The sequence below is a fragment of the Mycobacterium sp. NPDC003323 genome (genome assembly GCF_053589535.1).
On record NZ_JBSFSB010000014.1, the window covers coordinates 56,718 to 113,093 of the forward strand.

The window sequence follows — 56,376 nt, forward strand, 5'->3', positions numbered from 1 at the left end:
GGCCATCCTGACCGATCCCGCCGGGATGGCCGAACTCGCCGACATGCCGTCGGTACCGGTGCTGGTGCACCCGTACCCGCGCGGTGTGCTGGGCGGGTTGGCCGCCGAGGTCTACGGCAATCCGTCGTCGGCACTGCGGGTCATCGGCGTCACCGGCACCTCCGGCAAGACCACCACCACCTATCTGATCGAGGCGGGGCTGCGGGCCGCCGGCCGGGTCGCGGGCCTGATCGGCACCGTCGGCATCCGCATCGCGGGAACCGATGAGCCCAGTTCGCTGACCACCCCCGAGGCGCCGGATCTGCAGGCGCTGCTGGCCGTGATGGTCGAACGCGGGGTGGACACCGTGGTGATGGAGGTGTCCAGCCACGCCCTGACGCTGGGCCGGGTGGACGGAACGGCGTTCGAGGCCGGCGGCTTCACCAATCTGTCACGCGATCACCTGGATTTCCATCCGACCATGGCCGACTATCTGAACGCCAAGGCCCGCCTGTTCGAACCGGATTCGCCGAACCATGCGGCGCGGGCGGTGGTGTGCGTGGACGACGAGGCGGGCCGCGAGATCGCGTCGCGCGCCGGTGACGTCGTGCGCGTGGCCACCACGGCCACCGAGGCCGATTGGCGAATCGAATCGGTGCGCACCGTGGCCCAGGGCAGCCAGGAGTTCGTCGCGGTGGACCCGGCCGGGGTGCACCACACGCTGCGGATCGGGCTGCCCGGGCACTACAACATCGCCAACGCCCTGCTGGCGGTCGCCCTGCTCGACGCGGTCGGGGTGTCGCCGGAACAGAGCGCGCCCGGTCTGCGTGCCGCGGCGGTGCCCGGCCGGCTCGAGGCGGTCAACCGGGGGCAGGATTTCCTGGCGCTGGTCGATTACGCGCACAAACCGGGCGCGCTGCAGGCCGTGCTGCAGACCCTGCGGGCGCAGACCTCAGGTCGACTGGCGGTGGTGTTCGGCGCCGGTGGCAATCGCGACGCGGGCAAGCGCGAACCGATGGGCCGCATCGCCGCCGAACTGGCCGACCTGGTGGTGATCACCGACGACAACCCGCGCGACGAGGATCCCGCGCTGATCCGCTCGGCCATCCGGGCCGGAGCCGCCGGGCTGCCGGCCGAGGTGGTCGAGGTCGGTGATCGACGCGCAGCCATCGAGCACGCCGTGGCCTGGGCGGTTCCCGGTGATGTGGTGCTCATCGCCGGTAAGGGACATGAATCCGGGCAGACCGGTGGTGGCACGACGCGACCGTTCGACGACCGGGTCGAACTGGCAGGCGCCCTGGACGGTCTGGGCCAGCGCCGATGATCGAGCTGACCCTGGCCGAGATCGCCGAGATCGTCGGCGGCGAACTGGCCGACATCGGCGCCGACGAGGCGGCCCGCATCCCGGTCACCGGCACGGTCGAATTCGACTCGCGCGCCGTCACTCCCGGCGGGCTGTTCCTGGCGCTGCCCGGTGCGCGCAGCGACGGGCACGATTTCGCCGCGGGTGCGGTGGCGGCGGGGGCCGTCGCGGTGCTGGCCGCCCGGCCGGTCGGGGTGCCCGCCATCGTGGTGGCGCCCGGCGGCGCGAGCGATTCCGGATCGGGGGCCCTCGAACATGACGACGCCGCCGGTTCGGGTGCGGCGGTGCTCGCCGCGCTGGCCCGGTTGGCCGCCGCGGTCGCATCCCGGCTGGCGGACGCGGGGCTGCGGATCATCGGCGTCACCGGCTCCTCGGGCAAGACCTCGACCAAGGATCTGCTGTCCGTGGTGCTGGCACCGCTGGGGGAGGTGGTGGCACCGCCGGGTTCCTTCAACAACGAGCTGGGCCATCCGTGGACGGTGTTGCGCGCCACCACCGAGACCGACTTCCTCATCCTGGAGATGTCGGCGCGCCACCCCGGCAACATCGCCGCGCTGGCGGCCATCGCGACACCGTCCATCGGCGTCGTGCTTAATGTCGGTACCGCGCACCTGGGTGAGTTCGGCTCCCGGGAGATCATCGCGGCCACCAAATCCGAACTACCGCAATCGGTCCCGCCATCCGGGGTGGTGATCCTGAACGCCGACGATGCCGCGGTGGCCGCGATGGCGGACAAGACCGCGGCCCGTGTGGTGCGCGTGGCCCGCGGCGCACCCGCCGACGTCTGGTCCGATGCCGAGACCCTCGACGAACTGGCCCGCCCGCGGTTCACCCTGCACGCCGGCGACGGTGCGGTCGACGTCGCGCTGGCCGTGCACGGTGAACACCAGGTCTCCAACGCGCTGTCGGCCGCCGCGGTCGCGCTGGAGTGCGGAGCGAGCCTGCAGCAGGTGGCCGCCGCGCTGGCCGAGGCGGGCCCGGTGTCGGCACGCCGGATGCAGGTCGGCACCCGCGCCGACGGGGTGACCGTGATCAACGACGCGTACAACGCCAACCCGGACTCGATGGCGGCCGGGCTGAAGGCGCTGGCGTGGATGGCGCGGTCCGGGCCGCAGGGCAGGCGGCGTAGCTGGGCGGTGCTGGGTGAGATGGCCGAGCTCGGCGACGACGCGATAACCGAACACGATCGCATCGGTCGGTTGGCCGTGCGCTTAGATGTCTCTCGACTGATAGTCGTGGGAACCGGGAGATCGATGAGCGCCATGCACCAGGGTGCGGTGATGGAAGGGTCGTGGGGCAGTGAATCTGTCCTCGTGCCCGATGCCGACGCCGCGCTGGCTTTGCTGCAGGCCGAGCTGACCCCGGGTGACGTCGTGCTGGTCAAGGCGTCCAACGCGGCCGGTCTGGGTGCGCTGGCCGACAGCCTCGCCGAGCGGGGAGACGGACACCGATGAAGCAGATCCTTGTGGCGGTCGCGATCGCGCTGGCGGTGTCGATCGTCCTGACACCGCTGCTGATCAGGCTTTTCACCAAACAGGGCTTCGGGCAGGAGATCCGCGAGGACGGCCCGCCCAGCCACCACAAGAAGCGCGGCACCCCGTCGATGGGCGGGGTGGCCATCGTGGTCGGCATCTGGGCCGGCTACCTGGGCACCCACCTGTTCGGCCTGCCGTTCGGCGGCGAGGGCCCGTCGGCATCGGGCCTGCTGGTGCTGGGCCTGGCGACCGCGCTCGCGATCGTCGGCTTCATCGACGACCTCATCAAGATCCGCCGCTCGCGCAACCTGGGCCTGAACAAGCGGGCCAAGACCATCGGCCAGCTGACCGCGGCCGTGCTCTTCGGCGTGCTGGTGCTGCAGTTCAGCAATGCCGAGGGGCTGACCCCGGGCAGCGCCCAGCTGTCGTATGTGCGCGAGATCGCGACCGTGACGCTGGCGCCGCTGGTCTTCGTCATCTTCGTGGTGGTGCTGGTCAGCGCCTGGTCGAACGCGGTGAACCTGACCGACGGTCTGGACGGCCTGGCCGCCGGCGCGATGGCGATGGTCAGCGCCGCCTATGTGCTGATCACGTTCTGGCAGTACCGCAACGACTGCGCGACCAGCCCCAGCCTGGGCTGCTACAACGTGCGCGATCCGCTGGACCTGGCCCTGGTGGCCGCGGCCACGGCCGGTGCCTGCATCGGCTTCCTGTGGTGGAATGCCGCGCCGGCCAAGATCTTCATGGGCGATACCGGGTCGCTGGCACTCGGCGGCATCATCGCCGGCCTGTCGGTGACCAGCCGGACCGAGATCCTGGCGGTCGTGCTGGGTGCCTTGTTCGTCGCCGAGGTCACCTCGGTGGTGGTGCAGATCCTGGCGTTCCGCACCACCGGCCGGCGGGTGTTCCGGATGGCGCCGTTCCACCATCACTTCGAGTTGGTGGGTTGGGCCGAGACCACGGTGATCATCAGATTCTGGTTGCTGACGGCAATCGCGTGCGGTCTGGGTGTGGCCCTGTTTTACGGCGAATGGCTGTCGATCGTCGGCGCGTAGCCGCATAGCCGCATCTTCGCCGAGACCCGCGTCTGCGTTGTTCTGCACGCCGTCAGGGCCCCTGGTACGCGAGTTTCGCCGTTAGCTGGCAGGTTGGAATCCGCGACACGCCCCCGATATCCGCCGTGTCCGGCGCGGGACGGGGGAGGATTCTGGGGTGCAAGAGACTAATGGGGCGGGCGTGACGCCTGTGACTCTTGTGGGTGGCCGGTGAAGAATCCGCTCTCGGGGGTGCGGGCGCGACTGCAGCGGACGAACACACCGGATGACACGGGCGCCGGCAAGGCCGCCACCGCGGTGACCGCCACGCCGCGCACCCGGTTCGGTCAGTGGCTGAGCCGACCGATGACCTCGTTCCACTTGATCATCGCCGTCGCCGCGATCCTGGTGACGCTCGGCCTGATCATGGTGCTCTCGGCGTCGGGCGTCTACTCGTATGACTCGGGTGGCTCGCCCTGGACGGTGTTCGCCAAGCAGGCGCTGTGGACCGGGGTCGGATTGATCGCGTTCTATGCCGCGCTGCGCATGCCGATATCGCTGATGCGTCGCCTGGCCTTTCCCGCGTTCGCCTTCACGATCGTGCTGCTGATCCTGGTGCTCATCCCCGGTATCGGCAAGGTGGCCAACGGGTCTCGTGGCTGGTTCGTCTTCGGCGGCTTCTCGATGCAGCCGTCGGAGCTGGCCAAGATCGCGTTCGCCATCTGGGGCGCCCACCTGCTGGCCGCCCGCCGCATGGAACAGGCCACCCTGCGCGAGATGTTGATCCCGCTGGTGCCCGCCGCCGGGCTGGCCCTGACCCTCATCGTGTTGCAGCCCGACCTCGGGCAGACGGTGACATTGAGCATCATCCTGTTGGGTCTGCTCTGGTATGCGGGTCTGCCCCTGCGGGTGTTCGTCAGCTCGTTGTCGGTCGTCGCGGTCGCCGCCGGTGTGCTGGCGGTCTCGGCCGGGTACCGCTCCAACCGCGTGCAGTCCTGGCTCAACCCCGGCGCCGATCCGGGTGGCGCGGGCTATCAGGCGCGGCAGGCTCGCTATGCGCTGGCCAACGGCGGACTGTTCGGCAACGGCCTGGGCCAGGGCACCGCCAAGTACAACTACCTGCCCAACGCCCACAACGACTTCATCTTCGCCATCATCGGTGAGGAACTCGGATACGTCGGCGCGGCCGGATTGCTGTGCCTGTTCGGACTTTTCGCCTACACCGGCATGCGCATCGCCCGCCGGTCGGCCGATCCGTTCCTGCGACTGCTGACCGCCACCGTCACGCTGTGGGTGATCGGCCAGGCGTTCATCAACGTCGGATACGTCGTCGGGCTGCTGCCCGTCACCGGACTGCAGCTGCCGCTCATCTCGGCCGGTGGCACCTCGACCGCCACCACCATGCTGATCCTGGGCGTCATCACCAACGCCGCCAGACACGAACCCGAGGCGGTCGCGGCATTGCGCGCCGGCCGCGACGACCGGATGAACCGCATCCTGCGACTGCCGCCGCCCGAGCCCTATGTGCCCAGCCGCCTCGAGGTCGCCCGCGACCGGCTGCGCACCAAGGACGGCAAGGCGGGCAAGTCGCCGGCCAAGAAGAAGAGCAAGGCGCCGGCGAAGACACCCCGCAAGGTGCCCGCCGCCGACACACGGCGTAAGGGCCATCCGGCCGACCGGGCCGCCCGGGCCGCAGGGCATCATGGTGACCGTCGACGCGCGAGCCAACGGGGCCGCGGACAAGAGGGCCGACGCGCCCGGTCACTGGAAGGTCAGCGTTACGGGTGAGCACGATATCGGTCGTCCTGGCCGGCGGTGGAACGGCAGGTCATGTGGAACCTGCGATGGCCGTGGCCGATGCGCTGACCGAGATGGAACCGGACATCAGGATCACCGCCCTGGGCACTCGGCGCGGGCTGGAGACCCGGCTCGTCCCTGAGCGCGGCTACCACCTGGAACTCATCACACCCGTCCCGCTGCCGCGCAAACCGTCGGCGGATCTGGCGCGGTTGCCCCTGCGGGTGCGCCAAGCGGTGCGACAGACCAGGGCGGTGTTCGACGCCGTCGACGTCGACGTGGTGGTCGGCTTCGGCGGTTATGTCTCGGTTCCGGCCTATCTGGCGGCTCGGCGCGGCCTGCGCCGACCTCAGGTGCCGGTGGTGATCCACGAGGCCAACGCCAGCGCGGGCTGGGCCAACCGGCTGGGTGCCCGCACCGCGGCGCGGGTGCTGGCGGCGGTGCCCGACCCCGGGCTGGGCACGGTCGAGGTTGTCGGCGTACCGGTGCGGGCCAGCATCACCGCGCTGGACCGGGCGGCGCTGCGCGCGCGGGCCCGGGCGAGCTTCGGCTTTGCCGACGATGCCCGGGTGCTGCTGGTGTTCGGTGGCTCCCAGGGCGCCCAGTCGATCAACCGGGCGGTCTCCGGCGCCGCGAGAGAACTTGCCGCCAAGGGTATTTCGGTGTTGCACGCGCACGGTCCGAAGAACACCCTGGAGCTGCCCGAACCGTCCGGCCCGCCGTACGTTGCGGTGCCCTATCTGGACCGCATGGACCTGGCGTACGCCGCGGCCGATCTGGCGGTCTGCCGCTCCGGGGCGATGACCGTCGCCGAGGTCAGCGCCGTCGGCCTGCCTGCGGTGTACGTGCCGTTGCCGATCGGCAACGGTGAGCAGCGGCTCAACGCGCTGCCGGTGGTCCAGGCCGGCGGTGGGCTGCTGATCGACGATGCCGACCTGTCCCCGGAATCGGTCGCCGAGACCGTCGTGCCGGTGCTCACCGACAGCGCGCGGCTGCAGCAGATGACCGACGCCGCGGCGCTGGCCGGGCACCGGGATGCGGCGCGCCGGGTCGCCGAGGTTGCCCTGGAGGTGGCGCGTCGCAACCGCGCCGAGCGAAAGCCGGTGCGATGAAAGGCCTGCCGCCCGAACTGGAACGGGTGCACATGGTGGGTATCGGCGGTGCCGGCATGTCCGGTATTGCGCGCATCCTGCTGGACCGCGGTGGCCAGGTCTCCGGTTCGGACGCCAAGGAGTCCCGCGGCATCGCGGCACTTCGTGCCCGTGGCGCGCAGATCCGGATCGGCCATGATGCGTCGGCCCTGGACATGTTGCCGGGTGGGCCGACCGCGGTCGTCACCACGCACGCCGCCATCCCGAAGACCAACCCGGAACTCGTCGAGGCGCGCCGGCGCGGGATCGACGTGATCCTGCGACCGATCGTGCTGGCGAAGCTGATGGCCGGTGACAAGACGTTGATGGTGACCGGGACGGCCGGTAAGACAACCACGACCTCGATGCTCATCGTGGCGTTGCAGCACAGCGGTTTCGACCCGTCGTTCGCCGTCGGCGGTGACCTGGGGGCGGCCGGCACCAACGCCCATCACGGCAGCGGACCCTACTTCGTCGCCGAGGCCGACGAGAGCGACGGATCGCTGGTGGCCTACCGGCCCGATATCGCCGTGGTGACCAATGTCGAGGCCGATCACCTGGACTTCTTCGGCACAGAGCAGGCCTATATCGACGTCTTCGACGCGTTCATGGAACGGTTGCAGCCGGGCGGGGCGCTGGTGGTGTGTGCCGACGATCCCGGTGCCGCCGCGCTCGCCGACCGCACCGAGGCGCTGGGCATCAGGGTCCTGCGTTACGGCAGCGCCGGCCGGCCCGACCTGGCCGGCACCCTGGTGGACTGGGAGCAGCACGGCACCAGTGCGGTGGCGACCGTGCAGTTGGCGGGGGAGCCCAACCCGCGGACCATGCGGCTCGCGGTTCCGGGCCGGCACATGGCGCTCAACGCGCTGGCCGCGCTGTTGGCGGCGGTCGAGGCGGGGGCGCGGGCCGATATCGTGCTCGACGCGCTGGCCGAGTTCGAGGGGGTGCGTCGGCGCTTCGAACTCGTCGGAGTGGCGGCGGGTCGTAGGGTTTTCGATGACTACGCCCACCATCCCACCAAGGTCGTCGCGGCGTTGTCGGCGCTGCGCACGCTGGCCCAGGAGTCGGGGGGGCGCGCGATCGTTGTCTTCCAGCCTCATCTGTATTCGCGGACACAGACTTTCGCGCGGGAGTTCGGCGCCGCGCTGAGCACCGCCGATGAGGTCTTCGTGCTCGATGTCTACGCCGCCCGCGAGCAGCCGATCGCCGGGGTGAGCGGTCGCAGCATCGCCGAGCACATCACGGTGCCGGTGCACTATGTCCCGGATTTCTCCGCCGTTGCCGACCGGGTCGCCGCCGTGGCCGCACCCGGTGACGTGGTGGTGACGATGGGCGCCGGCGACGTGACGCTGCTGGGTCGCGAGATCCTGGACGCGGTGGGCCGCCGCGCCGACCGGATGGCCGATTGATGACCCAGCCGCCCGAGTCGAATCCCGATCCGACGGCAGCCGAACCGATCGACGTGCCCGCCGACGACGCGGCCCCCGCGCCCGAACCGGACCTGGAGGGTCCGCGCCGGCGGGCACGCCGGGAACGGGAGGAGCGACGCGCCGCCCAAGCCCGGGCCATGGCGATCGAACAGGCGCGCCGCGAGGCCAAACGACGGGTGTCCGGCCGGACCGAGGAAGCACCGAAGACAGCCCCGCGCGGGGTGATTCGAGGTCTGAAGGTGCTGATGTGGTCGGCCGTGCTGGCGGTGCTGGCCGTCGGGGTGGGCCTGCTGCTGTACTTCACGCCGATCATGTCGGCGCGCGCGACGGTGGTCACCGGGGTGACCGCGCTGACCGAGGACGAGGTCCGTCAGGTCGCCGCCGTCGCCCCCGGCACACCGCTGCTGCAGATCGACACCGATGCGGTGGCCGAACGGGTGGCCTCGATCCGGCGGGTCGCCAGCGCCCGGGTGCAGCGCGAGTATCCCTCCACCCTGCGGATCACCATCGAGGAGCGAGTGCCCCTGGTGGTCAAGGACTATCCGGACGGGCCGCATCTGTTCGACCGCGACGGCGTCGATTTCGCGACCGAACCGCCACCGCCCGGCTTGCCCTATATCGACACCGCGACGCCGGGTCCACGGGATCCTGCCACCTTGGCCGGGCTGGAGGTGCTGACCTCATTGCCGCCGGAGGTGTCCGGTCAGGTCAGCCGGGTCGAGGCGCCGTCGGTCGCGGCGATCACCCTCATCCTGTTCGACGGCCGAAAAGTGGTGTGGGGCACCACCGACCGCACCCAGGAGAAGGCGCTCAAGCTGGCGGCGCTGCTGACCCAGCCGGGGCAGATCTATGACGTGTCCAGCCCGGACCTGCCGACGGTCAAATAGCCGCCGGCAACCCGGAAACTTTTGTCGTGTCGCTTCGGCGCGCCTGCGGGGTTCCGGTGCCGCGTCGCCCTACCGTTCTGGATACGCGGAACTACTTGACATAACTATAAACCTATGGTTGAGGTTTAGGGTTTTGCGTAGCAGGACACTCTTACTCCAATGGGCAGGAAAGGCGACCGATGACCCCCCCGCATAACTACCTCGCCGTTATCAAGGTGGTCGGCATCGGCGGCGGCGGCGTCAACGCCGTCAACCGGATGATCGAGCACGGACTCAAGGGCGTTGAATTCATCGCCATCAACACCGATGCGCAGGCACTGTTGATGAGCGACGCCGACGTCAAACTCGATGTCGGTCGCGACTCCACCCGTGGGCTCGGCGCCGGCGCCGACCCCGAGGTCGGACGCAAGGCCGCCGAGGACGCCAAGGACGATATCGAGGAGCTGTTGCGCGGCGCCGACATGGTGTTCGTGACCGCGGGTGAGGGTGGCGGCACCGGCACCGGTGGTGCCCCGGTGGTCGCGACCATCGCCCGCAAGCTCGGCGCACTGACCGTCGGGGTGGTCACCCGGCCCTTCTCCTTCGAGGGCAAGCGCCGGTCGAACCAGGCCGAGAACGGCATCAATGCGCTGCGCGAGAGCTGCGACACCCTGATCGTCATCCCCAATGACCGGCTGTTGCAGATGGGCGATGCCGCCGTCTCGCTGATGGACGCCTTCCGCAGCGCCGACGAGGTGCTGCTCAACGGCGTGCAGGGCATCACCGACCTGATCACCACCCCGGGTCTGATCAACGTCGACTTCGCCGACGTCAAGGGCGTCATGAGCGGGGCGGGCACCGCGCTGATGGGTATCGGCTCGGCCCGCGGTGACGGCCGCGCGCTCAAGGCCGCCGAGATCGCCATCAACTCGCCGCTGCTGGAGGCCTCCATGGAGGGCGCGCAGGGCGTGCTGCTCTCGGTCGCCGGTGGCAGCGACCTCGGCCTGTTCGAGATCAACGAGGCCGCCTCGCTGGTGCAGGAGGCCGCGCATGCCGAGGCCAACATCATCTTCGGCACCGTGATCGACGATTCGCTGGGCGACGAGGTCCGGGTGACCGTGATCGCCGCCGGCTTCGACAGCACCGGCCCGAGCCGCAAGCCCGTTGTCGGCGAGGGCAATCCGACGGTGGCGTCGGGATCGGCCGGCAAGGTGCGCTCCAGCGTGTTCGAGCCCGCCGACGCGATGTCCGTCCCGGCGCACACCAACGGTGCGACCGTGAAGATCGGTGGCCCCGATGATGGGGGTATCTCCGACGATGACGTCGACGTGCCGCCGTTCATGCGCCACTGACGCGGGCGTGCCCGTTCGCGTTCGGCGGGTGACGACCACCCGCGCGGGGGGAGTGTCGGCACCGCCGTTCGACACCTTCAATCTCGGTGACCACGTCGGCGACGACCCGGCCGCGGTGGCGACCAATCGCCGCCGCCTGGCCGCCGCGCTCGGATTGGCCGAGGACGGCGTGGTGTGGATGAACCAGGTGCACTCGGATCGGGTCGCCGTGGTGGACGGCCCGCAGGAGGCGGCGCTGGACGCCACCGACGCGTTGGTGACCACCACCACCGGACTGGCGCTGGCCGTGGTCAGCGCCGACTGTGTCCCGGTGCTGCTGGCCGACGCACGCGCCGGGGTGATCGGCGCCGCGCACGCTGGCAGGGTGGGTGCGCAGCTCGGGATCGTGGAGCGCACCCTGGAGAAGATGGTGGAACTCGGCGCGTCGGTGGCCGATGTCTCGGTGCTGCTCGGGCCGGCGGTGAGCGGCCGGAATTACGAGGTGCCCGAGGAGATGGCCGCCGAGGTGGAGAAGACGCTGCCGGGGAGCCGCTGCCGGACCGCGCGCGGTACTGCCGGTCTCGACATCCGGGCCGGTCTGGTGGGTCAGCTCAAGCGACTGGGCGTGACGTCCATCGACGTCGACCCGCGTTGCACGGTCGAGGACACGAACCTGTTCAGCCACCGCCGCGACGCTCCCACCGGTCGCCTGGCCTCGCTGGTGTGGATGCAATGACCGAGACCCATCGTGATGTCGAACTCGCCGGGGCGTTGGCGGCGGTGCGGACCCGGCTGACCCGGGCCGCCGACGCGGCCGGCCGCAATGTGCGCGAGATCGAACTGTTGCCGATCACCAAGTTCTTTCCCGCCTCCGACGTGATCATCCTGCGCAGGCTGGGGTGCGCCGAGTTCGGTGAATCGCGCGAGCAGGAGGCCGCCCGCAAGGTTGCCGACGTCGCCGCGCAGTTCCCCGGTGATGAGATCCGCTGGCACATGGTGGGCCACATCCAGCGCAACAAGGCGCGTGCCGTTGCGCGGTGGGCCCATGCCGCTCACTCGGTCGACAGTGCCCGGTTGATCGCGGCGCTCGGTGGCGGTGCGGAGCAGGCGCTGACCGAGGGATTGCGCGCCGCCCCGCTGCGGGTCTATCTGCAGGTGAGTCTCGACGGCGACCCCGACCGCGGCGGCGTCGACATCGCCGACCCCGATCTGATCGACGAGCTCTGTGCCGCAACGCATGCCATCGATGCGCTCGACTTCGCCGGGTTGATGGGTATCCCGCCGCTGGACTGGGATGCCGAGGATGCGTTCGCGCGACTGGCGGCCGAACGGGACCGGGTGCAGCAGTCGTATCGGCACCGGTTGGGTCTGTCGGCCGGGATGTCCGGGGATATGGAGCTTGCCGTCAAACACGGATCCACCTGTGTGCGTGTCGGAACCGCGTTGATGGGGCAACGTCCTCTAACGTCACCCTGAGTAGTCACTCCAGTCACATCTTCATCACAGACAACACAGACAGAAGTCGTTAGAAGGGGCAGGCGATGAGCACTCTGCACAAGGTCAAGGCCTACTTCGGTATGGCGCCGATGGACGATTACGACGACGAGTACTACGACGACGAGCGCCCCGCCCGCGGCGGCTACCCGCGCCGCGGCACCGAAGACCGCTTCGAGGACGACGGCTACGGCCGCGACCCGCGCGATGCCCGCGGTTTCGAGGACCGGATGCCGCCGGCCCGTGAATATGACGACATCCCGGGCGCCTACCGCGGCGGCTACGCCGACGCCCCCCGGTTCGAGGGCCGGCTGCGCGCCCCGCGCCCCGAGTTCGACCGTCCCGCACCGCGTTTCGCCGCGCCGACCCGCGGTGCCAGCGCACTGGCCATGGAGCCGCGCCGGATGGCCGCACTGTTCGAGGAAGGCAGCCCGTTGGCCAAGATCACCACACTGCGCCCGAAGGACTACAGCGAGGCCCGCACCATCGGTGAGCGCTTCCGCGATGGCACCCCGGTGATCATGGACCTGGTATCGATGGACAACGCAGATGCCAAGCGTCTCGTCGACTTCGCCGCCGGACTGGCCTTCGCGCTGCGCGGTTCCTTCGACAAAGTGGCCACCAAGGTGTTCCTGCTGTCGCCGGCCGATATCGACGTCAGCGCCGAGGAACGCCGCCGCATCGCCGAGGCCGGCTTCTACGCCTACCAGTAGGGCGAGCCGCCGGGGACCGGTCCCTGTTCGGTACGACAGGTAGGCTGACGTGCAGGGGACGGGGTCCGTTCCGTCCCGCAGTATCGGTTTACCTGCCCTGCTCATCTGCCGTAGTGAGGTTCGGCTCCCTTGTCGATGGTCTTTCAAATCCTGGGTTTCGCGCTGTTCGTGTTCTGGCTGCTGCTCATCGCCCGGGTCGTGGTCGAGTTCATCCGCTCCTTCAGCCGGGACTGGCACCCGCGCGGGGCGACGGTGGTGATCCTGGAGGTCATCCTCACCGTCACCGATCCGCCGGTGAAACTGCTGCGCCGGCTCATCCCGCAGCTGACCATCGGCGCGGTGCGATTCGATCTGTCGATCATGGTGTTGCTGCTGGTCGCGTTCATCGGCATGCAGTTGGCATTCGGTGCCGCGGCCGGGAGCGCCTGAGCGGATCGGGGCCCCGCCGCGCGGCGTGGGAGATTGAAATTCGCTCTTAATTATGAGGCTCCTGTGCAACCGCCGGGTCAGCTGTGACAGGATGGACGCCAGTTACTTCTACCGACGCTTTACACTTTGAAACCGGTTGACGGTCCAGACTTCAAGGGGGCAGACAATGCCGCTCACTCCAGCCGACGTTCACAACGTCGCGTTCAGTAAGCCGCCGATTGGCAAGCGCGGCTACAACGAGGACGAGGTTGACGCCTTCCTCGACCTGGTCGAGAACGAGCTGACCAGGCTCATCGAGGAGAACGCCGACCTGCGCCAGCGGGTGTCCGAGCTCGACTCGGAGCTGGCCGGTGCGCGTGCCGGGGGTGGCGTCGCCGCCACGCAGACCATCCCGCCGTACCAGGCCCCGCAGCCGGAACCCGAGCCCGAGCCGGTGCAGCAGTCGGTGTACGAGGCGCCGGCCCCGCAGCCTGCGGACCCGGTCTCCGAGGACCATCACGTCCGCGCAGCCAAGGTGCTCAGCCTGGCCCAGGACACCGCCGATCGCCTCACCAGCACGGCCAAGGCCGAGTCCGACAAGCTGCTCGCCGACGCCCGCGCCCAGGCCGATGCCCTGGTCACCGAGGCGCGGCAGACCGCCGAGACGACCGTGGCCGACGCCCGCGCCAAGGCCGACGCGCTGCTGAGCGACGCACAGAACCGGTCGGAGACCCAGCTGCGCCAGGCCCAGGAGAAGGCCGACGCGCTGCAGGCCGATGCCGAGCGCAAGCATTCCGAGATCATGGGCACCATCAACCAGCAGCGGACCGTGCTGGAGGGTCGGCTGGAGCAGTTGCGCACGTTCGAGCGTGAGTACCGCACCCGGCTCAAGACCTACCTGGAGTCGCAGCTCGAGGAGCTGGGCCAGCGCGGCTCGGCGGCTCCGGTGGATTCCTCCGCGGGCAACGAGGGCGGCGGCTTCAACCAGTTCAACCGCGGCGGCAACTGATCGGGTCCGCGCTGGCATAGGCTCGATCAATGCTGATCATCGCGCTCGTCCTCGCCCTCGTCGGCCTAGCTGCCCTGGTGGCCGCGGTCGTGACCAGCAACGAGCTGATCGCCTGGGTGTGCATCGGTGCCAGCGTCATCGGCGTACTCCTGCTCATCGGCGACGCGCTGCGGTCCCGCCGCAGCGGTGTTGACCAGGACGCCGAACCCGATGACGAGAATGACGCGGACGGCGCCGGGAACCGAGAAGAGCTGGAATCCGTACAGGACTACCCGGAGGATGAGGCGACCGTGACCCAACCCGAGTCCGAGAACGAGAACGACACCGACAACGAGGCCGATACCGAGATTGCCGGCGTCACCGACGCCGACGACAAGGGCGAGGCCGGCGGCGCGGTCGAGATCTCGCCGGACCCCGAGGGGCCGGCGAAGAGCTAGCGTCGTCCGGTCGGGGTGGCCAGCAGTTCGCAGACCTCCTCATCGGTGGTCTGCGAGAAGTCCGCATAGGCTTGTCCGACCGCGCGGAACTGCGGTGGCGTCACCTCGCAGATGAGTTCGTCGGCCTCGACCTCGATATGGTGCAGATGGGCCGGTCCCACCGGGACAGCCACCGTCACCCGGGCCGCGCCCGCCGAACGCACCGCCCGCAGCGCCGCCAACATGCTGGCGCCCGTCGCGATCCCGTCGTCGACCAGGATGACCGCCTGGCCTGCGGGATCCGGAGGCGGTGCGCCGCGGCGATAGACATTCTCGCGGCGGGCCAACTCGGCGCACTCCCGGTCGATCGTGGCCTTCAGATCGGCATCACTGATCCGCTGGCTGTCGATCACGTCATCGTTGAGCACCACCCGACCGCCGGTGGTCAGGGCCCCCATCGCCAGTTCGGGCCACTGCGGCACGCCGAGCTTGCGCACCAGGAAAGCATCGAACGCGACACCCAGCGCGGTCGCGATCTCCCACGCGACGGGAACACCGCCGCGGGCCAGACCCAGCACCAACGTCGAGTCGGCACCGCCGGGCACTGCGAGCCGTTCGGCCAGTATCCGGCCGGCATCGCGGCGGTTCAGGAAGGGCGCGTCGTCACGCAGTCGGCTCATCACAGTCATCCCGATGGTGGGGAGTTTTCTCGGTACCGGGGTTGGGTACCCCTGCGCCCGTGAAATCACGCCATGATGAGCTCTCGGCATGAGCATCGAGTTCGACAGCATCGTCGAGCATCCGCTGGACGAGGTCTTCGCCTGGCACACCCGCCCCGGAGCGATGCGCCGCCTGGTGCCGCCATGGCAGCCGATGACCGTGGTCGCCGAAACCGAGTCGCTGGCCGACGGCCGGGCGGTGCTCGGCCTGCCCGGTGGGTTGCGCTGGGTGGCCCGCCACCAGGCCGCCGACTACGACCCGCCGCACCGGTTCGTCGACGCCCTCGACAGTGACGGTCCGCTGACGTGGCCGGTGCGCGTCGTGGGCACCTGGCGGCACACCCACGAGTTCGCCGCGGCACCCGGTAATGCCACCCGCGTGTACGACCGGGTCGACACGGTCGTCCCGGCGGCGGCGTTACGCCCGATGTTCGTCTACCGGCACACCCAGCTGGCGCAGGACCTGGCCGCACACCGCGAGGCCGGGCTGGCACCGATGGTGGTCGCGATCAGCGGGGCCTCCGGCCTGGTCGGTGACGCGCTGTCGGCCTTCCTGAGCACCGGCGGTCACCGCGTCATCCGGCTGGTGCGCCACCCAACCACCAAACCCGATGAGCGGCAGTGGGATCCACAGCGCCCGGCGGCCGATCTGCTGGTCGGTGTGGACGCGGTCGTGCACCTGGCGGGTGCCTCGATCGCCGGCCGGTTCACCGATGCGCATCGAGCGGCCATCCGGGACAGCCGAATCGGGCCCACGCGGGCGCTGGCCGAACTGGCCGCCGCAACCGTGGACGGACCGAAGACGTTCGTCTGCGCATCGGCGATCGGGTACTACGGATACGCACGCGGTGACTCGATGCTCACCGAGGACGCCACCCGCGGCGAGGGTTTCCTTGCCGATGTGGTCGCCGACTGGGAGGCCGCGACGGCGCCGGCGGCCGAGGGCGGAGTGCGGGTGGTCAACATCCGCACCGGTGTGGTGCAATCCGCCCGCGGTGGCACGCTGCGACTGATGCGTCCGCTGTTCTCGGCCGGATTGGGCGGGCGCCTCGGCAGTGGGAGGCAGTGGCTGGCCTGGATCGGCCTGGATGATCTGCTCGACGTCTACCTGCGTGCCCTGCACGACACGCGGCTGTCCGGGCCGGTCAATGCGGTGGCCCCGCAGCCCGTGCGCAACAGTGAGTACACGGCCGCACTCGGTCGGGTCCTGCACCGCCCGACGCTGCTCCCGGTGCCGTCCTTCGGCCCGAAACTACTGCTTGGAGAACAAGGTTCCCGCGAGCTGGCGCAGGCCGACCAGCGCGTGGTGCCCGCCAAGCTGGAGGGGGTGGGGCACCGTTTCCGGCGTCCGGAGGTCGGCGCCGCGCTGTCTCACGAATTGGGGCACGGCTGACGCTGGGCGTAGGCCAGGAAGCCCCGCACCAGCCGGCGGATCCGCGCCGCCGCGTCATCGTGCAATTGCGTAGTGGCCGAACGCAGATCATCGTGGTGCACGCCGACCAGACCGGCCTCGCCGGCCGTGCGGTCGTCATCGAGCCACAGTTCCAACAACGCCGGATCGATCTCGGGATGGAACTGCAGCCCGACGGCCCGGCCCAGCGCGAACGCCTGCGATGTGGTTGCGGTCCTGGCGATCTCGGTCGCGCCCGGCGGCAGGGTGAACCGGTCGAAATGCCATTCGAACCAGCGCCCGCCCGGTACGAGCTCCGCATCATCGGATTCGATCTCATACCAACCGATCTCGGGAGTGCTCGACCGGGTGACAGTGCCCCCGAAGGCCTGTGCCAGCAGTTGGCCGCCGAAGCACACACCCAGCGTCGGCACGCCGGCCGCGGCCGCGTCGTGCAGTAGCCGGGTCTCCGCGCCGACCCAGGTCGAGCTCAGCGCCTCGTCATACACCGGCCAACGTGCCCCCAGCGGGACGATCACGTCATAACGGGTCGGGTCGGGGAAGTCGACGGTGACGGCCGGGGTGCCGGTGCGCTCCGCTGGGACCACCTCGAAGGTCGCCACGTCGTACCCGGCGTCGACGAAGGCCTCGCCGAGCATCGCCTCGGTCGCGATGGGATCGTTGTAGAGAAACAGGACGGTCGGTGCCACCGCAGTGAATCTACCCGTCAGCGAGCGGGTCGGTAGCGCCGCTCCGGGCGTCCCGACCCGTACTGCAGACGGAGTTCGAGGACCCCGGTGCTCAGATAGTGTTCCAGGTAGCGGCGAGCGCTGACCCGGGATATCCCGACCAGATCGGCGCACTCGGCGGCCGACACCTCACCCGCACCCCGGACGGCATCGAGCACCAGACGTCCGGTCTCGGCGCCCAGGCCCTTCGGCAGCACCTCGGCGGTCTCGGGTGCGCCATGTCCACCGAAGAGGGCGTCGACCATCGTCTGGTCGACCCCGCCCTCGGCGGCCAGGGCGTCGGCGCGCGCGGCGAATCCCGACAGCTTGGCCTGCAACTGCGCGAACTCGAACGGCTTGATCAAGTAGTCCGCGGCGCCACCGTCCAGCGCCCCGCGAACGGTATCGAGTTCCCGGGCCGCGGTGATCATGATGACCCCGACGTGGTCTCCTCGGGCGCGCAGCCGGTGCAGCACCTCCAGGCCGGTCATGTCCGGCAGGTAGACGTCGAGCAGGATCAGCGCCGGCCGCAGCTCGGCCGCCGCGGTCAGGGCCTCGGAACCGTTGCGGGCCAACGCGACCGGGCGGAAGCCGTCGATCCGTTCGACGAACCGTCGGTGGATCTCGGCGACCATGAAATCGTCGTCGACGATCAGCACATCACGCATGTTCGTCGGCGTCATCCTTTCGCGTCGCTCAGTACGGACTCCGGCAGGCGGACGACGAAGGATGCACCGCCGCCGGGTGCGTCGGTGATCTCGGCGTGCCCGCCGTGCTGGGCGGTGACCAACCGGACCAGCGCCAGTCCGATACCGCGCTGCTCGGCGGGACCGCCCGCCGATTTCGAGGTCACCCCGCGGGCGAAGATCTCCTCCCGACGCGACTGCGGGACACCGGGTCCGGTGTCGGTGACCGAGATGAGCAGGCCCGCGGTGTCGTCGATGGCGACGCTGACGCCTGCCCGGGCCGATCCGACGGAGGCGTCCACGGCGTTGTCGATCAGATTGCCCAGCACGGTGATCACATCGGTGGCCAGCGCCGGTGGCAACGCCCGCAGATGGCTGTCGCCCTGTAGGGTCAGCGTCACGCCGCTCTCTGCGGCCAAGGATGTCTTGGCGATCAGCAGCGCGGCCACCGCCGGGTCGGAGACGCGCTGGGTCACGGCGTCATTGATCTCGGCGCGACGCCGGGTCAGGGTGCCGACCAGATCATGCACGGCATCGAATTCGCCGAGTTGCACCAGACCCGAGATGGTGTGCAGCTGGTTGGCGAACTCATGGGTCTGCGCCCGCAGCGTGTCGGTGACGCTGCGGTGCGAGGACAGTTGGGCCTGCAGCGCGGCGAGTTCGGTGCTGTCACGCATCGTGGTGACGGTACCGAAGCGGCGTCCGTGGCTGCGGGCGGCGCTGCGGTTGAGCGCGAGCACGTGCCGACGGGTGGCGATCACGACATCGTGTTCCCCCTCGCCGGAGCGCAGGAAGTCCACGACCGCAGGTTCCAGCCCGACATCGTCGACGCTTCTGCCGACGGCGTCGGCGCCGATGCCGAGCAGTCGTTGGGCACTGTCGTTGACGACGGTGATGATGCCGTCGGTGTTCACCGCGACCACGCCTTCACGGATGCTGTGCAGCAACGCTTCTCGATGGTCGGCCAGTCCGGCGATCTCGGCGACCTCGAGTCCGCGGGTGTGCCGATTGATGCGCCGGGACAGCAGCCAGGACGCACCCAGACCGAGTGCCGCGCCGAGGCCCAGATAGATCAGCAGGCGCTCGCCGGCACCGCCGAGCAGTTCCCACACCGACGGATAGCGCTCGCTGACCGAGGTGACCGCGAGTACCTCACCATCGGTCGACAGGATCGGCACCTGCCCGATCAGGCTGTGCGTGCCGTCGACATCGGCGTCACCGAACCAGGCGCGGCCCTCATCGGCGCGGCTCGGTCCCAGATCGGTGTGTACTCCGATGCGCGTGGGCTGCGAGGACGCGCGGACCGTGCCGTCGGGACCGAGGATCTCGGCGAGATCGGCACCGGACAGCGCGACCGCACGGTCGACCTCTGGAGCCAGGGTGCGGCCGGCGAATGGATCCGCGTAGCGCTCCTGCACGATTGGCGTGGACGCCATGTTCTCGGCCACGGCGATCATCCGCTGCCCGCGCACCTGGCGGAATTCACTGGTGGACTGGGCCACCGAGACTGCCGCGACGGCGACGAGAACGACGGCCACCACCAGCAGCTGGAAGGCCAGGAACTGGCCGGCCAGACTACGTCCGCGTTGCAGTCCGGCCAGCGCGGATCGGATCCGGCTCGCGGTGTTCTTAATGACCAAAACTTCCTTTACGTCCGAAAGAGTGACCTGGGTCACTGTGGGGAACAGTATTGCTGAGCATCACAAACGGTGAAGGGGATGAGGGTGCCTGGACTCGGACGACGTGCGCGGACGGCAGCGACGCTGCTGATGGCCGCGCTGCTTGCGGTCACGCTGGCAGGGTGCGGGGTGACCCGCGGCGATGATCCCGCGGGCATGCACCGCCTGCGCATGATGGTGCCCAACAGCCCCGGCGGCGGGTACGACCTCACGGCGCGCACGGCGGTCAAGATCATGGAGGACGACGATCTCACGGGTCGCGTCGAGGTGTTCAACGTGATCGGCGCCGGCGGCACCGTCGCGATGGCTCGGCTGATGAACGAGCGCGGCAACGGCGACCTGATGATGATGATGGGCCTCGGCGTGGTCGGCGCGGTCTACACCAACGAGTCCGATGCCCGGGTGTCGGAGGCGACCCCGCTGGCCCGCGTCGTGCAGGAGCAGGAAGGCATCCTGGTCCCCGCCGACTCACCGTTCAAGACCGTCGAGGATCTGGTCGCCGCGTGGAAGGCCGATCCGGCCAAGGTCACCGTCGGCGGTGGATCCTCGCCCGGCGGGCCGGATCACCTGTTCCCGATGGAGACCGCACGCGCCGTCGGTATCGATCCGAGGTCGGTCAACTTCATCACCTACGACGGCGGCGGCGACCTGCTGACGGCACTGCTGGGCAAGAAGATCGCGGTGGGCACGTCGGGTTTGGGGGAGTACGTCGACCAGATCGAGTCGGGCCAGGTGCGGGTGCTGGCGGTGTCCGGTGACGAGCGGATCGAGGGTATCGACGCGCCGACGCTGCGCGAGGCCGGTATCGATCTGACCTTCACCAACTGGCGTGGAGTGCTTGCGCCACCGGGGATCTCAGAGGAGGACCGGTCACGGTTGGTCACCCTGCTGGAGGAGTTGCACGCCACAGACGCCTGGAAGGAGGCTTTGGTGAAGAACGGCTGGACGGACGCGTTCGCCACCGGTCCGGAGTTCGAGCAGTTCCTGCGGGACCAGGACAACCGGGTGGCCACGACGTTGACCGAGCTGGGGCTGTTGTGAGCAGTCCCGAGCGCGGGAACGAACCCGCGAACAAGCCCGATTACGCGCAGTACGTGGTGGTGGCGGTGCTGGCCGTCGTCGGCGGATTCCTGATCTACACATCGCGCACCCTGCCCGACAGTTTCGCGAAGGTCGACCCCGTCGGTCCCGGGCTGTTCCCGATGATCATCGGTGTCGCGGCGGTGGTGCTGGCGGTGATCCTGGCGATCGCCATCCCGCGCGGCTCCCGCGGTGAGGCCGACGCCGGCGAGGACATCGACCCCGACATGCCCAGCGACTGGCGCACCGTCGGCATGCTGATCGCGCTGTTCGTCGGGATGATCCTGCTGGTGAATCCGCTCGGCTGGGTGATCACCAGCGCGCTGTTCTTCGCCGGTGCCGCAACGGTGCTCGGCAGCGCGCACTATGTGCGCAACCTCGCCATCGGCATCGTGTTGGCGCTGGCGAGCTTCTACGCGTTCTATTCAGGGCTCGGGATCCCGCTGCCCGCAGGCATCTTGGACGGGATTCTGTAGATGAACAACTTCGACTGGTTGTTGCAGGGGTTCGCCGAAGCGGCGACCCCGATGAACCTGCTGTACGCCGTCATCGGTGTGCTGCTGGGTACCGCGGTCGGCGTGCTGCCGGGTATCGGCCCGGCGATGACGGTGGCGCTGCTGCTGCCGATCACTTACAACGTCAGCCCCAGTGCGGCTTTCATCATGTTCGCCGGCATCTTCTACGGCGGTATGTACGGCGGGTCGACGACCTCGATCCTGTTGAACACCCCGGGGGAATCGTCGTCGGTGATCACCGCGATCGAGGGCAACCGGATGGCCAAGGCGGGGCGGGCCGCCCAGGCGCTGGCCACCGCGGCCATCGGCTCGTTCATCGCGGGCAGCATCGGTACCGCGCTGTTGGCGGCCTTCGCACCGACCATCTCGCGGTTCGCGGTGACACTCGGCGCGCCGTCTTACCTGGCGATCATGCTGTTCGCGTTGGTGGCGGTGACCGCGGTGCTCGGCTCGTCGAAGCTGCGCGGGGCGATCTCGCTGGTGCTGGGGTTGGCCATCGGCATCGTCGGCATCGACTTCATGACGGGTCAGACCCGTGCCACCTTCGGGATTCCGCAGCTGTCCGACGGTATCGACATCGTGGTCATCGCAGTCGCGATCTTCGCCCTGGGTGAAGCGCTGTGGGTTGCCGCGCACCTGCGTCGGCGGCCCGCCGATGTCATCCCGGTGGGACGGCCCTGGATGGGCCGCAGCGACTGGAAGCGGTCCTGGAAGCCCTGGTTGCGCGGTACCGCCTACGGTTTCCCGTTCGGCGCGTTGCCCGCCGGCGGCGCCGAGCTGCCGACATTCCTGAGCTATATCACCGAGAAGAAGCTGTCCAAGCATCCCGAGGAGTTCGGTAAGGGTGCCATCGAGGGTGTCGCGGGACCGGAGGCGGCCAACAATGCCTCGGCGGCAGGTACTTTGGTGCCGATGCTGTCGCTGGGTCTGCCGACGAATGCGACCGCCGCAGTCATGCTGACCGCGTTCGTGTCCTATGGGATCCAGCCGGGCCCGACGCTGTTCGAGAAGGAACCGCTGCTGATCTGGACGCTGATCGCCAGCCTGTTCATCGGCAACTTCCTGCTGCTGGCACTCAACCTGCCGCTCGCCCCGCTGTGGGCGAAGCTGCTGCGCACGCCGCGGCCGTATCTGTATGCGGGCATCCTGTTCTTCGCGGTGCTCGGTGCGTTGGCGGTGAATGTGCAGCCGCTGGATCTGGCGTTGCTGCTGATCTTCGGCCTGCTCGGACTGATGATGCGCCGATTCGGACTTCCGGTGCTGCCCTTGATCATCGGTGTCATCCTCGGCCCGCGCATCGAGCGGCAGCTGCGGCAGAGCCTGCAGCTCGGCGGTGGCGAATGGAGCAGCCTGTTCACCGAACCGGTGGCGATCGTCACCTATGTGTTGATGGCGCTGCTGCTGCTGGCACCGCTGGTGCTGCGGTTGATGAACCGCAGTGAGGAGAGTCTGTTGATCGTCGAGGACGACAAGGACCAGAAGACGAAGGCGGGCCAGCTGTGATTGTCATCGGGTACACCGCAGATCAATTCGGGCATGCGGCGCTGGAGCACGGGATCGTCGAGGCCAAGCGCCGCAACACCACGCTGCTGGTGATCAACTCGACATCGGGTGAGGCGTATGTGGATTCGCGTTTCGCGGGAGGTGCGGAGGTCAGCGATGTCCGCGGCCGGCTCGCCGAGTGCGGTGTCGAGTTCGAGCTCCGCCAGCCCGTCGGGGTCGACGCCGTGGACGAACTGCTGACCGCGATGGACCGCCCCGAGGCCGAGCTGTTGGTGGTGGGCATCCGCCATCGCAGCCCGGTGGGCAAGCTGCTGCTCGGCAGTGTCGCGCAGAAACTCATCCTGGAATGCGCGAAACCGGTGCTGGCGGTCAAGCCCTCCGAGTGACACGACGCTCACCCTGATTCCTCCTCGGGATAGTCCTCCCGTTTGAGGAGTTCTTCGGGGTGGAAGTGGTGGTTGATGGTGTCTTGGCCGGTGTCCATCAGCGGTGGTGGGTGCCAGTGCACGCGTCCGGTGGTGGGGTCGATGCGGGTGGTCCAGCCCAGTTCGGCGAGTTGGTTGTCGGGCCCGCAGCCCAGTCCGAGGGTGTCGGCGTCGGTGAGCCCGCCGTTAGCCCAGCTGGGGTCGGCGTGATGGGCCTGGCAGTGGTTGGCGCATTTCGTGCAGCCGGGTCGGGTGCAGCCGCGGTCGCGGTTGTACAGCAGTAGGCGTTGGGCCTTGGTGGCCAGGCGTTTGGTGCGGCCCATGTAGAGCGGTTCGGCGGTGTGTTGTCGATACACCACCAAATAGTGGTGGGCATGCTCGGCCAGCCGAATCAGGTCCGGCATCGGCATCAAGGTGCCGGTCCCGGTGACCGCGATCCCGGCCCCGGACTCCAACTCACCCAGCGTGGTCGACACCACGACGGTGACGGGGAGCCCGTTGTGCTGGCCCAGGCGCCCGGAGGCGAGGATCTCGCGTAGCACGGCTTTGAGGGCGTCGTGTTGGCGCTGGGCTTGGGTGCGGGTGTCGCGGTAGGCGGGGCCGGTCAGCGGCGGCAGCGATGGTGGCGGGGTGGCTGCGGCTGCGGCGGCGGCCTCGACCGCGTCGATCCGCTCGGCGAGCTCGTCGAAGGTGGTGGGCAGCGGTAGCTGTTCCCACACCGACGCCGGATCATCACACGGTGCGGGCGGTGAGGACGGTGGGTTGTGCGGCTCGGGTTGCGCCTCGGCATCGTTCTGCGGCGCCTGCGCTTCAGCGGCAGCCGTCTCTGCGTCCGCTTCCGCGTCGGATGCGGGAGTTGCCTGCGCTTCCGACTCGGCTTCGGCGTCGCTCGCCGGCGGTGCCGGTTCAGTGCCCGGCGCTGCCGGCTCGTCAGCTTCAGCCTCCGGCTCCGGCTCGGGGTTGGCCGGTGAGTCCGGGTCCTCGGGATTGTTGACCCCGGGACGGGCCCAGGTGTCATTCACCGTACCCAGATAGGCCGCCAGCTCCGGATCCACCCAGCCGGTGATCCGGGTCAACCCGTCGGCATCCTGCTGACCGATGCTGATACCGCGCTTGTGGCGCACGATATCGGGGCCCGAGCCATTCTGATTCATCAGATACAGCGCGGACACCGCGGTGGCGTGCACCGTCTCGGGCGGGCTGCTCTGGGCCAGCGGCATCAGGATGGCCTCCAACTCCGCACATTCGGCGGCATCGACATACTTGGCCGCCAGGCGCACCGCCTCGGCGATCACCGCCACATGACCCTCACCGATAGCCCCCTGCGCCAACGCCTGGGCGCACAACCCCAACGCCGGCTCCAGCGTCTGCCCGGTGATCGACTGCCTGGGGGCCAGTTCTTCGGCGCGGCGCACCCGGCGCGCGGCCTCGCGCCCGGACAGTCGCATCCGGGTGCCCAGCACATCGGCCCAGTTCTTGCCGCCGATCTCATGCGCGCTCGCCCGCGCCATCAACGCCGCCAGGATCCGGTGATCGACCGCCTCATCCTGGCGGGCGCGTTCCTCGCGTTCGGACTGCAACGCCAACAACTCGGCGGTGTCGAACACCGAGAAATCAGCATCCAACAACGCCTTCACCGACGCGGCACGATCACAGACCGCGGCGGCCACCGCGTCCCGAGACTGCACCACATCCGACTTCATGACCCGAACATACGTACGACCACCGACAAACCAGGCCGGAATGTGACACGAGATGCCAACGGGGCCAGAGAAATTCGTGTCGCTCGAATGTCGCTCGCCAAGCGGGACAATCCAGCAGCAGCCGGTCCTTCACGCGATAGGTGGGCCGCGCCCGTCGGCAGGCGTCTAGTGTTCGATTGCGTACCCGCCGGCCCCAGCCAGGAGAAGCCTCGATGACCGACACCGATCTGGTCCACGCCACCGCGACCGCGGGGGCATCCATCGAACAGGCAGTCGCCGTCTTCATGCTGCACCCCGAGACCTATCAGGCAAGCGTGGCCAACGGATACCAGAACCCGTTGGCCGGGTATGTCGCCGGTCGCGGTGGCGTGCTCGGTGATGTCACCGGCGCGACCGTCGCCGCGGTGTTCGCGGTATTCGAACCCACCGGCCTCGCGACCATGTGGGACGAGGGTGTCGCCGTGCGCGGCGCCGCCGGCGCCGCCGAGGTGTACTGGGACCAGGCCGCCGATTTCGGGCGCAAGTACCTCGCCGACGCCCACGGTCTGGAACGCATCGCCGAGTTGGGGGAGAAGCTCATCGCGGCGGCGCCGACCGCGGCCTCTCCGTTGTTCACGGGGTGGCGCACGATGCCGCTGGCCGAGGACGCCCCGGCCCGCGTCCTGCAGGTCATGTTCGTGCTGCGCGAACTGCGCGCCGGACTGCATTTCAACGCACTCAGCCTCAGCGATGTCACGCCGATCGAGGCGCACATGCTCAACAAGGGGCCGCAATACGCGGCGATGTTCGGCTGGCCGAAACCGTTCCCCGACGGCGCGGACAAGAAGGACCGCTATGACGAGGCGGAGCAGATGACCAATCGGCGGATGGCCGAACTCGTGCGCGCCGCCCTGGATCCCGCGGAGGCCGAGGAACTGGCCGAGCTCTGCACAGCGGCGCTGGCCACGCTCAAGGCCAATGTGCCCGGCTGATCACAGACGTTCGCGCAGGAATCCCAACAGCCGCCGGCCGACGGCGGAGGCCGCCGTCGGCCCCCACGCCAGCGCGATATCGCGCCGAAATCCGGCCGGACTCAAGGCGACCTCCGCGGTGCCGCCGGCGATGCGGCCGTCATGCGGAAGCAGCGCGACGCCCAGTCCGCGGCCGATCAGCTCGCGGATGGTCGCGAACTCCGTGATCTCCACCGTCACCGCTGGATCGAATCCGGCTGACCTGCACCATTGTTCGGTGAGCTGTCGCAAGTTGTAACTCGCGGGATTGGCGATGAAGGTTTCGTCACGCAACTCCGTCAAGCGAATCCGGCGGCGCGTGCCGAGTCGGTGCCCGGCCGGCAGCACGGCCTGGATCGTCTGTTGGCCGACCACGGTGTGCGGCAGATCGCGGGGCGCGGGAATCAGCACGGCGACGTCCAACTCGCCAGACCGCAGGTCGGCGGCAAGCTGTGAGCCGTGCGCCTGTTTGATCTGCAGTCGGATCCCCGGCACCCGGCGATGAAACTCCGAGATCAGCGTCGGCAACGTGCCCGAGCCCATGGTCAACGGGAATCCGAAGCGCACGACACCGTGTTCGGCGTCGGCCTCACCGGCGATCGATTCCACCGAGAAATCCAACGCGCGCAACGGATCCCTGATCCGATCGGCCAACCGCGTCGCCGCAGACGTCAGGCGTACCGTTCTGCCCTCCTGCACGACAAGTGGCACACCGAGGGTCTTCTCCAGCGCATGGATACGTCGGCTCATCGACGACTGGGGGATTCCCAGCCGCTCGGAGGCCCGGGTCATGTGTCCGTCACAGGCAGCGAGCACGTCGAGTGCCCGCAACTGTGGTGCCAGCAGCGCTGACCATTCATTCATTACTGGATTATATCTGCCCGAACATTCATTGGACGGATCGATATGTGATGCCGATCCTGAAGTCATGGACAGCGTCGACACCCGGCCCACCGTTGACATCGCACTGATAGGCGGCGGCATCATGTCCGCAACGCTGGGTGCGATGCTCTCGATGCTGCAACCGGATTGGCGCATCATTCTCTTGGAACGAGCGGCGGATGTCGCGACCGAGAGCAGCCAGGCATGGAACAACGCGGGTACCGGTCATTCCGGGTATTGCGAACTGAATTACATGCCTGACCCTGCCGACGGCACCACCGCGGCCGCCATCGCGGCGCAGTTCCGGACGTCCCGACGCTGGTGGTCGCACCTTGTCGAGACGGGCCTGCTCGACGACGGCTTCATCAGCGCCGCACCGCACATGGATGTGGTGTTCGGAGAACGCAGTATCGCCTATCTGCGATCCCGATTCGAAACCCTGCGGGTCATGCCCGCGTTCGCCGATCTGCACTATTCCGAGGACCCGGTGACGATCACCGGATGGGCACCACTGGTGATGCAGGGTCGCGACCGCTCCCAGCGGATCGCCGCCACCTGGCATCCGGCCGGCACCGATATCGACTTCGGTGCCCTGACCCACGGTCTGGTGCGCATCATGGCCCGCAGTGGTGCTGCCATCCAGACCGACCACGAGGTGCGCACGCTACGCCGCAACTCCGATGGCAGCTGGCGGGTGGCCGGGAACCGATTCGACCTCAACGCAACCCGGGTGTTCGTCGGTGCCGGCGGCAACGCGCTGCGCCTGTTACAGCGGGCCGGACTGCCCGAGGTCCGCGGCTACGGCGTGCTACCGGTCGGCGCGGCGTTCCTGTGCTGCTCCGCCCCGGAGGTCGTCGCACGCCACGATGCCAAGGTCTACGGCCAGGCGCCGACCGGCGCACCTCCGATGTCGGTGCCGCACTTGGACAGACGCCTCGTCGACGGTCAGGCCCACCTGATGTTCGGGCCCTACGCGACCTTCAGCACCAAACTGCTCAAGCACGGCAGCGTGACGGACTTCTTCGCCACCGTGCACCGCTACAACGTGCGCGCCGTGACCACCGCCGCGCTGCGGAACATGCCACTGGTGCGGTACCTGATCGGCCAACTGCTGACCTCGCGCAAACGAAAACTGGCCCACCTGACCCGTTACTACCCCGACGCGGACGGTGCGGACTGGGAACTGATCCCGGCGGGTCAACGCGCCCAACTCGTGAATCCGGACGGGGTTCTCACGTCCGGTACCGAGCTCATCGTCTCGGCCGACCGCACCATCGCCGGCCTGTTGGGCGCCTCACCCGGAGCATCGACAGCGGTTCCCATCATGATCGAGCTACTGCAACGCTGTTTCCCGGACCGGTGGGAGTCATCGTGGCGTCACCGCGCGGAGTTCGCGGTTCTGGCATCCTGAGGACATGACCGGTCCGCAGTCCTTTCCGTCGTCACCCGACCCGGGCAGCTTCGGTCCGCCGCCCGGCAGCCAGCCGCCGCAGTATCCGCCCCCGCCGCCGCCTGGCGCCTATTACGACCCGATGGCGCCCTACGGTCGACATCCGATGACCGGCGAACCGTATTCGGACAAGTCCAAGGTGATCGCAGGGCTGTTGCAGCTGCTCGGATTGTTCGGCTTCGTGGGCATCGGGCGCATCTATATCGGGCAGACCGGCCTGGGCATCGCCCAGCTGATCGTGGGCTTCGTGACGTGCTTCATCGGTGCGGTCATCTGGGGCATCATCGACGCGATCCTCATCCTGACCGACCGCGTGCGTGATGCGCACGGCCGACCGCTGCGCGATGGCACCTAGCGGCACCGCTACCCGCTGGGGTGTCGTCGGCGCCGGCGTCGGCCTGGCCGGCGCCCTGGCGTATATCGGTCTCGGCGATCCGCACCGGCCCGGCTTCTTCCCGGCCTGTCCGTTCAAGGCGCTGACCGGGCTGGAATGCCCGGCCTGCGGCGGACTGCGGATGACCCACGATGTGCTGAACGCCGATCTGGCCGCGGCGGTCACCGACAACGTCTTTCTGCTGTTCGGCATCCCGACGCTACTGGTGTGGCTCGCCATCCGGTGGCGCCGTGGTCGCACGCTGATGCCGATGGCCGCCACGGTCACGGTGATCCTGGCTCTGGTGGCATGGACGGTGGTGCGGAACTGGCCGGGCTTCCCGCTGGTGCCCACGATTGCCGTCGGGTAGCGAAAACCCCCGCTCGTCGTCCTGCCGAATCGTCATCTGAATCGATCAGGACTATGCTCAGCAGACGTGAGTAGACGCGGAAAGATCGTCTGTACCCTTGGCCCGGCAACTGCCACCGATGAAACGGTCCGCGACCTGGTCGAGGCCGGCATGGATGTGGCTCGGCTGAACTTCAGCCACGGCGAGCACTCCGATCACGAGGAGTCCTACCGGCGTGTGCGCGCGGCATCGGATGCCACCGGCCGTGCCGTCGGTATCCTCGCTGACCTGCAGGGACCCAAGATCCGGCTGGGCCGGTTTGCCACCGGGGCCACGTTGTGGCAGACCGGGGAGACGGTCCGGATCACCGTCGACGACTTCATGGGTACCCACGACCGGGTGTCCACCACCTACAAACAGCTCGCCGTCGACGCGGCGCCGGGCGACCGCCTGCTCGTCGATGACGGCAACGTCGGGCTGGTCGTCGAGCACATCGACGGCAACGATGTCGTGTGCCAGGTCACCGAGGGCGGCCGGGTCAGCAACAACAAGGGTCTGTCGCTGCCCGGGATGAACGTCTCGGTGCCCGCGCTGAGCGAGAAGGACATCGCCGATCTGGAGTTCGCCCTGCGCCTCGGGGTCGACCTGGTCGCGCTGTCGTTCGTCCGCTCGCCGGCCGATATCGAGCTGGTACACGAGGTGATGGACCGTGTCGGTCGCCGGGTCCCGGTGATCGCCAAGCTGGAGAAGCCCGAGGCCGTCGAGAATCTCGAGGCGATCGTGCTGGCCTTCGATGCCATCATGGTGGCCCGCGGCGACCTGGGTGTGGAACTGCCCCTGGAAGAGGTGCCGCTGGTGCAGAAGCGGGCCATCCAGATGGCTCGCGAGAACGCCAAGCCCGTCATCGTCGCCACCCAGATGCTGGAGTCGATGATCGAGAACTCCCGGCCCACCCGGGCCGAGGCCTCCGACGTCGCCAACGCCGTGCTCGACGGTGCCGATGCGGTGATGCTCTCCGGTGAGACCTCGGTGGGCAAGTACGCGCTGGAGGCGGTGCGCACCATGGCGCGCATCGTCTCGGCCGTGGAGTCCAACTCCACCGAGGCGCCGCCGCTGACCCACGTCCCGCGCACCAAGCGTGGCGTCATCTCCTATGCCGCCCGTGATATCGGTGAGCGGCTGGAGGCCAAGGCGCTGGTCGCGTTCACCCAGTCCGGCGACACCGTGCGGCGGCTGGCCCGGCTGCACACCCCGCTACCGCTGCTGGCGTTCACCGCGCTGCCCGAGGTGCGCAGTCAGCTCGCGCTGACGTGGGGCACCGAGACGTTCATCGTGCCGCACATGCAGACCACGGACGGCATGATCCGCCAGGTCGATCAGGCGCTGCTGGATCTAGGCCGCTACAAGCGCGGCGACCTGGTGGTCATCGTCGCAGGTGCGCCCCCGGGCACAGTAGGCTCGACCAACCTGATCCACGTGCACCGGATCGGCGAGGACGACCACTAGGGGGACCAGATTTGTCAGCGGAACATCTCGAAGAACTGCTGACTGTCCTGACCCTCACCCCGGCGGGTGAGGACGCGTTCACCGGAACCCATCCCAGTCGCAATCCGATCCGCACGTTCGGCGGGCAGATGATGGCCCAGGCGTTCGTCGCGGCCAGCCGCACGGTGCCGGCCAAGCTACCGCCGAGCACGCTGTCGATGCACTTCATCGCCGGGGGTGACCCGGCGAAGGACCTGGAGTTCCAGGTCGTGCGGTTGCGGGACGAACGGCGGTTCGCCAATCGGCGGGTGGACGTCACCCAGGACGGCGTGCTGCTGGGCACCGCGTTGGTCTCGCATCTGGCCGGCGGACGCGGGTTGGAGCACAACGTCGCCTTCCCACAGGTGCCGGACCCGGACGGGTTGCCGACCATCGACGAGTTGCTGGTCGGCTACGAGCAGACGGTGCCGTTGTTCGTCGAGGCGCTCAAGCCCATCCAGTGGCGCTACACCAACGACCCGGCCTGGGTGATGCGGGACAAGGGCGAACGGCTGGAGCACAACCGGGTCTGGATGACCGCCGATGCGCCGATGCCCGAGGACCCGGTGCTGCATGCCGCGGCGCTGGTGTATTCCTCGGACACCACGGTGCTGGATTCGATCATCACCACGCACGGGCTGTCCTGGGGCTTCGATCGGATATTCGCGGTCACCATGAACCATTCGGTGTGGTTCCACCGGCCGATCCGGTTCGACGACTGGGTGCTGTATTCGACGTCATCGCCGGTGGCCGCGGATTCCCGTGGGCTGAGCAGCGGGCACTTCTTCAACACGGACGGTCAGGTGCTGGCCACCGTGGTGCAGGAGGGCATCGTCAAGTATTTCCCCGGCGGGAGTTAGCGCCGGGCGGTCCCAAGTCCGGAGATGTCTTCCATCCGATCGCGAAATGCGTTCTCGCACTGTTGCTGTGCGGTGCGATCGGTGCCTGCGGATTCCATACAGCCCAGGTAGTCGCCCACCCCGGCATCGCCCAGGAATCCCGACCACACCCCGACGGCCGCGATGCCGACGGCCACGGCCAACGCACCCAGACCGATCCCGACGTTGGCGATGGGCTCGTTGTCCGCCTCGCCGCGCCGGGCCCGCCCCCGGCCGGACAGCCCGAGCGCGACGGCCACGATGCCACCGGCGATGCCCCCGATGACACTCCACGAAAAGACCAGCGCGCCCAGCGCCGCCACCAGCGCGGCGGTGCCCACACCGTTGCGCGGTCCGGCCGGCGGAAGCGGATGGGCCGGGTACGGCGGCTGAAAGCTCATGGACCCCGAGGTTACCGGTGCGTGTCCAGTCGGAGCGTCCGGCAGTCGAGCCCTTCGGGCAGGTGATGGGTCGCCACCACGACGGTGCGGTCGGCGGCGAACAAGCCGCCGGGGGTGAGCAGTTCGGTGATGAACCGGTCACTGTCGGCGGCGTCGAGATGCTCGGTGGGTTCGTCGAGTAGCACCACGGGGAAGTCGGTGATCAGCGCGCGTGCCAACAGCAGCCGGCGACGTTGCCCGGCCGAGACGGCCGCCGCCCCGCCGACAAGGACGGTGTCCAGGCCGTCGGGCAATCCCGCCAGCCAGTCGTCGAGTCCGACGCGCCGCAGCGCATCGGTCAGTTCCCCATCGCGGGCGTCCCCGCGGCCGACCAGCAGATTGTCGCGCACGGTGGTGTCGAAAAGGTGCGCATCCTCGGCGAAAAACGCTGTGGTGAGCGGGATTTCGGGATACTCGGCGGCCATCGACATGAGCAGGGTGGTCTTGCCGCATCCGCTCGGTCCGACCACGGCGACCCGGTCACCAAGCGCCAACGGCACCGGCGCAATGTGCGGGCGTGACCGTGCCGCCGGATCCGGTGCGCTCAGTTCGGCCAGACGCTGGGCCGCCAGCCCGGTGCGTACCAGCTGCGCGGCGGCGGCCGGCAGGGCCGTCGTGGCCTCGAATGCCGACAGCGGCAACAACATCAGGATGGCCAGCGAGGTCGGCGCGACCTGATCGGCCAACAGGATCCCGATCGCCACGGCACCCACGACCGCGACGCCGATCGCCGCCGTGGACACCGCGGCGGCCGTCGCGGCCGGAGCCGCCGCACGGTCCTGCGCATGTCCAAGTGCGCGGTGCTCGCGCTCGGATGCGGAGATGACATCGTCCAGTCGCCCGGCCACCCGTAGTTCGTCGGCATGTTCCAAGGCCACCAACGTGGCGGTATCGCGCGACGTGTGGTGCTGTGCGGCCAACCTTTCGACGGCCGCCGCCGCCCGGCCGGCGAGCCAGGGCGCCAGCACTCCGGCGACCAGCAGTGCGGCCGCGAGCACGGCTGCCGCGGCGGGTGAGATGACGACGATGATGCCCACCGCCGCCACCGACAACACGCCGGCGACGCACATCGGCAGCACCGCCCGCACCAGCACGTCGGCCAGATCGTCGACCGAACTGCCGACCCGGGTCACCAGATCGCCGCTGTGCAGGCGCAGTACGTCCTCCGGCCGCTGCTCGGCGAGTCTCCGGTAGAGCCCCACCCGGGCATTGCCCGCGGCGCGCAGGGCGGTGTCGTGGATGGCCAACCGCTCGCAGTAGCTGAACACGCCCCGCGAGATGCCCAGCGCACGCACCGCGACCACCGCCACCGTCAGGTCCAGCACCGGGGGCATCTGCCAGGCCCTGGTGATCAACCAGGCCGCCACGGCGGCCAGGGCCAGTGCACTGCCGAGGGCGAGGGTGCCGAACAGCACCGCCAACAGCAGCCGGGGAAGGCGCGGCCGCAGCAGCGCGATGATTTCAGCGGTGGACATCGACCACACCCTCCACGCGGATGACCTGATCGCCGATGTTCAGCACCGGAGCGCGGTGTCCGATCACCACGACGGTGGCGCCGGCCCGTGCCCGGGCCGAGATGGATTCCAGCGCATGTGCTTCGGCATCGAGGTCCAGGTGTGCGGTCGGTTCGTCGAGCAACAGCACCGGCGCGGCCGAGCCCAGCGCCCGGGCCAGTCCCAGCCGTTGCCGCTGCCCGAGGGACAGGCCGGCGCCGCCGCGTCCGATCAGGGTGTCCAGGCCGTCGGGCAGGGTGGCCAGCACCTCGTCGAAACCCGAGGCCCGACAGGCATTTTCGATATCGGTCAGCGGGCCGAACAACTCCAGGTTGTCGCGCACCGTGCCGGGCAGCAGCGCCGGTCGTTGCGGTAACCAGGCCACCCGTGACCACCACTGCGCGCGGTCGACCTCGGTGATGTCGACATCATCGATGAGGACCCGGCCGGCGTCGGGGGAGAGCAAGCCCAGGATGGCGGCCAGCGCGGTGCTCTTACCGGATCCGTTCGGCCCGGTCAGCACGGTGACGCGGCCGGGGCGGATATCGGCGCTCAGACCATCGGGTGCGGCGCCGTCGCGCCCGCGCACCCTCAGCTCGACCAGCCGGATACCGATCGCGGGTGCGCTCACGGTGCGAGTTCCGTTGTGGTGCCCGGGTTGTCCGTCGAGGAGTCGCTGTGCGGCGTCGGCGGCGGCCTTGCCGTCCTGGGCGGCGTGGAACTGCACGCCGACGCGGCGCAGCGGCCAGAACACCTCCGGGGCGAGCAGCAGCGCGGTCAGTGCGGCCACCAGCGTCATCTCGCCGAACACCAACCGCAGCCCGACGTTCACGGCGACGAGCGCGACACCGAGCGTGGCAATCAGTTCCAGTACCGCCGCCGACAGGAAGGCGATGCGCAATGTCTGCATCGCCGATCGGCGATGCGCTGCCGACAGTGTGGCGATGCGATCGGCCGGTCCGCCGGCGCGCCCCAGTGCCCGCAGGGTCGGTATGCCCGCGACCAGATCCAGCAGGCGCGACTGCAGGGTGGTCATCGCGGTCAGCGCGGCGGCCGAGCGGTCGGCGGTGAGCCGGCCGATCAGCACCATGAACAGCGGTATCAGCGGCAACGCGACCGCCACCACCGCGGCGGCCTGCCAATCGGCGATAGCGATGACGACCATCGTGGCCGGGGTGAGGATGCCGGCCAGCACCACCGTCGGCAGATAGCCGGTGAAGTACGGGCGCAGCCCGTCGAGCCCGCGAGTCACGATGACGGTGGCCTCATCGAGCACCTGGCGGCGCCGGTGCGGCGGCATCGCGGTCACGGTGCGCAGCACCTGGGCCGACAGGTCACCGATCGCCGCGGTCGCGGCGCGTTGGCTGAGCCCGCCCTGCAGGCGCTGTGCCATGACGCGGATGATCCACAGCAGCGCCAGCACTCCCAACTGTGCGCTCCAGTGCTGCAGGGAGCGCGATGCCGGATCGGTGATGACACCGGCGACAACCTGGGCCAGCACCACCGCGGCCCCCACGGTCGCGACGGAAATGACGGCCCCGTAGCCGACCATCGCCACCAGGTACCGGCGGATCCCCGGCGTGGGCGGCAGTCCGGGTCCGCGGCCGCCGGTCACGGCACGCGCGGTGACAACCCCGCCGGGTCGGGGATCCGATCGGCCGAGATGCGTTGCCGGAACACCCAGTACGTCCATCCCTGGTACACCAGCACCAACGGGGTCACGATCAGTGCGGCCCACGTCATGATCTTCAGGGTGTACGGCGTCGAGGACGCGTTGTAGATGTTCAGGCTCCACGCCGGGTCGAGGGTCGACGGGATGAGTTCGGGGTACAGGCAGCCGAACACCAGCGTCACCACAGCCATGACGACGGCGGTGGTCATCGCGAAGGACCAGCCGTCGCTGCCGTTGGACAGCACCAACATCACCACGGTGAGTTGGCAGACCACGGCGAATCCGAGTACCAGCCAGGTCCAGTGGGTGCCGTAGGACAGCTGGGTCCATGAGCCGAAGGCGGCCAGCACGACGGTCACCGGCAGCGCCAGGCGGATCGCGAAGTCGCGTGCGTCATCACGCACGGCGCCTTCGGTTTTCAGCGTGATGAACACCGCGCCGTGCAGCAGGAACAGCCCGCAGGTGGCCAGGCCGCCGAGCAGGGTGTAGGCATTGAGCACGTCGGTGATGCCCAGGTCGATCTGGTGGTCGGCGTCCACCGGCAGACCGCGTAGCAGCGCGGCGAACGTCACGCCCCACAGGATGGCCGGCACCCAGGAACCGATCGCGATGGCGATATCGGCCCAGCGCCGCCACTGCGGATCGTCGACCTTGCCGCGCCATTCGATGGCGCAGACGCGCACGATCATGGCGAACAGGATGGCCAGCAGCGGCAGATACAGCCCCGAGAACATGGTGGCGTACATCCCCGGGAAGGCCGCGAACATCGCGCCGCCTGCGGTGATCAGCCACACCTCGTTGCCGTCCCAGACCGGGCCGATGGTGTTGAGCACCGCGCGGCGGTGCTTCTCGGGGTCGCCTTTCCCGACGCGGCCCAACGGTGCCATCAGCATGCCGACGCCGAAGTCGAAGCCCTCCAGCACCAGGAAGCCCACGAACAGCACCGCCAAGATGATGAACCAGAAGATCTGAAGATCCATGGCGCGCCTCCTAATACGCGAACGAGAGCGGTTTGACCTCGTCCTCGCCGGGTGGTGTCGGCGGGATGGGTTCGGTGTCGTGTTCCAGCGGGCCTTCCACCACATACCGGCGGATCAGCCAGAACCAGATGACCGCGAGCACGGCGTAGATCGCGGTGAACACGATCAGTGACGTCAGCACCGTGGCCGTCGAATGGGTCGAGACCCCCTGGGAGACGGTCAATCGCAGGACCGGGTCCCCGGTCGGGTTGGGCGCCACCACCCAGGGTTGGCGACCCATCTCGGTGAACACCCAGCCCGCGCTGTTGGCCAGGAACGGCGTCGGCAGCGTGGCCAGGGCGAACGTAGCGAACCAGCGCTGCCGGGGGATCCGGCCGCCGCGGGTGAGCCACAGCGCCGTGATGGCAAAGAGCATCGGTACCGCCAGGAAGCCGATCATGGCACGGAACGACCAGTAGGTGACGAACAGGTTGGGCCGGTAATCTCCGGGGCCGAACTTCTGCTCGTACTCCGCCTGCAGATCCTGCACGCCCTGCAGTTCGACACCGGTGAACTTGCCCTCGGCCAGGAACGGCAGCACGTAGGGCACCTCGATCAGGTGGGTGACGCTGTCGCAGTTGTTGTGCGTGCCCACGGTCAGGATCGAGAAGTTCGGGTCGGTCTCGGTGTGACACAACGATTCCGCCGAGGCCATCTTCATGGGCTGCTGGGCGAACATCAGCTTGCCCTGCACATCGCCGGTGTAGGTCAGCGCGGCGGCGGACGCGAATGCGACCAGGCAGCCCAGGATCGCGGCCGGACGGTGCATGGTGCGGGCGTCCGCCCCGTCGGGGTTGCGCACCATCCACCAGGCACAGATGCACGCCACGAAGGTGCCCGCCACCAGGAAGGCGCCGGCGACGGCGTGCGGGAACGCGGCCAGCGCGGTGTTGTTGGTGAAGAGTTCGACGATGCTGGTCAATTCGGCGCGTCCGGTCTCGGGGTTGTACCGGGCGCCGACCGGATGCTGCATGAACGAGTTGGCAGCGATGATGAAGTAGGCCGAGGCGTTGACGGCGAAGGCGACGATCCAGATGCAGGCCAGGTGAACCAGTTTGGGCAGTCTGGTCCAGCCGAAGATCCACAGTCCCAGGAACGTCGATTCGAAGAAGAACGCGATCAACCCCTCCATCGCCAGCGGGGCGCCGAACACGTCACCGACGAAGCGCGAGTATTCGCTCCAGTTCATCCCGAACTGGAACTCCTGCACGATGCCGGTGGCCACGCCGAGGGCGAAGTTGATCAGGAACAGTTTGCCGAAGAACCTGGTGAGCCGGTACCAGGCGGTGTTGCCGGTGATCACCCAGATGGTCTGGAACACCGCGATCAGCGGGGCCAGACCGATCGTGAGCGGAACGAAGATGAAGTGATAAACGGTGGTGATCCCGAACTGCCACCGCGCGACGTCCAAAGCGTCCATGTGCACCAACTTCTCGGCTGCGGATCGAGCTCCGTTGCTCGACTACGACAGAGTGTAGTAGCACCGGCGTCCGTGCGCGCCTGATCGTGGCGCGGATAACTCAGCTCATCGGAGGTGGCCCGGACGGCTCAGCCGACTCGGCCGGCTCGGAGGCCGCCGGGGGTGCTGCCGCCGCGGGCGTCGCCGGCGCGGCAGGCGCCGGTGCCGTCGGCGACTTGGAGGCAGACCGGATACCGAATGCCGTCACGACTTCCATTACGCCGATGAAGATCAGCGAGAATCCGGCGACCCAGGCCAGGGTGCCCAGCGAGGGGAACGGAAAGGCCAGCACCACGATGCCGGCGATCAGGCTGAGCACACCGACGAAGATGTTCCAGGCACGTCCGGGAAGGGTGGGATCGCCGACGGCCGACATGGCCGTCGCGACGCCGCGGAAGATGAACCCGACGCCGATCCAGATGGCGAGCAGTAGGACCGCGTCGGTGATGCGCACGATGGCGAGCACGCCGAGCACCACGGACGCGGCACCGCTGATGAAGAGCAGGACCTTTCCGCTCGTCGAGGCTTGCAGGCTGAAGGCCAGCACGATCTGGGCGATACCGGTGATGAGCAGGTAGGCCCCGAAGAAGATTGCCGCGACCAGGATGGAAATACCAGGCCAGACCACCACGGCGATGCCGAGGCCGATCGCCAACACACCAGAGACCAGGGTGGATTTCCACAGGTGCTGCAACAGGCTTGGGGGAGCAAGGGTTTGCATGGGCTGAGTGTTGCACGCCGACGCCGCTCCCGCGCCTGGTATCGACGCCGCACCCGGGTGCGGCGATGGGCGGTAGAACGCCGCGACACGAGTCAGATGTGCGTTCGGCTGCCTCTCACGTTACGGCTCCACTACTGTTCCGTTACCGGCGCTGCGCGCCGGATCATCGGTCGTTAACGTCTTCGGCTGGAGCTGTCGACGGACCAGACCGTGACAGCTCGGCAAGAGAAAGTAGAGGCAAACCGTGTTGGGTGGAATCCAAGACCGCCGGACCAATATCTCGCGCTCCGCGACGTTCCGGCGGCTGGCGGTGGTGCTCGCCGCGTCCGGCGCCCTGGCCCTGTCGGGTTGTTCGAGCTCGGAACCGAGCGGTGGTGAAGAGTCCCCGACGGCGGCCGCACCCGCCGAGAAGGTGGAGGAGATTGCCAACACCGTGCCCGAGGCCATCAAGGCCTCCGGCAAGTTGGTCGTCGGCGTGAACATCCCGTACGCCCCGAACGAGTTCAAGGACGAGACCGGCAAGATCGTCGGCTTCGACGTCGACCTGATGAACGCCGTCGCAGGCACGCTGGGACTGCAGCCCGAATACCGCGAGGCCGATTTCGCGAAGATCATCCCGTCCATCCAGGGCGGCACGTTCAACGTCGGCATGTCCTCGTTCACCGACACCAAGGAACGCGAGCAGCAGGTCGACTTCGTCACCTACTTCTCCGCGGGCACCCTGTGGGCCCAGCCCGCCGGCGGCTCGATCAATCCCGAGGACGCGTGCGGTAAGAAGGTCGCCGTGCAGGCGACCACCTACCAGGAGACCGACGAGCTGCCCGCGCGCAGCAAGAAGTGCGTCGACGAGGGCAAGCCCGCCATCGAGATCGTCCCGTTCGACAGTCAGGACGCCGCCACCAACGCGGTGGTACTCGGCCAGGCCGACGCGATGTCCGCCGATTCGCCGGTGACGCTGTACGCGATCAAGCAGACCAACGGCAAGCTCGAGCAGGCCGGCGAGACATTCGACGCGGCGCCCTACGGCTGGCCGGTGGAGAAGGGCTCGCCGTTGGCGCAGTCGATGCTGCAGGCACTCGAGCACCTGATCGAGTCCGGCAAGTACGAAGAGATCGCCGCGAACTGGGGTCTTGAGGACGGCATGATCGACAAGCCCGTCATCAACGGCGCCGTCTCCTGAAGAAATCCCTGGGAGAAAATCGACAACCATGAATGATGTCGGCTCGCCGCCACAGTCCAGCTCACCGGGATCCGGTTCACCGGCGACCATCGACGCAGTTCCCCTGCGCCACCCGTGGAGGTGGGTGGCGGCGGCCGTCATCATCGTCATCGTCGGGCTGTTCCTATACGGAGCGGCCACCAACCCGGCCTACGGATGGTCGACGTTCCTGGAGTACCTCTTCCACGAGCGCATCCTGCTGGGTGTCTTCAACACGCTGCAGTTGACCGTCTACTCGATGGCCATCGGCATCGTGCTGGGCGTGATCCTGACGATCATGCGGCTGTCGGACAACTTCGTGCTCAGCTCGGTGGCCTGGGTGTTCCTCTGGATCTTCCGGGGCACCCCGGTCTATGTGCAGCTGGCCTTCTGGGGTCTGATGCCGACCATCTACCAGAAGATCCAGCTCGGGGTTCCGTTCGGTCCGTCGTTCTTCCACATCGACCTGCAGAACCTGTCGTTCCCCTTCGCTCTCGCGGTGATCGGCCTGGCCCTCAACGAGGCGGCCTATATGGCCGAGATCGTCCGCGCCGGTATCACCTCGGTGCCCGAGGGGCAGCTGGAAGCGTCGACGGCACTGGGCATGTCGTGGGGACTGGCGATGCGCCGGACCGTGCTGCCGCAGGCCATGCGGGTGATCATCCCGCCGACCGGTAACGAGGTCATCAGCCTGCTGAAGACCACCTCGCTGGTCACCGCGGTGCCGTACGCGTTCGATCTGTACAGCATCGCCACCCGGGAGATCGCCGCCCGCATCTTCGAGCCGGTACCGCTGCTGCTGGTCGCCGCCACCTGGTATCTCGTGGTCACCAGCATCCTGATGGTGGGCCAGTTCTACCTGGAGCGCTATTTCTCCCGGGGTGCCTCGCGCAAGCTGAGTCCCAAACAACTTGAGGCGCTGGCCAAGGCGCAGATGGGTACGGGTGTGTGAGCGTGTCGTCGGAGAACCGCACGCCGATGGTCAAGGCCGAGCTGGTCTGCAAGAACTTCGGCGCGCTCAAGGTGCTCAAGGGCATCACGCTGGAGGTGCACAAGGGGCAGGTGCTGGTGCTGGTCGGGCCATCCGGGTCCGGCAAGTCGACGTTCCTGCGCTGTATCAACCACCTGGAGACGGTCACCGCCGGCCGGCTCTACGTCGACGGCGCGCTGGTCGGCTACCACGAGCGCGGCGGCAAGCTGCACGAGATGAAACCGCGCGAGGTCGCCAGGCAGCGCCGCGATGTGGGCATGGTCTTCCAGCATTTCAATCTGTTCCCGCACCGGACGGCGCTGGGCAATGTCATCGAGGCGCCGACCCAGGTGAAGGGACAGAACAAGAAGCAGGCCACCGAGCGGGCGATGGATCTGCTGGCGCAGGTCGGGTTGTCCGACAAGGCCGGTGCCTATCCGGCGCAGCTGTCCGGTGGTCAGCAGCAGCGCGTCGCGATCGCGCGGGCGTTGGCCATGAGCCCCAAGCTGATGTTGTTCGACGAACCGACCTCGGCGCTTGACCCGGAACTGGTCGGCGAGGTGCTCGCGGTCATGAAGAAGCTTGCCGCCGAGGGTATGACGATGGTGGTGGTGACGCACGAGATGGGATTCGCGCGCGAGGTCGCCGACGAGCTGGTCTTCATGGACGGCGGCGTCGTGGTCGAACGCGGCAATCCCACCGAGGTGATGAGCAATCCGCAGCACGAGCGTACGAAAGCCTTTCTCTCCAAGGTGATGTAACCCGTGCGCACGTCACAGCCCGACCCGGCCGCACCGCTGTGGCGGGCCGCGCAGGTGTTCCGGCTGCTCAGCTGGAGCTATGCGCTGTACTTCCAGGTATCCAAGAACCACGAATTGGACCGGCCGGGGCTCGGTTGGGTCCTGTTCGGAGTGCTGACGGCCTGCAGCGTCGCCTGGGGTCTGGCGTATCTGCGCGGGTTCGGCCGGCGCCGTGCCTGGGTGATCGGTGAGGTCGTGATCGTGGTGGTGCTGATGGGCACCACCGTGATAGTGGCCTCCGAGCAGTGGACGCTGGCCAACCAGTCGTGGCCGACGACGCTGTGGGCGACCAACGCGGTGGTGTCGGCGGCCATCCTGGCGGGCCCGGCCGCGGGTATGGCGATCGGGCTGGCGGTCATGGGTACCGCCGCCGCACTCAAGGGTGCCATCGCCGTGGATCTTGTTCGCAGCCCGACGATCCTGATCGAGCTCGCGGTGGGGCTGGCGGTGGGGATGGCCGCCAACACCGCGCGTCGCGCACACGCCGAACTGGAGCGGGCGACCCGGCTGAGCGCCGCGCTGGCCGAGCGGGAGCGACTCTCGCGCCACGTACACGACGGTGTGTTGCAGGTTCTGGCGATGGTGGCCCGGCGCGGCCGCGAGATCGGCGGCGAGGCGGCGGCGCTGGCGGAGGTGGCCGGCGAGCAGGAGCGTGCGCTGCGACGGCTGATCGCCACCGAGGACGCCGTCGCGGGCGCCGATATGCCCTCGGGCATCAGCGATCTCGGCGCCGTGCTGCGCAGGCATGCGGGTGACAGGGTGTCGGTGAGTGTGCCCGCCGATGCGGTGTTGGTGGACGACACGGTGGCCGCCGAACTCGAGGCGGCGACGGCCAATGCGTTGACCAACGTGCAGCGCCATGCCGGTCCGGACGCGCGGGCCTATGTCCTGTTGGAGGATCTCGGTGCCGAAGTTGTGGTCAGCATTCGCGACGACGGCCCCGGGATCCCGGCGGGGCGGCTCGCCGAGGCCGCGGCGCAGGGCCGGGTCGGGGTGAGCAAGTCGATCCGAGGCAGGCTGGCCGCACTGGGTGGGCAGGCAATACTGACCACACCACCGGGCGGCGGTACCGAGTGGGAACTGAGCGTCCCACGCAGAGCGGAGCAGCGATGAGTGACAAGGCGCCGACGGTCATGGTCGTCGACGACCACCCGATCTGGCGCGATGCGGTGGCGCGAGATCTGGCCTCCGACGGTTTCGAGGTGGTGGCCACCGCGGACGGCGTGGCCTCGGCGCGGCGCCGTGCCGAGGTGGTGCAACCCGAGGTCGTCGTGATGGACATGCGGTTGGCCGACGGCACCGGCGCCCAGGCGTGCGTCGAGGTGCTGGCGGTCTCACCCGCTACGCGCATCCTGGTGCTGTCGGCCTCGGATGAACGGGGTGACGTGCTGAACGCGGTGAAGGCCGGCGCCACCGGATACCTCGTCAAGAGCGCCTCGAAAGCCGAACTGGCCGAAGCGGTCCGGGCCACGGCTGCCGGACGCGCCGTGTTCACGCCCGGCCTGGCCGGATTGGTGCTCGGCGAGTATCGGCGCATCGCCGCCGAACCGGAGGCCGACCGGACCGGCGCACCGAGCCTGACCGAGCGGGAGACCGAGATCCTGCGCCACGTCGCCAAGGGGCTGACGGCCAAGCAGATCGCCGAACGTCTGTCGCTGAGCCACCGCACGGTGGAGAACCATGTGCAGGCGACATTCCGCAAGCTGCAGGTGGGCAACCGCGTCGAACTGGCCCGGTACGCCATCGAGCACGGCCTCGACGAGTAGGGCGAAACGAGTAGTCCTACTCATCTGCCTACACCGCTCCGTGGGTGACGATGTCTGTCATGACCGAACCGCAGCAGGTGATCGCGCGACTGTCCGCCGAATTCGCGGCCATGTCGCACCAGTTGGCCCGGGCATCGGCCGAACTGACCCAGCTCTCCGGAGTCATCGGTCACTCGGCACCAGTGCACGCGCCGCATGCGCCATGGGGTTATCCGAACTACGCCGCGTACCCGCAGTACGCGCCGCCGGCCGCGGCGGCCGCCGTTGCGCCGGCCCCACCGGTGACTCCCGCACCCGGGCACGCGGAGTCGGAGCCCCGGCGTTCGCAGAACTGGATCGGCAAGGCGCTGGCCGCCGCCGGCGTCGCGGTGACGTTGATCGGTGTGGTGTTGCTGGTGGTGCTGGCCGCGCAGGCCGGCCTGCTCGCCCCACCGGTGCGCGTGGCCGCCGGCGCCGTACTGGCCGCCGCACTGCTCGGCGGCGCCTTCTGGCTGAACACCCGGCCGGGCGGACGAGTCGGCGCAATTGCCCTGGCCGCCACCGGTATTGCCGCGGCGTACATCGACGTCGTCGCCGTGACGACGATCTACGGCTGGGTCGGCGCTCCGATCGGGTTGGTGCTGTCCGCGGCGGTCGCCGGTGGCGGCCTGATTTTGGCGCGCCGGTGGGGTTCCGAGCAACTCGGCCTGTTGGTGCTGGTACCGCTGACGGTGCTGGCGCCGGTGGTCGTCGGCGATGTCGACCTGCTGCTCATCGGTTTCATGCTGGCGTTGTCGGCGGCAACTCTGCCGGTGCAACTGGGCCGCGACTGGACCTGGATGTACGCGGCCAGGACCGCGGCCGGCAGCGGGTCGGTTCTCCTGGCGCTCATCGGCGCCGCCTTCGGCTCCGATCAACAGCCGTGGCTGGCCGGGGCCGTGGCGATCGCGGCCGTGCTGGCGCTCGGGTCGGCGCTGATCCTGTTGCCGCACAGCCGACATCGCACGTGGGTCGCGGTGCTTGCCGCCGGAGGTGCAATGCCGGTGCTGGCGGTGTCGGCCGCGGTGGACCGCGCCATCGCGGCGCTGATGATCGCGGCGATGGCGGCCGCAGTGCTGGCCGTCGTGCTGCTCGGCGACCGTATCCCGGGCATCGCCGGTCCGGTACGGCAGGTGTGGTCGGCGCTCGCGGCGGCCGCCGCGCTCGTCGCCGTCGCGGTGGCCTTCGACGGCCGCGTCGGGGGACCGCTGTTGTTCACACTCGCGCTGGTGCTGGCCGTGGCCGGGCGCCGCAGCGCCACGGCTCAGATCACGGCATTCGCCTTCGGTGCCGTCGGCGGTCTGTACTACCTCGACGTTGCCGGTCCGCACACCCTGACGACCGCGACCCGGCTGCCCGGATCGGCGGCGGTCTCCGCATTGATCTGCAGTGTGCTGCTCGTCCTGTACGCGGCCGCCCAGGCTTGGGCCCTGACACACCACAACCGCGACGCCGACACGGGACGGGTCTTGTTGGCCGTGACCGCCGTGCTGAGCGCCTATGCCGTCACGGTGTTCACGGTGACGGCCGGAGTGCTGGTCGGTGGGACGGAAGGCGGCTTCCTGGCCGGGCACATGGCGGCGACTATCTGCTGGATCATGTTGGCGGCCGGCCTGTTCTGGTACGCGGCGCGGCTGGGCAGGGCGGATCGTTCGGTGCCGATCGGCGGAGGTATGGCGTTGGTCGCCGCCGCGGTCGCCAAGCTGTTCCTGTTCGATCTGGGCACCCTGGACGGCATCTTCCGGGTGGCTGTCTTCATCGTCACCGGACTGGTGCTGCTGGGCATCGGCGCGGGCTACGCGAGACTGCTCAGTCAGCAGGATCAACAGCGCGATGACCTTCCCGGCTAATTTGGAATGATTCCAGAAATAACCGCGTTGGAATGAGCATGACGAACATCAACCGCCGCACCGATACCGATATCCAGGGATTCCAGGCCTCAGCCGAGTTGCAGGCCAGCTTGCAACAGGTCCTGGTCGACATGATCGAGCTGCATCTGCAGGGCAAGCAGGCGCACTGGAACGTCGTCGGCACCAACTTCCGGGATCTGCACCTGCAACTCGACGAACTGGTCGACTTCGCCCGTGCCGGCAGCGACACCGTCGCCGAACGGATGCGCACGCTGTACGCGGTCGCCGACGGCCGCTCCGACACGGTGGCCGCAACGACGACGCTGCCCGCATTCCCGCCTTATGAACACAACACCACCGAGGTGGTCGACCTGATCAGCACGCGCATCTACGCCACCGTCGAGACGCTGCGCACCGTGCACGACGGTGTCGACGCCGAGGATCCCAGCACCGCGGACATCCTGCATCAGCTGATCGACGGACTGGAGAAGCTGGCGTGGCTCATCCGGTCGGAGAACCAAAAGGTGTAGTCCCGTCGGGCAGGGTGGTCGGGCCGGCGCCCGGCAGGGCGGGCTGCCGGCGTCCCACCAGATACCAGGTGTGCATGACGCCCTTGCCCTTCACCGCCACCTCGCCGCGCTCTTCGAACAGGTAGGCGTCGTTGATCCGCTCATAGACGTCCTGGGGCACCTGAATGCGCCCCTCTTCGTCGGTGCTCTCCATCCGGGACGCCACATTGACCGCGTCGCCCCACACGTCGTAGAAGAACTTGCGCGATCCGACGACGCCCGCGACCACGGGCCCGGCGGCGATGCCGATCCGCAGCGGCACCTCGCGGCCCTGCGGGTCGCGCAATCCGGCGACCGCATGGGCCATGTCCAGCGCCAGGCACGCCAGCGACTCCAGGTGATCCGGCCGCGGGTTCGGGACGCCGCTGACCACCATGTAGGAGTCACCGCTGGTCTTGATCTTCTCCAGGCCGTGCCGGTCGACCAGGCTGTCGAAATCGGTGTACAGCCGATTCAGGAACATCACCAGGTCGGCCGGGTCGGTATCGCTGGCCCGTTTGGTGTAACCGGCGATGTCGGCGAACAGGATCGATGCGTCCTCGAACCCGTCGGCGATCATCGAGTCCCGCCGGTCCTTGAGGCGGGTGGCGATGGTGTCCGGGAGGATGTTGGCCAGCAGCGCCTCGGATTTGTCGAACTCGGCCTGCAGCGCACTTTCGGCGCGGTCGATGCGGCGCATCGCCGAGGCCACGACGACGATCACCATCAGGCTTGCTGTGGCCACCGTGACGAAGAAGTTGGCGCGCATCGCCGCGTCGGAGAAGACGCCGGTGTTGGGTGGCACCAGCCACTCCAGTGCGATCGCAAGGATCGCTCCCGAGGCCGCCAGTACCGATGCGGCGATGATGTGGTCGGCGCCGACGACGAGGATGATCAGCGCCGCGCCCACGAAGAAATAGAACTGCAATCCGGTGTCCGTGCCGAGTTGGCTGCACAGGTAAGCGGTGCTGGTGTAGGCGATGGTGACGAACACCGTCGAGGCGACCAGCGAGCCGAACCGGTAGAGCATCGGGGTGGCGACAAAAAGCGCAGCGCTGACCAGGTTTACCAGCCCGATATGTGGTACTTCGGGTACCAGGATGATCTCGGCGACCCCGTAGATGGCAACGATCGCGGCCGCGATCCGACTGCTGATGGTCAGTGTTGCCAGCCGCCGACTGGCGGCGTCGTCGTAGTGCCGGCTGCCCTCCGGAAGGTCGGGTAGGCACCGGCCGGGCAGCGTGGCGGCCACCCTCGGAGCGTACTCCGCGGCGGGCTGTCGGAAGGGCCGGATTCGGCGGATCCGCGCAGGCCGCCGGCAAACCTTGTCCAAATTTGTGTGTAGGGGACATGTCCACCGTTCGGGGGACAGCACCGCATATTAGCTGACGTTGTCGTAAATATTCGCTGGCGCGCCGAGTGGATAGCGGCCGCATCTCGCCGGCATCACGAAAAGCTAACGGACGTGGGCAAACTGTTGTGACTCAGGTCACAGTACGGCCGCAATGCGCATTCGATCTTGTCACGGAGTTTCTTTGCCAAATCTCGCGACGCAGAGGCGAATCTTGATTCTGCAGATTCGGACATGAGTTTGCTGAAATCACCTGATCTTGAATGGAAATTGGGCCCTCAAAAGCCGTTTTTTACATATTTGGCAATTTGCTGTCAGGTGCGTTAATTTCATGCACAGTGCGTAGGCAACGCCCGAACGAGCAGGTCTGAGAACAGGAGTCGCCATGTGGGACAAGATGCCCAAGCCGCTCCGGAGAGTTGCCCTCCGGACAGTGGTCAGTCTGATAGCCGCGTCGCTATTCGCGGCGACTTCTAGCTACTTTGTCTTGCCAACGAGCAAACAGCGCTCCTATGACGTGACGCCGGTCGCCACCATCGAGGAGTCTCCTTCGACCATTGGTGTGGCCGATTCCGAGCTCTACATGGCGGCGAGCATGGAGGAGATCAACGAGCGGCTGGATCTCATGCAGTCCCTCGGCGTGACCAACGTCCGCATCATGGTTCCGTGGGCCGGCGTGCAGCCGCTGCATCCCGACACCCCGTTCGGGCTCGGCGCACCCCGCTGGGACCAGCTCGACAAGATCGTCAACGCCGCGGCCGCCCGGGGGATGGGCATCCTCGGCGTCCTGAACTCGACGCCGGTGTGGGCATCGTCGAGTACCCCGCTCAACGGCGAGCCGGCCAACTTCGACAGGTTCGCCGCCTTCGCCAAGTCGGTGGCGCTGCGCTACGGCGACAAGATCTCGGCCTACGAGGTGTGGAACGAGCCCAACTCGATCCAGTTCTGGAACACCCTCGATCCGGCGTCCTACACCGAGATGCTGAAGAAGACCTACACCGCGCTCAAGCAGGCGTCGGCGCAGATCGGCAGCGATATCACCGTCATCGGCGGTGTGATCGGCGCCGGTAAGACGTGGGCGGGCCTGACCCTGAACCCGATCGACTTCGTCCGCGGCATGTACGAGGCCGGCGCGCACGGATTCTTCGATGCGCTGTCGTTCCACCCCTACAACTTCGAGTGGAAGTTCTCCGTGGGCGAGGATCTGGCATGGAAAGAGGGCATGCCGCTGTACCAGCTGAACCGGATCCGCGAGCTGATGGACTCGTTCCTGGAAGAGGGGCAGGAGCAGGTCAAGATCTGGATCACCGAGTACGGCATCCCGACCAACCGCGTCTCGGAGGCCACCCAGGCCGCGTTCGTCCGCGACATCATCGAGTTCTGGCAGACGGTGCAAGGTGCGGGTCCGATGTTCCTGTACACCATCAAGGACTGGCTGAACCCGCCGACCAACAACGACGAGGCCAATCTGGGCATCTTCCGTCCGGACGGCACCATGAAGCCGGTCGGCCAGGTCATCAAGGAACTCATCGAGTTCCTGACCAATCCGTCGAACAATCCCGACCCGGGCACCGATCCCGGCCCCGGCCCGGGCGCCGGTAGCGGATCGTCGTCGGGCAACCCGATCGCGGCGCTGTTCAAGGCGATCTCCCAGGCGTTCTCGAGCATGTTCAACTTCGGCAATCTGTTCAGCGCCGTGGGTGCGATGTTCTCGAACTTCTTCAACGGCATCTTCGGCATCAAGCCCAAGACGGCATCGTCCGCGGCGCTGCGTACCGCCGCGATGACCGTGGACGGCCCCCTCGAGACCGGCCGCGCCGGACTCGATGCCGCGACGCCGGCAGAAGCAGATGAGGTCACCGACAGCGGTGATCAGAAGAATTCGGTGAAGCCGGCCGAGGATGCTCCGGTGTCCGACGCCCCGGTGTCCGAAGTGCCGGCCGAGGCGCCTGCCGAAGAGGCTCCGGTCCAGGAGGTGCCCGTCGAGGAATCGCCGGTTGCCGAGGCGCCGGTGCAGGAGGTTCCCGCCGAAGAGGCGCCCGTGCAGGAGGCTCCCGTCGATGAGGCCCCGGTCGACGAGACCCCGGCCGAGGAGGCCCCCGAGTCGCCGGCGCAGGACGCCGACGATGCGACGCCGACCGAGGACAAGGGTGAGGACACCGAGTCCAAGACCGACGACGAGGCCGACACCGAAGCTCCGAGCAAGGCCGACTTCACGGCGCAGCCCGATGTCGAGGTGGTGCGACCCAACCTCAAGGCGCGTGACGAGGTGACCGTCCGGACCACCAAGGCCGCCCGCACCGGCCTGCGCGCCGCCTCCGAGGCGGGGCAGCGTCCGACGGCTCGCAGCGCCGAGTCCGCCTCTACCGCAACATCTTCGGCTGGCAACAGCTGACCCGCGGTCACGCGAGGGGAATGCCGCTACAGGACGATGTCCTGTAGCGGCATCTTCGTTTCCACGTCAGCGAAACTCGCGTACCCGGGCCAATTCCGGCCGGGTTCACCCCAGAAGCGCGCGTCTCGGCGCGCTCGGCGCGGTGCCGGCATCCGATGAGGTGTGCTCCGACGACGCCTTGTCGCGGGGCGGCGCGGCCGCGTCATTGCTCGGCTCAGCGTCATCGCCATCGGGTCGGGTACCCCTATCGCCGGACTCGGTTGCCGTCTCATCGTGGGCGGCGTGGGCGTCGACATCGTGCGGCGCGGTCCGGTTGGCACCGTCGACGGTGCGGGTACGTTCACACAATCGGCTGACAATGGCATTCCGCTAATGCCGAACGGGTCGCCAGATCAGCGAGTGGTCCGCCCGCGGGCCTGCGGGGCGCGCCACCGAAACCGCAGCGCGAGGACCCGGAAGGTGAACACCGCCGCCGCAACCGCGCCGCCGGCGAGCAAGCTGTAACGCCCGTGCTCGAGCAGTGCCGCGGTGATCACCGCGCCGAAAAGTGCTGGGATGGCGTAGATCTCCTGGTCCGGCCGCAATACGCTGGGGGTCCGTTGCCCAAGTACGTCACGGATCACGCCACCGCCGACCGCCGTGACCACGCCGAGTAGTGCCGACGAGGCGAACCCCAAGCCGTGGTCGTGCGCTGTGACCGTGCCGGCCACGCAGAACGCGCCCAGTCCCAATGCGTCCGCAAGGTCCAGTGGGCGGCCCATCAGCCGCGGCGGGGGAGACCAGATGAAGATCACCAGCGCGCTGATGATGGCCACCGCCAGATATCTGAGATCGACAAAGGCCGTCGGCGGCGTCCTGCCGATGATGAGGTCGCGGATCACCCCGCCGCCGCATGCTGTCATCGCCGCGAGGGTGACCACGCCGACGATGTCGAAGTCACGCCGGATCGCGAGCAAGGCCCCGGAGATCGCGAAGGCCGCGGTGCCGATCAGATCGCCGGCATTCTGGGTCACCAGTACGGCGGAGTCCCAGCTCGCGGCGTAGACCACAGTGCTGTGCATCGGTACTCCGGTCGATGATCGTGGTGCCCTCGGTGAGATTCGAACTCACACTGCACGGGTTTTGAATCCGTTTCCTCTGCCAGTTGGGATACGAGGGCAAGTGTTCCTGCGACCTACCACCTTAAGGGATGCGCCGGGGTGCTTTGACCGCAGGGATGGCCTCATCCGCGATGCTTGTTAACCCCGCAGTCGCTTCGTGTCGACAATCGCGACACAATGGCATCCATGACCGACGCCCCCGCATCCCGCCGCGTGCTCATCGCCGAAGATGAAGCGCTGATCCGAATGGACCTCGCCGAGATGCTTCGCGATGAAGGCTATGAGGTCGTCGGGCAGGCCGGCGACGGTCAGGAAGCGGTCGATCTCGCCGAGACCCTCAAACCCGATCTGGTGATCATGGACGTCAAGATGCCCCGCCGCGACGGGATCGACGCCGCGTCGGAGATCGCATCTAAGCGCATCGCGCCGATCGTCATCCTCACCGCCTTCTCCCAGCGCGAACTCGTCGAACGCGCCCGGGATGCCGGTGCCATGGCCTATCTGGTCAAACCGTTCTCCATCACCGACCTGATCCCGGCGATCGAACTGGCGGTCAGCAGATTCAGCGAGATCGCCGCGCTGGAGACCGAAGTGGCAACGCTGTCGGACCGACTGGAGACCCGCAAGCTGGTGGAGCGGGCCAAGGGTTTGCTGCAATCGAACCAGGGGATGACCGAACCCGAGGCGTTCAAATGGATTCAGCGTGCCGCGATGGATCGGCGCACCACCATGAAGCGCGTCGCCGAAGTGGTGCTGGAGACGCTCGAGGCACCAGGCGGCGACGCCGCGGCAGCCGACAAATAGTCGCGCCCACGCGCCCCAGCGGTTAAGTCTGGGTTTCCGACCCTGCTGTTTGGGCGGTTCATCCGGCCGAACCACGCGACGCGTCGCCGAACATCACGCGACGGCGCGATGTAGTGGCTAAGGTCAGCGGCGAAGCATCGCCGATCCGGCCGTCCGACCGGTACGAAGATGCCGATCAGAACAGGGAACCGGAGGTGAGACGTGCGCGGTCACGTGGCACGCAAGGCATTTGCGCTCGGGGGCGCGGGTTTGATGGCGCTGGCGATTGCCGGCTGCACTCAGAGCACGCCCGAGGAAGAAGCGGCGCAGACGGATTTGAGCATCGTCGAGAAGGTGCAGATCGACGAGAACGGCGGCGAGGTCTCGGCGTCGGGCGCCGCGGAGCCGGCCGATCCGGCCGGTGACGGCAAGGCCACCTGCCCGCCGGTGTCCATCGCCATGGCCGGTGCCCTCAACGGCCCCGACGCGGCCCTGGGCATCAACATCAAGAACGGCGTGCAGCTGGCGATCGACAAGCACAACGAGGCGAACCCCGGCTGCCAGGTGCAGCTCAAACCGTTCGACACCGAGGGCGACCCGCAGAAGGCGTCGAACATCGCACCGCGCATCGTCGAGGACCAGTACACGATCGGCCTGGTCGGCCCTGCCTTCTCCGGCGAGACCAAGGCCACCGGTGACGTGTTCAACCAGGCCGGTCTGGTTGCCACCACGGCATCGGCCACCAACGTCGATCTGTCGAAGAACGGATGGCGCACCTTCTTCCGCGGCCTTGCCAACGACGGCGTGCAGGGACCCTCGGTCGCCAATTATCTGAAGAACACGCTGGGCCACCAGAAGGTCTGCGTCGTCGACGACAGCACCGATTACGGATTGGGTCTGGCCACGGCGGTTCGCGACACACTGGGCCCGGTCGCCGATCCGGCGTGCAACATCTCGGTCAAGAAGGGCGACAAAGACTTCGCCGCGGCCGTCACCCAGATCAACGGCGCCGCACCGGACTCGGTGTTCTTCAGCGGCTACTACGCCGAGGCGGCACCGCTGGTGCAGCAGCTGCGCGACGGCGGCTTCGAGGGCATCTTCGCCAGCGCCGACGGTACGAAGGACCCGGAGTTCGTCAAGCAGGCCGGTGAGTCCGCCAAGGGCTCCGTGCTGGCCTGCCCGTGCGGTCCGGCCACCGGTTCGTTCGCCGAGGAGTACCAGACCAAGTTCGGCCAGGAGGCGGGCACCTACAGTGCCGAGGGTTATGACCTGGGCACCATCCTGCTCAAGGGCATCGACTCGGGTGCCATCACCCGGCCTGCGCTGCTGGACTTCGTGCGCAATTACCAGGGCCAGGGCGTGGCGCGCGAGTACCAGTGGACGCCCGAGGGTGAGCTCACCACAACCCTCATCTGGATCTACGACGTCCAGTAAGCAGTGAGACGAAGCGCGTCCGGGAGCGCCTGGCCCGGACGCGCTTCGGTCGTCTCAGCCTCGTTGTGTCCAAGAATTTCTGAGGAGTCCACCGCCGGATGAACCTGGCCGCCAATATCAACTTCAATGTCGGAGCGCTGGTCGACAGCTTCTGGCAGTTGACGATCGACGGCCTGTCCTGGGGCGCGATCTACGCCCTGGTCGCCGTCGGCTACACCCTGGTCTTCGGCGTGCTGCGCCTGATCAACTTCGCGCATTCCGAGATCTTCATGCTCGGCATGTTCGGCGCATATTTCGCACTGGACTTCATCCTGGGCTTCACCCCGAGTGGCAATGCCTACAACAAGGGCATCGCGCTGACCATCCTGTACCTCGGTGTGGCCATGCTGTTCGCGATGCTGGTCTCCGGTGGTGCCGCGGTCGGTCTGGAGTTCATCGCCTACCGCCCGCTGCGCAAACGCAATGCGCGCGCGCTGACCTTCCTGATCACCGCTATCGGCATGTCGTTCGTGCTGCAGCAGTTCGTGCTGTTCATCCTGCCTTCGCTGATACCGGGATACGGCGGCCCAAACGCCCAGCAGCCAATCGTGCTGGTACAACCGAAGACTCAGTTCGAGCTGTTCGGCGTCGCGATCTCCAACACCACCATCGTCATCATCGGGGCCGCCCTGGTATTGGCGCTGCTGACCGATATCGCGCTCAACCGGACGAAACTCGGACGCGGTGTGCGCGCCGTCGCCCAGGACCCCAACACCGCCACCTTGATGGGGGTGTCGCGCGAACGGGTGATCATGACGACCTTCCTGATCGGTGGTCTGCTGGCCGGCGCGGCGGCGCTGCTGTACACCCTGAAGGTGCCGCAGGGCATCATCTACTCCGGCGGATTCCTGTTGGGCATCAAGGCTTTCTCGGCGGCCGTCCTCGGCGGTATCGGCAATCTGCGGGGAGCGCTGCTCGGAGGTTTGCTGCTCGGCGTAATGGAGAACTACGGCCAGGCCGTCTTCGGCACCCAGTGGCGTGATGTGGTGGCGTTCGTGCTGTTGGTCCTGGTGCTGCTGATCAGACCGACCGGCATTTTGGGCGAGAGCCTGGGGAAGGCACGCGTATGACCGGCGGACAACAGCAGACCGGCGCGGGCGGCAAGGTCTGGGCGCGGGTGATGGATTGGTGGGACGGGCTCAACCGTCCCCAGAAGTGGATCTTCGGCGCCGTCCTGTTCACCGGCCTGGCGCTGTCGCCGCTGTTCACACCCGGATTCATCGACACCCCGGGCATCAGCTTCGGCGGCACCATGGCCCAGTTCGCCATGGTGGCCATCATCGCGATCGGCCTGAATGTCGTTGTGGGTCAAGCCGGTCTGCTCGACCTCGGCTATGTCGGGTTCTACGCCGTGGGCGCATACACGGTGGCCCTGCTGACCAGTCCGGAAAGCCCGTGGAACCAGATGAGCCCGTCGGGGTTCTTCAGCACTCCGTGGGCATGGCTGTCCTGCCTGCCGATCGCGATGGCCATCACCGCGTTGAGCGGGCTGATCCTGGGAACACCGACGCTGCGACTGCGCGGTGACTACCTGGCGATCGTCACGCTGGGCTTCGGCGAGATCATCCGCCTGCTGGCCGACAACCTCTCCGACGTCACCAACGGTCCGCGCGGGCTCAACGAGGTTGCGTTCCCGCACCTGTTGGAGAGCGAGGCGCATCCGCAGGGCGTGTTCTCGGTGTCCAACTCCAGCGGTGACACCAATTACGGCACCTGGTGGTTCTGGCTCGGCCTGATTCTCATCGTCATCATCTTGCTGCTGGTCGGCAACCTGGAACGCAGCCGCGTCGGCCGGGCCTGGATCGCGGTGCGCGAGGACGAGGACGCCGCCGAGGTGATGGGTGTCAACGCCTTCAAGTTCAAACTGTGGGCCTTCACCATCGGGGCGGCCATCGGTGGGTTGTCCGGCGCGCTGTACGCCGGCCAGGTTCAGTACGTCGCGCCGCCGACGTTCAACATCATCAACTCGATGCTGTTCCTGTGCGCGGTGGTCCTCGGCGGGCAGGGCAACAAGCTCGGAGTGATCCTGGGCGCGTTCATCATCGTCTACCTGCCCAACCGCCTACTCGGGGTGCACTTCTTGGGTATCGACATGGGCAACCTGAAATACCTGTTCTTCGGACTGGCGTTGGTGGTGCTGATGATCTTCCGGCCGCAGGGTCTGTTCCCGGCGCGCCAGCACCTGCTCACCTACGCCAAGGCCGCCCGCGACCTGTTGCGCAAGCAGCCGACCGATACGGAGCCGGCGAAATGACCGCACCGGAAGAGTTCGAGGACAACGTCGCCGAGATCGCGAGCGTCCACCGCGAGATCCAGGCCGACGAGGGCGAAGTCCTGCTGCAGACAACCGATCTCACCGTCAAGTTCGGCGGCCTGACCGCGCTGGACGCGGTGACGTTCGACATCAGGCGCGGCGAGATCCTCGGACTCATCGGACCCAACGGCGCCGGCAAGACCACGTGCTTCAACGCGATCACCGGTGTGTACCGGCCGACATCGGGTTCGGTGACGTTCGACGGTTCGGTCATCGGGCGCATCAAACGGCATCAGATCACCCGGCTCGGTATCGCTCGCACGTTCCAGAACATCCGGTTGTTCGGTGAGATGACGGCGTTGGAGAACGTCATGGTCGGCACCGACGCCCGGCACCACACATCGGTGCCCGGTGCGCTGATCCGCTCGCCCCGGCACCGCCGCGAGGAGCGCTCGGCGATCGAACGATCGGCGGCCCTACTGCATTTCGTGGGGATCGCACACCGCGGCGAGGAAAAGGCGAAGAACCTGCCCTACGGTGACCAGCGACGCCTCGAGATCGCGCGCGCGCTCGCCACCGAGCCAAAGCTGTTGTGTCTGGACGAACCCGCGGCCGGATTCAACCCCAGCGAGAAGTCGGCGCTGATCGAACTGATCCAGAAGATCCGCGACGACGGCTACACCGTGCTGCTGATCGAACACGACATGCGACTGGTGATGGGGGTGACCGACCGCATCGTGGTGCTGGAATTCGGTCGCAAGATCGCCGACGGTCTACCGGCCGAGATCCGCGAGAACCCGGCGGTGATCGCCGCCTATCTGGGGGTGCCCGATGACACAGTCCACTGACGTTCCTGAGTTGTCGCGCAAGGTGCTGCTGGAGGTGCGCGATGTCGTCGTGCACTACGGCAGGATCAAAGCGCTGCACGGGGTTTCGCTCACCGTCCACGAGGGTGAGTTGGTCACCCTGCTGGGCTCCAACGGTGCCGGGAAGACCACGATGATGCGGGCCATCTCCGGTCTGCTGTCGCTCACCTCCGGTTCGGTGTGGTTCGACGGTGTCGACATCAGCAAGGTCAAGGCGCACAAGCGGGTCACCGAAGGGCTGATCCAGGCCCCCGAGGGCCGCGGGGTGTTTCCCGGCATGACCATCATCGAGAACCTCGAAATGGGCTGTTACGGGCGCAAATTCCCGTCGAAGTCCGAGCATGACGAGCGGCTCGATTGGGTGCTGACCACGTTTCCGCGGCTGGCCGAACGGCGCAACCAGGTCGGCGGCACGCTGTCCGGTGGCGAACAGCAGATGCTGGCGATCGGCCGCGCACTGATGGCCCGTCCCAAGGTGCTGCTGCTCGACGAACCGTCGATGGGTCTGGCGCCGATGGTGATCTCCCAGATCTTCCGCATCATCAGCGAGATCAACAGCCAGGGCACCACGGTGCTGTTGGTGGAGCAGAACGCCCAACAGGCGCTGAGCCGGTCCGACCGGGCCTACATCCTGGAGACCGGCGAGGTCACCCGCACCGGCGTGGCGCGGGATCTGCTCGACGACGACAGCATCCGGGCCGCCTACCTGGGTGTGGCCTAGTCACCATCCCTCCTTCCCGGCGAGCGTGCGGGTCTGCACCCGACACGCCGTCGTCCGGACGGAGTTCACGCACCCTCGCGGGGAAGGGGAGCGTCGTGTCAGCGGGCGACGATGACTGAACTGCCGTGGCCGAAGAGGCCTTGGTTGGCGGTGACGCCGAC

General features: G+C 68.0%; 55 protein-coding genes and 1 tRNA gene (1 of these 56 cut by a window edge). 39 read left to right on the top strand and 17 right to left on the bottom strand.

The features are described from left to right. From ACWDUN_RS23965 to ACWDUN_RS24030, 14 genes are all read left to right on the top strand, one after another. Positions 1-1,303 carry the 3' portion of a UDP-N-acetylmuramoyl-L-alanyl-D-glutamate--2,6-diaminopimelate ligase gene (locus ACWDUN_RS23965; protein ID WP_449932541.1) on the top strand. 212 nt of this gene lie to the left of the window's left edge, so the window shows 1,303 of its 1,515 coding nt (coding positions 213-1,515); its start codon lies beyond the left edge, outside the window; the stop codon is at positions 1,301-1,303. Next, entirely contained in the window at positions 1,300-2,796 is a 1,497-nt protein-coding gene (locus ACWDUN_RS23970) for a UDP-N-acetylmuramoyl-tripeptide--D-alanyl-D-alanine ligase (protein ID WP_449932542.1), read from the top strand. Before ACWDUN_RS23965 ends, ACWDUN_RS23970 begins: the two co-directional genes overlap by 4 nt. After that, positions 2,793-3,872: a phospho-N-acetylmuramoyl-pentapeptide-transferase gene (gene mraY, locus ACWDUN_RS23975; RefSeq protein WP_449932543.1), complete on the top strand. Its 1,080-nt coding sequence runs from the start codon at positions 2,793-2,795 to the stop codon at positions 3,870-3,872. The genes ACWDUN_RS23970 and mraY overlap by 4 nt, the downstream gene beginning before the upstream one ends. Positions 3,873-4,082: 210 nt before the next feature. Then, positions 4,083-5,639: a putative lipid II flippase FtsW gene (gene ftsW, locus ACWDUN_RS23980; protein ID WP_449932545.1), complete on the top strand. Its 1,557-nt coding sequence runs from the start codon at positions 4,083-4,085 to the stop codon at positions 5,637-5,639. After that, positions 5,636-6,760: an undecaprenyldiphospho-muramoylpentapeptide beta-N-acetylglucosaminyltransferase gene (gene murG / locus ACWDUN_RS23985; RefSeq protein WP_449932547.1), complete on the top strand. Its 1,125-nt coding sequence runs from the start codon at positions 5,636-5,638 to the stop codon at positions 6,758-6,760. Before ftsW ends, murG begins: the two co-directional genes overlap by 4 nt. Continuing rightward, positions 6,757-8,187 carry a UDP-N-acetylmuramate--L-alanine ligase gene (gene murC / locus ACWDUN_RS23990; protein ID WP_449932549.1) on the top strand — a complete coding sequence of 477 codons (1,431 nt, stop codon included), beginning with the start codon at positions 6,757-6,759 and terminating at the stop codon, positions 8,185-8,187. The genes murG and murC overlap by 4 nt, the downstream gene beginning before the upstream one ends. Then, complete coding sequence (locus tag ACWDUN_RS23995; protein WP_449932551.1) at positions 8,187-9,095, top strand: cell division protein FtsQ/DivIB; 909 nt, start codon at positions 8,187-8,189, stop codon at positions 9,093-9,095. The genes murC and ACWDUN_RS23995 overlap by 1 nt, the downstream gene beginning before the upstream one ends. Before the next feature lie 179 nt (positions 9,096-9,274). Next, the gene (gene ftsZ / locus ACWDUN_RS24000) at positions 9,275-10,426 is read left to right on the top strand and encodes a cell division protein FtsZ (RefSeq protein WP_449932553.1); all 1,152 of its coding nucleotides are present in this window, start codon (positions 9,275-9,277) and stop codon (positions 10,424-10,426) included. Positions 10,427-10,433: 7 nt separating this feature from the next. Further along, a complete protein-coding gene (gene pgeF / locus ACWDUN_RS24005) occupies positions 10,434-11,141 on the top strand; it encodes a peptidoglycan editing factor PgeF (protein ID WP_449932554.1) in 708 nt (235 codons plus the stop codon). Continuing rightward, positions 11,138-11,881, top strand: coding sequence for a YggS family pyridoxal phosphate-dependent enzyme (locus ACWDUN_RS24010; protein WP_449932556.1), 744 nt, complete (start codon positions 11,138-11,140; stop codon positions 11,879-11,881). Before pgeF ends, ACWDUN_RS24010 begins: the two co-directional genes overlap by 4 nt. A gap of 65 nt (positions 11,882-11,946) precedes the next feature. Then, positions 11,947-12,612, top strand: coding sequence for a cell division protein SepF (locus ACWDUN_RS24015; RefSeq protein ID WP_449932557.1), 666 nt, complete (start codon positions 11,947-11,949; stop codon positions 12,610-12,612). Positions 12,613-12,741: 129 nt separating this feature from the next. Then, on the top strand, positions 12,742-13,041 hold the full coding sequence (locus ACWDUN_RS24020) for a YggT family protein (protein ID WP_449932559.1): 300 nt from the start codon (positions 12,742-12,744) through the stop codon (positions 13,039-13,041). A 166-nt stretch (positions 13,042-13,207) separates the two neighbouring features. Beyond that, positions 13,208-14,029: a DivIVA-like cell division protein Wag31 gene (gene wag31 / locus ACWDUN_RS24025; RefSeq protein WP_449932561.1), complete on the top strand. Its 822-nt coding sequence runs from the start codon at positions 13,208-13,210 to the stop codon at positions 14,027-14,029. Positions 14,030-14,058: 29 nt separating this feature from the next. Next, positions 14,059-14,466: a hypothetical protein gene (locus ACWDUN_RS24030; RefSeq protein ID WP_449932563.1), complete on the top strand. Its 408-nt coding sequence runs from the start codon at positions 14,059-14,061 to the stop codon at positions 14,464-14,466. On the opposite strand, the gene ACWDUN_RS24035 is transcribed toward ACWDUN_RS24030, so the two are convergent. Further along, the gene (locus ACWDUN_RS24035) at positions 14,463-15,125 is read right to left on the bottom strand and encodes a phosphoribosyltransferase (protein WP_449932564.1); all 663 of its coding nucleotides are present in this window, start codon (positions 15,123-15,125) and stop codon (positions 14,463-14,465) included. The two genes, ACWDUN_RS24030 and ACWDUN_RS24035, sit on opposite strands and share 4 nt — an antisense overlap. A gap of 88 nt (positions 15,126-15,213) precedes the next feature. On the opposite strand from ACWDUN_RS24035, the gene ACWDUN_RS24040 reads away from it, so the two are divergent. Further along, a complete protein-coding gene (locus tag ACWDUN_RS24040) occupies positions 15,214-16,557 on the top strand; it encodes a TIGR01777 family oxidoreductase (RefSeq protein ID WP_449932566.1) in 1,344 nt (447 codons plus the stop codon). Here ACWDUN_RS24040 and ACWDUN_RS24045 read toward each other — a convergent pair. From ACWDUN_RS24045 to ACWDUN_RS24055, 3 genes are read right to left on the bottom strand one after another with little or no spacing between them, the layout of a single operon-like run. After that, positions 16,536-17,264 (bottom strand): type 1 glutamine amidotransferase, encoded by a 729-nt coding sequence (locus ACWDUN_RS24045; protein ID WP_449932568.1) that lies wholly within the window; start codon positions 17,262-17,264, stop codon positions 16,536-16,538. The two genes, ACWDUN_RS24040 and ACWDUN_RS24045, sit on opposite strands and share 22 nt — an antisense overlap. A 17-nt stretch (positions 17,265-17,281) precedes the next feature. After that, positions 17,282-17,950 carry a response regulator gene (locus ACWDUN_RS24050; RefSeq protein WP_449932627.1) on the bottom strand — a complete coding sequence of 223 codons (669 nt, stop codon included), beginning with the start codon at positions 17,948-17,950 and terminating at the stop codon, positions 17,282-17,284. 11 nt (positions 17,951-17,961) lie between these two features. Further along, positions 17,962-19,608 carry an ATP-binding protein gene (locus ACWDUN_RS24055; protein WP_449932629.1) on the bottom strand — a complete coding sequence of 549 codons (1,647 nt, stop codon included), beginning with the start codon at positions 19,606-19,608 and terminating at the stop codon, positions 17,962-17,964. A gap of 78 nt (positions 19,609-19,686) precedes the next feature. Here ACWDUN_RS24055 and ACWDUN_RS24060 point away from each other — a divergent pair, with 78 nt between their 5' ends. From ACWDUN_RS24060 to ACWDUN_RS24075, 4 genes are read left to right on the top strand one after another with little or no spacing between them, the layout of a single operon-like run. Next, positions 19,687-20,688, top strand: a complete 1,002-nt coding sequence (locus tag ACWDUN_RS24060; protein WP_449932570.1) for a Bug family tripartite tricarboxylate transporter substrate binding protein — start codon at positions 19,687-19,689, stop codon at positions 20,686-20,688. Then, complete coding sequence (locus tag ACWDUN_RS24065; RefSeq protein ID WP_449932572.1) at positions 20,685-21,203, top strand: tripartite tricarboxylate transporter TctB family protein; 519 nt, start codon at positions 20,685-20,687, stop codon at positions 21,201-21,203. Before ACWDUN_RS24060 ends, ACWDUN_RS24065 begins: the two co-directional genes overlap by 4 nt. Continuing rightward, positions 21,204-22,745 carry a tripartite tricarboxylate transporter permease gene (locus ACWDUN_RS24070; protein ID WP_449932574.1) on the top strand — a complete coding sequence of 514 codons (1,542 nt, stop codon included), beginning with the start codon at positions 21,204-21,206 and terminating at the stop codon, positions 22,743-22,745. Next, positions 22,742-23,131 (top strand): universal stress protein, encoded by a 390-nt coding sequence (locus ACWDUN_RS24075; protein ID WP_449932575.1) that lies wholly within the window; start codon positions 22,742-22,744, stop codon positions 23,129-23,131. Before ACWDUN_RS24070 ends, ACWDUN_RS24075 begins: the two co-directional genes overlap by 4 nt. A gap of 8 nt (positions 23,132-23,139) precedes the next feature. Here ACWDUN_RS24075 and ACWDUN_RS24080 read toward each other — a convergent pair whose 3' ends face one another. Beyond that, positions 23,140-24,873 (bottom strand): DUF222 domain-containing protein, encoded by a 1,734-nt coding sequence (locus ACWDUN_RS24080; protein WP_449932577.1) that lies wholly within the window; start codon positions 24,871-24,873, stop codon positions 23,140-23,142. 212 nt (positions 24,874-25,085) lie between these two features. Between ACWDUN_RS24080 and ACWDUN_RS24085 the strand changes: the two genes are divergently transcribed. Then, positions 25,086-25,844, top strand: coding sequence for an SCO6745 family protein (locus ACWDUN_RS24085; protein ID WP_449932579.1), 759 nt, complete (start codon positions 25,086-25,088; stop codon positions 25,842-25,844). Here the strand turns inward: ACWDUN_RS24085 and ACWDUN_RS24090 are convergent, their stop codons facing one another. Next, on the bottom strand, positions 25,845-26,726 hold the full coding sequence (locus tag ACWDUN_RS24090; protein WP_449932580.1) for a LysR substrate-binding domain-containing protein: 882 nt from the start codon (positions 26,724-26,726) through the stop codon (positions 25,845-25,847). Positions 26,727-26,790: 64 nt separating this feature from the next. Here ACWDUN_RS24090 and mqo point away from each other — a divergent pair, with 64 nt between their 5' ends. The 5 genes from mqo to ACWDUN_RS24115 all read left to right on the top strand — a co-directional run bounded on the left by mqo (position 26,791) and on the right by ACWDUN_RS24115 (position 31,300). Next, the gene (mqo, locus tag ACWDUN_RS24095; RefSeq protein WP_449932582.1) at positions 26,791-28,155 is read left to right on the top strand and encodes a malate dehydrogenase (quinone); all 1,365 of its coding nucleotides are present in this window, start codon (positions 26,791-26,793) and stop codon (positions 28,153-28,155) included. A 4-nt stretch (positions 28,156-28,159) separates the two neighbouring features. Next, on the top strand, positions 28,160-28,549 hold the full coding sequence (locus ACWDUN_RS24100) for an NINE protein (RefSeq protein WP_449932584.1): 390 nt from the start codon (positions 28,160-28,162) through the stop codon (positions 28,547-28,549). After that, positions 28,539-28,937 carry a DUF2752 domain-containing protein gene (locus tag ACWDUN_RS24105; RefSeq protein ID WP_449932586.1) on the top strand — a complete coding sequence of 133 codons (399 nt, stop codon included), beginning with the start codon at positions 28,539-28,541 and terminating at the stop codon, positions 28,935-28,937. Before ACWDUN_RS24100 ends, ACWDUN_RS24105 begins: the two co-directional genes overlap by 11 nt. A gap of 66 nt (positions 28,938-29,003) precedes the next feature. Further along, positions 29,004-30,422, top strand: coding sequence for a pyruvate kinase (pyk, locus tag ACWDUN_RS24110; protein ID WP_449932587.1), 1,419 nt, complete (start codon positions 29,004-29,006; stop codon positions 30,420-30,422). A gap of 11 nt (positions 30,423-30,433) precedes the next feature. Further along, complete coding sequence (locus ACWDUN_RS24115) at positions 30,434-31,300, top strand: acyl-CoA thioesterase domain-containing protein (protein WP_449932589.1); 867 nt, start codon at positions 30,434-30,436, stop codon at positions 31,298-31,300. Here the strand turns inward: ACWDUN_RS24115 and ACWDUN_RS24120 are convergent. The 6 genes from ACWDUN_RS24120 to ACWDUN_RS24145 form a co-directional block, all read right to left on the bottom strand. Beyond that, positions 31,297-31,719 (bottom strand): DUF4190 domain-containing protein, encoded by a 423-nt coding sequence (locus ACWDUN_RS24120; protein WP_449932591.1) that lies wholly within the window; start codon positions 31,717-31,719, stop codon positions 31,297-31,299. The two genes, ACWDUN_RS24115 and ACWDUN_RS24120, sit on opposite strands and share 4 nt — an antisense overlap. Positions 31,720-31,730: 11 nt before the next feature. Further along, positions 31,731-33,233 (bottom strand): ATP-binding cassette domain-containing protein, encoded by a 1,503-nt coding sequence (locus tag ACWDUN_RS24125; protein WP_449932593.1) that lies wholly within the window; start codon positions 33,231-33,233, stop codon positions 31,731-31,733. Continuing rightward, positions 33,220-34,824 carry a thiol reductant ABC exporter subunit CydD gene (cydD, locus tag ACWDUN_RS24130; RefSeq protein WP_449932631.1) on the bottom strand — a complete coding sequence of 535 codons (1,605 nt, stop codon included), beginning with the start codon at positions 34,822-34,824 and terminating at the stop codon, positions 33,220-33,222. The genes ACWDUN_RS24125 and cydD overlap by 14 nt, the downstream gene beginning before the upstream one ends. A 38-nt stretch (positions 34,825-34,862) precedes the next feature. Further along, positions 34,863-35,903, bottom strand: coding sequence for a cytochrome d ubiquinol oxidase subunit II (gene cydB / locus ACWDUN_RS24135; RefSeq protein ID WP_449932595.1), 1,041 nt, complete (start codon positions 35,901-35,903; stop codon positions 34,863-34,865). Positions 35,904-35,913: 10 nt separating this feature from the next. Next, a complete protein-coding gene (locus tag ACWDUN_RS24140) occupies positions 35,914-37,362 on the bottom strand; it encodes a cytochrome ubiquinol oxidase subunit I (RefSeq protein ID WP_449932596.1) in 1,449 nt (482 codons plus the stop codon). 100 nt (positions 37,363-37,462) lie between these two features. Beyond that, positions 37,463-38,122 carry an HdeD family acid-resistance protein gene (locus ACWDUN_RS24145; protein ID WP_449932598.1) on the bottom strand — a complete coding sequence of 220 codons (660 nt, stop codon included), beginning with the start codon at positions 38,120-38,122 and terminating at the stop codon, positions 37,463-37,465. Between the two features lie 244 nt (positions 38,123-38,366). On the opposite strand from ACWDUN_RS24145, the gene ACWDUN_RS24150 reads away from it, so the two are divergent. Genes ACWDUN_RS24150 through ACWDUN_RS24180 form a run of 7 tightly spaced genes read left to right on the top strand, consistent with a single transcriptional unit; the run spans position 38,367 to position 45,254 of the window. Next, entirely contained in the window at positions 38,367-39,302 is a 936-nt protein-coding gene (locus tag ACWDUN_RS24150; RefSeq protein ID WP_449932600.1) for an ABC transporter substrate-binding protein, read from the top strand. Positions 39,303-39,330: 28 nt separating this feature from the next. Continuing rightward, positions 39,331-40,272, top strand: a complete 942-nt coding sequence (locus tag ACWDUN_RS24155) for an amino acid ABC transporter permease (protein ID WP_449932602.1) — start codon at positions 39,331-39,333, stop codon at positions 40,270-40,272. Between the two features lie 26 nt (positions 40,273-40,298). Next, complete coding sequence (locus ACWDUN_RS24160; RefSeq protein ID WP_449932633.1) at positions 40,299-41,051, top strand: amino acid ABC transporter ATP-binding protein; 753 nt, start codon at positions 40,299-40,301, stop codon at positions 41,049-41,051. A 3-nt stretch (positions 41,052-41,054) separates the two neighbouring features. Then, on the top strand, positions 41,055-42,203 hold the full coding sequence (macS, locus tag ACWDUN_RS24165; protein WP_449932603.1) for a MacS family sensor histidine kinase: 1,149 nt from the start codon (positions 41,055-41,057) through the stop codon (positions 42,201-42,203). After that, positions 42,200-42,856 carry a response regulator gene (locus ACWDUN_RS24170; RefSeq protein WP_449932604.1) on the top strand — a complete coding sequence of 219 codons (657 nt, stop codon included), beginning with the start codon at positions 42,200-42,202 and terminating at the stop codon, positions 42,854-42,856. Before macS ends, ACWDUN_RS24170 begins: the two co-directional genes overlap by 4 nt. 59 nt (positions 42,857-42,915) lie before the next feature. Next, complete coding sequence (locus ACWDUN_RS24175; protein ID WP_449932606.1) at positions 42,916-44,724, top strand: DUF2339 domain-containing protein; 1,809 nt, start codon at positions 42,916-42,918, stop codon at positions 44,722-44,724. 38 nt (positions 44,725-44,762) lie between these two features. Then, positions 44,763-45,254 (top strand): Dps family protein, encoded by a 492-nt coding sequence (locus ACWDUN_RS24180; protein ID WP_449932608.1) that lies wholly within the window; start codon positions 44,763-44,765, stop codon positions 45,252-45,254. Here the strand turns inward: ACWDUN_RS24180 and ACWDUN_RS24185 are convergent. Then, complete coding sequence (locus ACWDUN_RS24185) at positions 45,226-46,524, bottom strand: adenylate/guanylate cyclase domain-containing protein (protein ID WP_449932609.1); 1,299 nt, start codon at positions 46,522-46,524, stop codon at positions 45,226-45,228. The two genes, ACWDUN_RS24180 and ACWDUN_RS24185, sit on opposite strands and share 29 nt — an antisense overlap. Before the next feature lie 586 nt (positions 46,525-47,110). Between ACWDUN_RS24185 and ACWDUN_RS24190 the strand changes: the two genes are divergently transcribed. Further along, entirely contained in the window at positions 47,111-49,018 is a 1,908-nt protein-coding gene (locus ACWDUN_RS24190; RefSeq protein WP_449932611.1) for a cellulase family glycosylhydrolase, read from the top strand. A 105-nt stretch (positions 49,019-49,123) separates the two neighbouring features. On the opposite strand, the gene ACWDUN_RS24195 is transcribed toward ACWDUN_RS24190, so the two are convergent. The 3 genes from ACWDUN_RS24195 to ACWDUN_RS24205 all read right to left on the bottom strand — a co-directional run bounded on the left by ACWDUN_RS24195 (position 49,124) and on the right by ACWDUN_RS24205 (position 50,177). Next, the gene (locus ACWDUN_RS24195; RefSeq protein ID WP_449932613.1) at positions 49,124-49,366 is read right to left on the bottom strand and encodes a hypothetical protein; all 243 of its coding nucleotides are present in this window, start codon (positions 49,364-49,366) and stop codon (positions 49,124-49,126) included. A gap of 44 nt (positions 49,367-49,410) precedes the next feature. Continuing rightward, complete coding sequence (locus tag ACWDUN_RS24200; protein WP_449932615.1) at positions 49,411-50,079, bottom strand: trimeric intracellular cation channel family protein; 669 nt, start codon at positions 50,077-50,079, stop codon at positions 49,411-49,413. Positions 50,080-50,100: 21 nt separating this feature from the next. After that, positions 50,101-50,177: transfer RNA gene (locus ACWDUN_RS24205), tRNA-Leu, on the bottom strand. 118 nt (positions 50,178-50,295) lie between these two features. On the opposite strand from ACWDUN_RS24205, the gene ACWDUN_RS24210 reads away from it, so the two are divergent. From ACWDUN_RS24210 to ACWDUN_RS24235, 6 genes are all read left to right on the top strand, one after another. Continuing rightward, positions 50,296-50,922, top strand: coding sequence for an ANTAR domain-containing response regulator (locus ACWDUN_RS24210; RefSeq protein ID WP_449932616.1), 627 nt, complete (start codon positions 50,296-50,298; stop codon positions 50,920-50,922). A gap of 201 nt (positions 50,923-51,123) precedes the next feature. Next, on the top strand, positions 51,124-52,335 hold the full coding sequence (locus ACWDUN_RS24215; RefSeq protein ID WP_449932617.1) for a branched-chain amino acid ABC transporter substrate-binding protein: 1,212 nt from the start codon (positions 51,124-51,126) through the stop codon (positions 52,333-52,335). Between the two features lie 98 nt (positions 52,336-52,433). Continuing rightward, entirely contained in the window at positions 52,434-53,444 is a 1,011-nt protein-coding gene (locus ACWDUN_RS24220) for a branched-chain amino acid ABC transporter permease (RefSeq protein WP_449932619.1), read from the top strand. 50 nt (positions 53,445-53,494) lie between these two features. After that, entirely contained in the window at positions 53,495-54,628 is a 1,134-nt protein-coding gene (locus ACWDUN_RS24225; protein ID WP_449932635.1) for a branched-chain amino acid ABC transporter permease, read from the top strand. Continuing rightward, a complete protein-coding gene (locus tag ACWDUN_RS24230) occupies positions 54,625-55,476 on the top strand; it encodes an ABC transporter ATP-binding protein (protein WP_449932621.1) in 852 nt (283 codons plus the stop codon). The genes ACWDUN_RS24225 and ACWDUN_RS24230 overlap by 4 nt, the downstream gene beginning before the upstream one ends. Further along, a complete protein-coding gene (locus tag ACWDUN_RS24235) occupies positions 55,460-56,215 on the top strand; it encodes an ABC transporter ATP-binding protein (RefSeq protein WP_449932623.1) in 756 nt (251 codons plus the stop codon). Before ACWDUN_RS24230 ends, ACWDUN_RS24235 begins: the two co-directional genes overlap by 17 nt. A 98-nt stretch (positions 56,216-56,313) precedes the next feature. Here the strand turns inward: ACWDUN_RS24235 and ACWDUN_RS24240 are convergent. Then, positions 56,314-56,376: hypothetical protein (locus tag ACWDUN_RS24240; protein WP_449932636.1), on the bottom strand; the 63-nt coding region annotated here is incomplete at its 5' end.

Excerpts from the sequence above, each read along its gene's own strand:
- ACWDUN_RS24230 (WP_449932621.1), top strand. The coding sequence starts at position 54,625 with ATGACCGCACCGGAAGAGTTCGAGGACAACGTCGCCGAGATCGCGAGC.
- ACWDUN_RS24080 (WP_449932577.1), bottom strand. The coding sequence starts at position 24,873 with ATGAAGTCGGATGTGGTGCAGTCTCGGGACGCGGTGGCCGCCGCGGTC.
- ACWDUN_RS24175 (WP_449932606.1), top strand. The coding sequence starts at position 42,916 with ATGACCGAACCGCAGCAGGTGATCGCGCGACTGTCCGCCGAATTCGCG.
- ACWDUN_RS24125 (WP_449932593.1), bottom strand. The coding sequence starts at position 33,233 with ATGTCCACCGCTGAAATCATCGCGCTGCTGCGGCCGCGCCTTCCCCGG.
- ACWDUN_RS23970 (WP_449932542.1), top strand. The coding sequence starts at position 1,300 with ATGATCGAGCTGACCCTGGCCGAGATCGCCGAGATCGTCGGCGGCGAA.
- ACWDUN_RS24210 (WP_449932616.1), top strand. The coding sequence starts at position 50,296 with ATGGCATCCATGACCGACGCCCCCGCATCCCGCCGCGTGCTCATCGCC.
- ACWDUN_RS24145 (WP_449932598.1), bottom strand. The coding sequence starts at position 38,122 with ATGCAAACCCTTGCTCCCCCAAGCCTGTTGCAGCACCTGTGGAAATCC.
- ACWDUN_RS24180 (WP_449932608.1), top strand. The coding sequence starts at position 44,763 with ATGACGAACATCAACCGCCGCACCGATACCGATATCCAGGGATTCCAG.
- wag31 (WP_449932561.1), top strand. The coding sequence starts at position 13,208 with ATGCCGCTCACTCCAGCCGACGTTCACAACGTCGCGTTCAGTAAGCCG.
- ACWDUN_RS24090 (WP_449932580.1), bottom strand. The coding sequence starts at position 26,726 with ATGAATGAATGGTCAGCGCTGCTGGCACCACAGTTGCGGGCACTCGAC.
- ACWDUN_RS24140 (WP_449932596.1), bottom strand. The coding sequence starts at position 37,362 with ATGGACGCTTTGGACGTCGCGCGGTGGCAGTTCGGGATCACCACCGTT.
- ACWDUN_RS24170 (WP_449932604.1), top strand. The coding sequence starts at position 42,200 with ATGAGTGACAAGGCGCCGACGGTCATGGTCGTCGACGACCACCCGATC.
- ACWDUN_RS24155 (WP_449932602.1), top strand. The coding sequence starts at position 39,331 with ATGAATGATGTCGGCTCGCCGCCACAGTCCAGCTCACCGGGATCCGGT.
- ACWDUN_RS24010 (WP_449932556.1), top strand. The coding sequence starts at position 11,138 with ATGACCGAGACCCATCGTGATGTCGAACTCGCCGGGGCGTTGGCGGCG.
- ACWDUN_RS24235 (WP_449932623.1), top strand. The coding sequence starts at position 55,460 with ATGACACAGTCCACTGACGTTCCTGAGTTGTCGCGCAAGGTGCTGCTG.
- murC (WP_449932549.1), top strand. The coding sequence starts at position 6,757 with ATGAAAGGCCTGCCGCCCGAACTGGAACGGGTGCACATGGTGGGTATC.
- ACWDUN_RS24200 (WP_449932615.1), bottom strand. The coding sequence starts at position 50,079 with ATGCACAGCACTGTGGTCTACGCCGCGAGCTGGGACTCCGCCGTACTG.
- ACWDUN_RS24060 (WP_449932570.1), top strand. The coding sequence starts at position 19,687 with ATGAGGGTGCCTGGACTCGGACGACGTGCGCGGACGGCAGCGACGCTG.
- ACWDUN_RS24100 (WP_449932584.1), top strand. The coding sequence starts at position 28,160 with ATGACCGGTCCGCAGTCCTTTCCGTCGTCACCCGACCCGGGCAGCTTC.
- mqo (WP_449932582.1), top strand. The coding sequence starts at position 26,791 with ATGGACAGCGTCGACACCCGGCCCACCGTTGACATCGCACTGATAGGC.
- ACWDUN_RS24085 (WP_449932579.1), top strand. The coding sequence starts at position 25,086 with ATGACCGACACCGATCTGGTCCACGCCACCGCGACCGCGGGGGCATCC.
- ACWDUN_RS24225 (WP_449932635.1), top strand. The coding sequence starts at position 53,495 with ATGGATTGGTGGGACGGGCTCAACCGTCCCCAGAAGTGGATCTTCGGC.
- ACWDUN_RS24120 (WP_449932591.1), bottom strand. The coding sequence starts at position 31,719 with ATGAGCTTTCAGCCGCCGTACCCGGCCCATCCGCTTCCGCCGGCCGGA.
- ftsZ (WP_449932553.1), top strand. The coding sequence starts at position 9,275 with ATGACCCCCCCGCATAACTACCTCGCCGTTATCAAGGTGGTCGGCATC.
- mraY (WP_449932543.1), top strand. The coding sequence starts at position 2,793 with ATGAAGCAGATCCTTGTGGCGGTCGCGATCGCGCTGGCGGTGTCGATC.
- ACWDUN_RS24220 (WP_449932619.1), top strand. The coding sequence starts at position 52,434 with ATGAACCTGGCCGCCAATATCAACTTCAATGTCGGAGCGCTGGTCGAC.
- ACWDUN_RS24050 (WP_449932627.1), bottom strand. The coding sequence starts at position 17,950 with ATGCGTGATGTGCTGATCGTCGACGACGATTTCATGGTCGCCGAGATC.
- ACWDUN_RS24040 (WP_449932566.1), top strand. The coding sequence starts at position 15,214 with ATGAGCATCGAGTTCGACAGCATCGTCGAGCATCCGCTGGACGAGGTC.
- ACWDUN_RS24070 (WP_449932574.1), top strand. The coding sequence starts at position 21,204 with ATGAACAACTTCGACTGGTTGTTGCAGGGGTTCGCCGAAGCGGCGACC.
- ACWDUN_RS24035 (WP_449932564.1), bottom strand. The coding sequence starts at position 15,125 with ATGAGCCGACTGCGTGACGACGCGCCCTTCCTGAACCGCCGCGATGCC.
- ACWDUN_RS24030 (WP_449932563.1), top strand. The coding sequence starts at position 14,059 with ATGCTGATCATCGCGCTCGTCCTCGCCCTCGTCGGCCTAGCTGCCCTG.
- ACWDUN_RS24160 (WP_449932633.1), top strand. The coding sequence starts at position 40,299 with ATGGTCAAGGCCGAGCTGGTCTGCAAGAACTTCGGCGCGCTCAAGGTG.
- ACWDUN_RS24015 (WP_449932557.1), top strand. The coding sequence starts at position 11,947 with ATGAGCACTCTGCACAAGGTCAAGGCCTACTTCGGTATGGCGCCGATG.
- ACWDUN_RS23995 (WP_449932551.1), top strand. The coding sequence starts at position 8,187 with ATGACCCAGCCGCCCGAGTCGAATCCCGATCCGACGGCAGCCGAACCG.
- cydB (WP_449932595.1), bottom strand. The coding sequence starts at position 35,903 with ATGGATCTTCAGATCTTCTGGTTCATCATCTTGGCGGTGCTGTTCGTG.
- ACWDUN_RS24105 (WP_449932586.1), top strand. The coding sequence starts at position 28,539 with ATGGCACCTAGCGGCACCGCTACCCGCTGGGGTGTCGTCGGCGCCGGC.